This window comes from Arthrobacter sp. FB24 (assembly GCF_000196235.1).
GTDB lineage: Bacteria > Actinomycetota > Actinomycetes > Actinomycetales > Micrococcaceae > Arthrobacter.
On sequence record NC_008541.1, the window covers coordinates 1,493,915 to 1,549,046 of the forward strand.

At 64.9% G+C, this 55,132-nt stretch carries 60 protein-coding genes and 3 tRNA genes (2 of these 63 cut by a window edge); 41 read left to right on the plus strand and 22 right to left on the minus strand.

Annotated elements, in window-relative coordinates; translation table 11 throughout:
• Positions 1-117, plus strand: the end of a protein-coding gene (locus ARTH_RS06745; RefSeq protein ID WP_011691192.1) for an N-acetyltransferase. 894 nt of this gene lie to the left of the window's left edge; 117 of the gene's 1,011 nt are visible here — the last part of the coding sequence; its start codon lies beyond the left edge, outside the window; it ends in the stop codon at positions 115-117.
• Between the two features lie 61 nt (positions 118-178).
• On the opposite strand, the gene ARTH_RS06750 is transcribed toward ARTH_RS06745, so the two are convergent.
• From ARTH_RS06750 to ARTH_RS06760, 3 genes are read right to left on the minus strand one after another with little or no spacing between them, the layout of a single operon-like run.
• Positions 179-1,042, minus strand: a complete 864-nt coding sequence (locus ARTH_RS06750) for a lysophospholipid acyltransferase family protein (protein ID WP_011691193.1) — start codon at positions 1,040-1,042, stop codon at positions 179-181.
• A gap of 1 nt (position 1,043) precedes the next feature.
• Positions 1,044-1,856: a DUF1295 domain-containing protein gene (locus ARTH_RS06755; protein ID WP_011691194.1), complete on the minus strand. Its 813-nt coding sequence runs from the start codon at positions 1,854-1,856 to the stop codon at positions 1,044-1,046.
• Between the two features lie 2 nt (positions 1,857-1,858).
• On the minus strand, positions 1,859-2,587 hold the full coding sequence (locus ARTH_RS06760; protein WP_011691195.1) for an alpha/beta hydrolase: 729 nt from the start codon (positions 2,585-2,587) through the stop codon (positions 1,859-1,861).
• 218 nt (positions 2,588-2,805) lie between these two features.
• On the opposite strand from ARTH_RS06760, the gene ARTH_RS06765 reads away from it, so the two are divergent.
• The 6 genes from ARTH_RS06765 (at position 2,806) to ARTH_RS06790 (ending at position 9,177) form a co-directional block, all read left to right on the plus strand.
• The gene (locus tag ARTH_RS06765) at positions 2,806-4,305 is read left to right on the plus strand and encodes a YibE/F family protein (RefSeq protein WP_011691196.1); all 1,500 of its coding nucleotides are present in this window, start codon (positions 2,806-2,808) and stop codon (positions 4,303-4,305) included.
• A 74-nt stretch (positions 4,306-4,379) separates the two neighbouring features.
• A complete protein-coding gene (gene dusB / locus ARTH_RS06770; RefSeq protein ID WP_011691197.1) occupies positions 4,380-5,558 on the plus strand; it encodes a tRNA dihydrouridine synthase DusB in 1,179 nt (392 codons plus the stop codon).
• On the plus strand, positions 5,551-6,840 hold the full coding sequence (locus ARTH_RS06775; RefSeq protein ID WP_011691198.1) for a deoxyguanosinetriphosphate triphosphohydrolase: 1,290 nt from the start codon (positions 5,551-5,553) through the stop codon (positions 6,838-6,840). The genes dusB and ARTH_RS06775 overlap by 8 nt, the downstream gene beginning before the upstream one ends.
• Before the next feature lie 64 nt (positions 6,841-6,904).
• Positions 6,905-8,791, plus strand: a complete 1,887-nt coding sequence (gene dnaG, locus ARTH_RS06780) for a DNA primase (RefSeq protein WP_011691199.1) — start codon at positions 6,905-6,907, stop codon at positions 8,789-8,791.
• Between the two features lie 114 nt (positions 8,792-8,905).
• Positions 8,906-8,978 (plus strand) — tRNA-Asn (locus tag ARTH_RS06785).
• Between the two features lie 126 nt (positions 8,979-9,104).
• Positions 9,105-9,177 (plus strand) — tRNA-Asn (locus ARTH_RS06790).
• A 57-nt stretch (positions 9,178-9,234) separates the two neighbouring features.
• Here the strand turns inward: ARTH_RS06790 and ARTH_RS06795 are convergent.
• The 3 genes from ARTH_RS06795 to ARTH_RS06805 form a co-directional block, all read right to left on the minus strand.
• Complete coding sequence (locus ARTH_RS06795; protein WP_011691200.1) at positions 9,235-9,645, minus strand: hypothetical protein; 411 nt, start codon at positions 9,643-9,645, stop codon at positions 9,235-9,237.
• A 65-nt stretch (positions 9,646-9,710) separates the two neighbouring features.
• Positions 9,711-9,890, minus strand: a complete 180-nt coding sequence (locus ARTH_RS06800) for a hypothetical protein (RefSeq protein WP_011691201.1) — start codon at positions 9,888-9,890, stop codon at positions 9,711-9,713.
• Between the two features lie 30 nt (positions 9,891-9,920).
• Entirely contained in the window at positions 9,921-11,144 is a 1,224-nt protein-coding gene (locus tag ARTH_RS06805) for a multidrug effflux MFS transporter (RefSeq protein ID WP_011691202.1), read from the minus strand.
• 184 nt (positions 11,145-11,328) lie between these two features.
• Between ARTH_RS06805 and ARTH_RS06810 the strand changes: the two genes are divergently transcribed.
• The 5 genes from ARTH_RS06810 to ARTH_RS06830 all read left to right on the plus strand — a co-directional run bounded on the left by ARTH_RS06810 (position 11,329) and on the right by ARTH_RS06830 (position 15,277).
• Positions 11,329-12,186: a phage holin family protein gene (locus ARTH_RS06810; protein ID WP_043429575.1), complete on the plus strand. Its 858-nt coding sequence runs from the start codon at positions 11,329-11,331 to the stop codon at positions 12,184-12,186.
• Positions 12,187-12,237: 51 nt separating this feature from the next.
• Entirely contained in the window at positions 12,238-12,861 is a 624-nt protein-coding gene (locus tag ARTH_RS06815) for a CDP-alcohol phosphatidyltransferase family protein (protein WP_011691204.1), read from the plus strand.
• Positions 12,861-13,766, plus strand: coding sequence for a DMT family transporter (locus tag ARTH_RS06820; protein ID WP_011691205.1), 906 nt, complete (start codon positions 12,861-12,863; stop codon positions 13,764-13,766). The genes ARTH_RS06815 and ARTH_RS06820 overlap by 1 nt, the downstream gene beginning before the upstream one ends.
• A gap of 108 nt (positions 13,767-13,874) precedes the next feature.
• A complete protein-coding gene (locus tag ARTH_RS06825) occupies positions 13,875-15,071 on the plus strand; it encodes a glycosyltransferase (RefSeq protein ID WP_011691206.1) in 1,197 nt (398 codons plus the stop codon).
• A gap of 132 nt (positions 15,072-15,203) precedes the next feature.
• A tRNA-Ile gene (locus ARTH_RS06830) sits at positions 15,204-15,277 on the plus strand.
• Between the two features lie 92 nt (positions 15,278-15,369).
• Here ARTH_RS06830 and ARTH_RS06835 read toward each other — a convergent pair.
• The 3 genes from ARTH_RS06835 to ARTH_RS23080 all read right to left on the minus strand — a co-directional run bounded on the left by ARTH_RS06835 (position 15,370) and on the right by ARTH_RS23080 (position 17,850).
• Positions 15,370-16,005: a hypothetical protein gene (locus ARTH_RS06835; protein ID WP_011691207.1), complete on the minus strand. Its 636-nt coding sequence runs from the start codon at positions 16,003-16,005 to the stop codon at positions 15,370-15,372.
• On the minus strand, positions 16,002-17,114 hold the full coding sequence (locus ARTH_RS06840) for a tyrosine-type recombinase/integrase (RefSeq protein WP_052309651.1): 1,113 nt from the start codon (positions 17,112-17,114) through the stop codon (positions 16,002-16,004). The genes ARTH_RS06835 and ARTH_RS06840 overlap by 4 nt, the downstream gene beginning before the upstream one ends.
• Before the next feature lie 70 nt (positions 17,115-17,184).
• On the minus strand, positions 17,185-17,850 hold the full coding sequence (locus ARTH_RS23080; protein ID WP_011691209.1) for a helix-turn-helix domain-containing protein: 666 nt from the start codon (positions 17,848-17,850) through the stop codon (positions 17,185-17,187).
• A 600-nt stretch (positions 17,851-18,450) separates the two neighbouring features.
• Between ARTH_RS23080 and ARTH_RS23790 the strand changes: the two genes are divergently transcribed.
• The 8 genes from ARTH_RS23790 (at position 18,451) to ARTH_RS06880 (ending at position 23,124) form a co-directional block, all read left to right on the plus strand.
• A complete protein-coding gene (locus tag ARTH_RS23790) occupies positions 18,451-18,768 on the plus strand; it encodes a hypothetical protein (protein ID WP_156810633.1) in 318 nt (105 codons plus the stop codon).
• 126 nt (positions 18,769-18,894) lie between these two features.
• Positions 18,895-20,157, plus strand: a complete 1,263-nt coding sequence (locus ARTH_RS06855) for a hypothetical protein (protein ID WP_011691211.1) — start codon at positions 18,895-18,897, stop codon at positions 20,155-20,157.
• Complete coding sequence (locus ARTH_RS23795) at positions 20,154-20,303, plus strand: hypothetical protein (RefSeq protein WP_156810634.1); 150 nt, start codon at positions 20,154-20,156, stop codon at positions 20,301-20,303. Before ARTH_RS06855 ends, ARTH_RS23795 begins: the two co-directional genes overlap by 4 nt.
• 146 nt (positions 20,304-20,449) lie before the next feature.
• Entirely contained in the window at positions 20,450-20,890 is a 441-nt protein-coding gene (locus ARTH_RS06860) for a hypothetical protein (RefSeq protein WP_083812675.1), read from the plus strand.
• A gap of 113 nt (positions 20,891-21,003) precedes the next feature.
• The gene (locus tag ARTH_RS06865; protein WP_156810635.1) at positions 21,004-21,330 is read left to right on the plus strand and encodes a helix-turn-helix domain-containing protein; all 327 of its coding nucleotides are present in this window, start codon (positions 21,004-21,006) and stop codon (positions 21,328-21,330) included.
• Between the two features lie 288 nt (positions 21,331-21,618).
• Positions 21,619-22,128 carry a hypothetical protein gene (locus tag ARTH_RS06870; protein WP_011691214.1) on the plus strand — a complete coding sequence of 170 codons (510 nt, stop codon included), beginning with the start codon at positions 21,619-21,621 and terminating at the stop codon, positions 22,126-22,128.
• Positions 22,129-22,150: 22 nt separating this feature from the next.
• Positions 22,151-22,816: a hypothetical protein gene (locus tag ARTH_RS06875; protein WP_011691215.1), complete on the plus strand. Its 666-nt coding sequence runs from the start codon at positions 22,151-22,153 to the stop codon at positions 22,814-22,816.
• Between the two features lie 2 nt (positions 22,817-22,818).
• Positions 22,819-23,124, plus strand: coding sequence for a hypothetical protein (locus ARTH_RS06880; protein WP_011691216.1), 306 nt, complete (start codon positions 22,819-22,821; stop codon positions 23,122-23,124).
• A 43-nt stretch (positions 23,125-23,167) separates the two neighbouring features.
• On the opposite strand, the gene ARTH_RS06885 is transcribed toward ARTH_RS06880, so the two are convergent.
• Positions 23,168-23,374: a hypothetical protein gene (locus ARTH_RS06885; protein WP_011694001.1), complete on the minus strand. Its 207-nt coding sequence runs from the start codon at positions 23,372-23,374 to the stop codon at positions 23,168-23,170.
• Positions 23,375-23,633: 259 nt separating this feature from the next.
• Between ARTH_RS06885 and ARTH_RS06890 the strand changes: the two genes are divergently transcribed.
• Both ARTH_RS06890 and ARTH_RS06895 read left to right on the plus strand, forming a co-directional pair.
• On the plus strand, positions 23,634-23,933 hold the full coding sequence (locus tag ARTH_RS06890; RefSeq protein WP_043429580.1) for a hypothetical protein: 300 nt from the start codon (positions 23,634-23,636) through the stop codon (positions 23,931-23,933).
• A 9-nt stretch (positions 23,934-23,942) separates the two neighbouring features.
• The gene (locus ARTH_RS06895) at positions 23,943-24,308 is read left to right on the plus strand and encodes a type II toxin-antitoxin system RelE family toxin (protein WP_011691218.1); all 366 of its coding nucleotides are present in this window, start codon (positions 23,943-23,945) and stop codon (positions 24,306-24,308) included.
• Between the two features lie 318 nt (positions 24,309-24,626).
• Here ARTH_RS06895 and ARTH_RS06900 read toward each other — a convergent pair whose 3' ends face one another.
• The 4 genes from ARTH_RS06900 to ARTH_RS06915 all read right to left on the minus strand — a co-directional run bounded on the left by ARTH_RS06900 (position 24,627) and on the right by ARTH_RS06915 (position 26,493).
• Complete coding sequence (locus ARTH_RS06900; RefSeq protein WP_156810636.1) at positions 24,627-24,944, minus strand: hypothetical protein; 318 nt, start codon at positions 24,942-24,944, stop codon at positions 24,627-24,629.
• A gap of 154 nt (positions 24,945-25,098) precedes the next feature.
• The gene (locus ARTH_RS06905; protein ID WP_011691220.1) at positions 25,099-25,374 is read right to left on the minus strand and encodes a helix-turn-helix domain-containing protein; all 276 of its coding nucleotides are present in this window, start codon (positions 25,372-25,374) and stop codon (positions 25,099-25,101) included.
• Entirely contained in the window at positions 25,371-25,775 is a 405-nt protein-coding gene (locus ARTH_RS06910; RefSeq protein WP_011691221.1) for a hypothetical protein, read from the minus strand. Before ARTH_RS06910 ends, ARTH_RS06905 begins: the two co-directional genes overlap by 4 nt.
• Positions 25,776-25,968: 193 nt before the next feature.
• On the minus strand, positions 25,969-26,493 hold the full coding sequence (locus tag ARTH_RS06915; protein ID WP_011691222.1) for a hypothetical protein: 525 nt from the start codon (positions 26,491-26,493) through the stop codon (positions 25,969-25,971).
• A gap of 134 nt (positions 26,494-26,627) precedes the next feature.
• Between ARTH_RS06915 and ARTH_RS06920 the strand changes: the two genes are divergently transcribed.
• The 4 genes from ARTH_RS06920 (at position 26,628) to ARTH_RS06935 (ending at position 30,982) form a co-directional block, all read left to right on the plus strand.
• On the plus strand, positions 26,628-27,611 hold the full coding sequence (locus tag ARTH_RS06920) for a hypothetical protein (RefSeq protein WP_043429584.1): 984 nt from the start codon (positions 26,628-26,630) through the stop codon (positions 27,609-27,611).
• Entirely contained in the window at positions 27,611-28,087 is a 477-nt protein-coding gene (locus ARTH_RS06925) for a DUF2617 family protein (protein ID WP_011691224.1), read from the plus strand. Before ARTH_RS06920 ends, ARTH_RS06925 begins: the two co-directional genes overlap by 1 nt.
• 4 nt (positions 28,088-28,091) lie before the next feature.
• Positions 28,092-29,147: a phage minor head protein gene (locus ARTH_RS06930; protein ID WP_011691225.1), complete on the plus strand. Its 1,056-nt coding sequence runs from the start codon at positions 28,092-28,094 to the stop codon at positions 29,145-29,147.
• Between the two features lie 644 nt (positions 29,148-29,791).
• Entirely contained in the window at positions 29,792-30,982 is a 1,191-nt protein-coding gene (locus ARTH_RS06935; protein ID WP_011691226.1) for an acyl-CoA dehydrogenase family protein, read from the plus strand.
• A gap of 36 nt (positions 30,983-31,018) precedes the next feature.
• On the opposite strand, the gene ARTH_RS06940 is transcribed toward ARTH_RS06935, so the two are convergent.
• Positions 31,019-31,537: a murein hydrolase activator EnvC family protein gene (locus ARTH_RS06940; RefSeq protein ID WP_043429587.1), complete on the minus strand. Its 519-nt coding sequence runs from the start codon at positions 31,535-31,537 to the stop codon at positions 31,019-31,021.
• Between the two features lie 450 nt (positions 31,538-31,987).
• Here ARTH_RS06940 and rpsB point away from each other — a divergent pair, with 450 nt between their 5' ends.
• The 6 genes from rpsB (at position 31,988) to ARTH_RS06970 (ending at position 36,982) form a co-directional block, all read left to right on the plus strand.
• Positions 31,988-32,872 carry a 30S ribosomal protein S2 gene (gene rpsB, locus ARTH_RS06945; protein ID WP_011691228.1) on the plus strand — a complete coding sequence of 295 codons (885 nt, stop codon included), beginning with the start codon at positions 31,988-31,990 and terminating at the stop codon, positions 32,870-32,872.
• 135 nt (positions 32,873-33,007) lie between these two features.
• On the plus strand, positions 33,008-33,844 hold the full coding sequence (gene tsf / locus ARTH_RS06950) for a translation elongation factor Ts (protein ID WP_011691229.1): 837 nt from the start codon (positions 33,008-33,010) through the stop codon (positions 33,842-33,844).
• Positions 33,845-33,992: 148 nt separating this feature from the next.
• The gene (pyrH, locus tag ARTH_RS06955) at positions 33,993-34,730 is read left to right on the plus strand and encodes a UMP kinase (RefSeq protein WP_011691230.1); all 738 of its coding nucleotides are present in this window, start codon (positions 33,993-33,995) and stop codon (positions 34,728-34,730) included.
• A 111-nt stretch (positions 34,731-34,841) separates the two neighbouring features.
• Complete coding sequence (gene frr / locus ARTH_RS06960) at positions 34,842-35,399, plus strand: ribosome recycling factor (protein ID WP_011691231.1); 558 nt, start codon at positions 34,842-34,844, stop codon at positions 35,397-35,399.
• A complete protein-coding gene (locus ARTH_RS06965) occupies positions 35,399-36,319 on the plus strand; it encodes a phosphatidate cytidylyltransferase (RefSeq protein WP_011691232.1) in 921 nt (306 codons plus the stop codon). The genes frr and ARTH_RS06965 overlap by 1 nt, the downstream gene beginning before the upstream one ends.
• Positions 36,320-36,397: 78 nt before the next feature.
• Positions 36,398-36,982, plus strand: a complete 585-nt coding sequence (locus ARTH_RS06970) for a DivIVA domain-containing protein (RefSeq protein ID WP_011691233.1) — start codon at positions 36,398-36,400, stop codon at positions 36,980-36,982.
• 80 nt (positions 36,983-37,062) lie between these two features.
• On the opposite strand, the gene ARTH_RS06975 is transcribed toward ARTH_RS06970, so the two are convergent.
• From ARTH_RS06975 to ARTH_RS06990, 4 genes are read right to left on the minus strand one after another with little or no spacing between them, the layout of a single operon-like run.
• On the minus strand, positions 37,063-38,559 hold the full coding sequence (locus ARTH_RS06975; protein ID WP_011691234.1) for a sodium/solute symporter: 1,497 nt from the start codon (positions 38,557-38,559) through the stop codon (positions 37,063-37,065).
• A 7-nt stretch (positions 38,560-38,566) separates the two neighbouring features.
• The gene (locus tag ARTH_RS06980) at positions 38,567-38,917 is read right to left on the minus strand and encodes a DUF485 domain-containing protein (RefSeq protein ID WP_043429589.1); all 351 of its coding nucleotides are present in this window, start codon (positions 38,915-38,917) and stop codon (positions 38,567-38,569) included.
• On the minus strand, positions 38,914-39,633 hold the full coding sequence (locus ARTH_RS06985; protein ID WP_011691236.1) for a LytR/AlgR family response regulator transcription factor: 720 nt from the start codon (positions 39,631-39,633) through the stop codon (positions 38,914-38,916). Before ARTH_RS06985 ends, ARTH_RS06980 begins: the two co-directional genes overlap by 4 nt.
• A 22-nt stretch (positions 39,634-39,655) precedes the next feature.
• The gene (locus ARTH_RS06990; RefSeq protein WP_011691237.1) at positions 39,656-40,873 is read right to left on the minus strand and encodes a sensor histidine kinase; all 1,218 of its coding nucleotides are present in this window, start codon (positions 40,871-40,873) and stop codon (positions 39,656-39,658) included.
• A 197-nt stretch (positions 40,874-41,070) separates the two neighbouring features.
• On the opposite strand from ARTH_RS06990, the gene ARTH_RS06995 reads away from it, so the two are divergent.
• On the plus strand, positions 41,071-41,451 hold the full coding sequence (locus ARTH_RS06995; RefSeq protein WP_011691238.1) for a DUF485 domain-containing protein: 381 nt from the start codon (positions 41,071-41,073) through the stop codon (positions 41,449-41,451).
• Complete coding sequence (locus tag ARTH_RS07000) at positions 41,448-43,064, plus strand: solute symporter family protein (RefSeq protein WP_011691239.1); 1,617 nt, start codon at positions 41,448-41,450, stop codon at positions 43,062-43,064. The genes ARTH_RS06995 and ARTH_RS07000 overlap by 4 nt, the downstream gene beginning before the upstream one ends.
• A gap of 90 nt (positions 43,065-43,154) precedes the next feature.
• Here ARTH_RS07000 and ARTH_RS07005 read toward each other — a convergent pair whose 3' ends face one another.
• Positions 43,155-43,535, minus strand: a complete 381-nt coding sequence (locus ARTH_RS07005; protein WP_232223602.1) for a hypothetical protein — start codon at positions 43,533-43,535, stop codon at positions 43,155-43,157.
• Between the two features lie 562 nt (positions 43,536-44,097).
• Complete coding sequence (locus tag ARTH_RS07010; RefSeq protein WP_011691241.1) at positions 44,098-44,571, minus strand: Lrp/AsnC family transcriptional regulator; 474 nt, start codon at positions 44,569-44,571, stop codon at positions 44,098-44,100.
• Between the two features lie 196 nt (positions 44,572-44,767).
• Here ARTH_RS07010 and pdhA point away from each other — a divergent pair, with 196 nt between their 5' ends.
• Genes pdhA through ARTH_RS07025 form a run of 3 tightly spaced genes read left to right on the plus strand, consistent with a single transcriptional unit; the run spans position 44,768 to position 48,353 of the window.
• On the plus strand, positions 44,768-45,946 hold the full coding sequence (gene pdhA, locus ARTH_RS07015; protein ID WP_011691242.1) for a pyruvate dehydrogenase (acetyl-transferring) E1 component subunit alpha: 1,179 nt from the start codon (positions 44,768-44,770) through the stop codon (positions 45,944-45,946).
• Positions 45,946-46,956 (plus strand): alpha-ketoacid dehydrogenase subunit beta, encoded by a 1,011-nt coding sequence (locus ARTH_RS07020; protein WP_011691243.1) that lies wholly within the window; start codon positions 45,946-45,948, stop codon positions 46,954-46,956. The genes pdhA and ARTH_RS07020 overlap by 1 nt, the downstream gene beginning before the upstream one ends.
• 8 nt (positions 46,957-46,964) lie before the next feature.
• On the plus strand, positions 46,965-48,353 hold the full coding sequence (locus ARTH_RS07025; RefSeq protein ID WP_011691244.1) for a dihydrolipoamide acetyltransferase family protein: 1,389 nt from the start codon (positions 46,965-46,967) through the stop codon (positions 48,351-48,353).
• 268 nt (positions 48,354-48,621) lie between these two features.
• On the opposite strand, the gene ARTH_RS07030 is transcribed toward ARTH_RS07025, so the two are convergent.
• The gene (locus ARTH_RS07030; RefSeq protein WP_374068730.1) at positions 48,622-49,290 is read right to left on the minus strand and encodes an SACE_7040 family transcriptional regulator; all 669 of its coding nucleotides are present in this window, start codon (positions 49,288-49,290) and stop codon (positions 48,622-48,624) included.
• A 155-nt stretch (positions 49,291-49,445) separates the two neighbouring features.
• Between ARTH_RS07030 and ARTH_RS07035 the strand changes: the two genes are divergently transcribed.
• The 4 genes from ARTH_RS07035 to ARTH_RS07050 form a co-directional block, all read left to right on the plus strand.
• Positions 49,446-51,053, plus strand: coding sequence for a carboxyl transferase domain-containing protein (locus ARTH_RS07035; protein WP_043429594.1), 1,608 nt, complete (start codon positions 49,446-49,448; stop codon positions 51,051-51,053).
• 5 nt (positions 51,054-51,058) lie between these two features.
• A complete protein-coding gene (locus tag ARTH_RS07040) occupies positions 51,059-53,317 on the plus strand; it encodes an acetyl/propionyl/methylcrotonyl-CoA carboxylase subunit alpha (protein WP_011691247.1) in 2,259 nt (752 codons plus the stop codon).
• 65 nt (positions 53,318-53,382) lie between these two features.
• On the plus strand, positions 53,383-54,546 hold the full coding sequence (locus ARTH_RS07045) for an acyl-CoA dehydrogenase family protein (protein WP_011691248.1): 1,164 nt from the start codon (positions 53,383-53,385) through the stop codon (positions 54,544-54,546).
• A gap of 35 nt (positions 54,547-54,581) precedes the next feature.
• A protein-coding gene (locus ARTH_RS07050) for a CoA transferase subunit A (protein ID WP_011691249.1) crosses the window boundary here: on the plus strand, positions 54,582-55,132 show its 5' portion. Its footprint extends 274 nt past the window's final position; only the first 551 of its 825 coding nucleotides appear in the window; its start codon is at positions 54,582-54,584; its stop codon lies off the right edge, out of view.

A 55,132-nucleotide genomic window follows, 5' to 3' on the forward strand; every position in this document is an offset into this window, starting at 1 on the left:
GTGCTGGAACTGGACGACTCGATGACTGCCTTGCGCGCCGTCGTCGAACCTTTGCTGGAGGACGGCAAGGCCAGCCTCCGCGGCACAGAGACCCTGGTGGTTTCCGACCCCGCGTAGGCTCCGGCCTGCTGATAGTCCAGACTGACCCGCAGTAGGTGACTACTGCGGGTCGTTCCGTTTAAGCTTTCTGCCGTCCGCGCGCCGCGGCCTTTTGAGCCTTCCGTCCGCCCGCGCGCCGCGGCCCTTCGGCCTGATCCAGCCGCCGGCGTTCCTCTTCCGTGGGGGCACCGCCGCCCAAGTGAGCGGGCATCCACCAGGCCCCGGGCCGGGGGGTGAGCGGAAAATCGGCGATGGCGGCGTCAATCCCGGCCTGCAGGATCTTCATCAGCTCGTCGGTGGCAGGCTGGGCGTCGTGGGCAGGGTCCGGCAGGTCCGCAGGCAGCAGGGGCTGGCCCACGTGGATCCGTACCGGCGCGCGCCAGGCGCGAAGCGGCGAGAACCCGTGGTGCCGGGTCATCAGCCGGTGCGAGCCCCAGACCGAGACGGGGATGATCGGCACGCCGGCTTCCGCCGCCATCCGCACGGCTCCGGTCTTGCAGTCGCGGACGGTGAAGCTCCGGCTGACGCCCGCTTCAGGGAGGATGGCGATGTATTCGCCTTCGCGCAGTTTCGCGACGGCGGTGTCGTAGGCGCCGCCGCCCGAACCGTAGGGAACCACAACATGCCCGGCAGCGCTGATGGCAGGACCCGCGAACCAGTGGTCGGCCGCGCCCTGGGTGACCAGATAGCGCATCTCGGCACGGTTGTTCCACCACAGGAGCAGCTCGGCAAACGCAAAATCCAGGTACCCGAAATGGGTGATGGCCACCACGGCCCCCTCGCCCGGGACCACCTGGCGCGACGAGCCGTTGAGCGGCCCTGGTGGCGGCAGGTGTTCCCGGCCCGTGATGATGACACGGATCCCGAAGAGCCGGCGAAGCGCCAGCCCGGTGCGGACAATGACGCGGTAGAAGCGGTCGTTGGACTTCGGCCGCCAGGCCATCTCAGCGGCCGCCTGCCGGCCGCCGAGGAGGCCAGGGGACAAAGCCCGACGTCGACTCAACGTACTCCTTGTACCCCGGCCGGGCGGACATCGCCTTCTCCGTAAGCGGCTTCCCGGTCTTGCCTGCGAGGGCCCAGACCATAAGGGCGGGGGAGAGGACGGTCAGGATTCCGGGCCAGGAGTCCGCGGCTATCAGGAAAAGTCCGGTCCAGACTGCGGCATCACCGAAATAGTTGGGGTGGCGGGTGTAACGCCACAACCCCGTGTTGAGCACCGTTCCCTTCCTGGACGGATCCTTCTTGAACTGTGTCAGTTGCCAGTCGCCCACCGTTTCGAACACGAAGCCGACCACCCACAGCACGACTCCCAGGATGGCAACCCAGCCCGGCGCGCCGGTGGCGAACATTCCCACCTGAACCGTGAGGGACACGAACAACATCACCATGCCCTGGGGCAGGTAGACACGGCGCAGTGCATACACATTGCGGGAGCCAGGGGCGTCGCTGAGCATCGCCTCGTAGCGGGGGTCCTCGTGGCCGCCGCGGGCGCGCCAGCCGATGTGGGCACCGAGGCGGAGGCCCCACACGCCCGTCAGCAGCAACAGCAGGAGCCGCCGCCCGTCGTCGCCCGTTCCGGCGGAGAGCAGCCACGAGACCGCGGCGACGGCAACGAATCCGGGCCCCCAGGCCACGTCCATGACGGAGTGCCTCCGCTGCGCCACGGCCACGGCGAAGGTGACCGCCAGGACGGACGCCACGGCCAGTGCCGTCCAGGGCAGGCTCGCCAGGAATTCGTTCAGGGGAAAAGCGGCCATCGTCACAGCACTACCGGGATACCGGGGTCGGTTGCGGGCAGCAGGGCGTCAAACCCGGGGCCGCCGTCCAGTTCCACGTCGGCGGTTTCGGCAAACGCCTTGAGGACAAAGCCGGTTGCCAGAGTGTGCCACAGCCGGACCTTCCGGAACATGAAATGGCCGGCCCCCGCCAGCGAAACATAGCGCAGCTCCTTGGCCCCGGCGGAGGCGCGCCGGGCGAATTTCAGCGATGCGGCGGGGCTGGTCCAGCGGTCCGTGGTGCCGTGCACAATGAGCACCCGGCGCCCGGTGACATTCCCGGCCGGGGTCTCGGCGCTCAGCCACGGAGCCAGGGCCACGACCGCATCCACCTGGGGATCGTCGGCTGCGCAAATTGCGGTGAGCCCACCCATCGAGTGCCCCAGCAGGTACACGGGCACACCCGGGTGTTCGTCGTGGATCCGGGCGAGGGCCCACCTGGCATCCTGCAGCGGTGACATGTCCGGGCCGTTCCAGCCCCGGACACTGTTGCGAAGCGTCCAAACCGCCAGTCCGTGGCTGCCGCCGGCCCGGTGCAGGTGTTTTGCGAAGGGCACCATGCGGGCAGGGCTCAGGTGGCGGGCCTCCACGGGCTCGTAGCTGTGCGAGCGGCCGCCGTGCAGCACCAGTGCCACGCCGCGGGTGACGCCCGCGGCCTCGCGCACCGTCAGTACGGGTTTGGTTTTTCCGTCGTCATTCCTGCGATTACCCATGCGGGCCTCCAGACTCCTCGTCCTACAGTTATAAACCCACGGGTTCCCGTGTTTAGTTCCGCTGTTCAGTGCCCTTCCGGCATCCAGCCGCAGCCGGAAGAGCCCGGCGTCCCGCGTTCCGGGCTTTCACACGGTGTTCGGAGCGGCAGTCCGCGAAGATTGGCGGCCGGAGGATGCCGTGGTTCCCAGTAAAGTGCAGGCATGAGGTTTTACTGCTGATGGGTGCCGGACACTCGCACGGCCACACAGACCATTCGGTTCCGACACCCGGGGCCCTCGCCGCGCGCAAACGGGCCAACTGGCTCCTCGCGGCGGTGCTTATTCCGCTGACGCTCCTGACCCTGGCAGCCATGGTCATGATGTGGCCGTCCGGGAACAAGGCGGACCTGAAGCTGGCCAGCCCGTACGCGGCCGCCCCCGGCGTGACCTTCGATACCGGCACGATCCAGCGCGTGGTGGTGGAAAGCTGCACGCAGGGCACTACCGGCCAAAACACCACCGCCCAGCCCGGCCCGGGGCAGGGCACTGCCCAGGATGCCCCGCAGCCGGGGAATGACTGCACCTTCGCATTCACCGAGCCGGACAAGGGCGGAAACCCGGTCAAGGTGGTGATCAACCCGGACGTGGTGAAGTCCCACGGCGTCAAGGTCGGTGACGACATCCGGTACCTGAACCTCTCCAACGCCCAGGGCGCGTCCGGTCAGGGTGCGCCTGCCTATATCTTCGTGGACTTCGTCCGCACCCTGCCCATCATCCTTCTGGCCGTCCTTTACGCCGCCGTGGTGATCGCCGTGGCGCGCTGGCGCGGGCTGCGGGCGCTGATCGGCCTTGTGGGCGCCTACGCGGTGCTGGTGACGTTCATGCTGCCCGGGCTCGTGGAGGGAAAACCGCCCCTGCTGCTGGCGCTGGTGGGATCCACTGTGATCATGATCGGGGTCCTCTACTTTGCCCACGGCTTCTCGGCGCGAACCTCCACGGCATTGCTGGGCACCATGTTCGGCCTGGGCATCACGGCGCTCCTGGCGGCCTGGGCCACCGACGCGGCAAACCTGGCCGGCGTGGGCAGCCATGATGCCGCCACGCTGGCGAACATTTCGGACAATATCTCCATCTCCGGCATCATCCTGTGCGGATTGATCATTTCCGGACTCGGCGTCCTGAACGACGTCACCATCACCCAGTCCTCGGCGGTGTGGGAACTCTACGAACTGGCTCCGGAGACAAGCGCCCGCCAGCTCTTTTCCTCGGCCATGCGGATCGGCCGCGACCACATCGCCTCCACCGTGTACACCATCGCCTTCGCCTACGCAGGGGCGGCGCTGCCCATCCTCATCATCGTGATGCTGTACGACCGCCCGCTCGGAGAGGCGCTGACCAGCGCTGAACTGTCCGAGGAAGTCATCAGGACACTCGTCGGTTCCGTGGGACTGGTGCTGGCCATCCCCGTCACCACCCTGATCGCGGTGCTGGTGGTCAAGGCCACCGGGATCAGGCCCGGTGCCGCCGCGGCACCGGCCGGCACGGCGTCCGGCCGGAACGCTTCCGGGCGGCCTCCCGTGACGGCCGACGACGTCGGGGACACCGGCGCGCTCGCGGCGGCCGCTGCGGTCACACGCGGCGCACGGACGCGTCCCTCGGATTCCCTGACGCCCCGTGAGCCCGCTCCGGAACCCATGCCCGGCAGCCGGCGGGCGAGACGGGCCGCAGAAGGGGAATAGCAGGATTCGCCCCCGCCGGAGAGGCCATCCGGTGGCCGGCTCGCCGATTTGCCCGGCTTTGAGACAATGAACGGGTGACTGTTGTAGCGACTCCTCCCGCCCCCAAGCTGGAACTCCCGCCCCTGAAGCTGGGACCCCTCACGGTGGACACCCCCGTGATCCTGGCCCCCATGGCGGGCATCACCAACTCCGCCTTCCGCAGGCTCTGCCGTGAATACGGCGGCGGCATGTACGTGGCGGAGATGGTCACCTCGCGTGCCCTCGTGGAGCGCACCCCCGAGTCGCTGCGGATCATCTCCCACGACGACGACGAAAAGGTCCGCTCCGTCCAGCTGTACGGCGTGGACCCCGTGACCGTCGGGCAGGCGGTCCGGATGCTTGTCGAGGAGGACCGGGCGGACCACATCGACCTCAACTTTGGCTGCCCCGTTCCCAAGGTGACCCGGCGCGGCGGCGGATCAGCCCTGCCCTGGAAGATCGACCTGTTTACCTCGATCGTCCAGACGGCCGTCAAAGAGGCGTCCAAGGGCAACGTCCCGCTCACCATCAAGATGCGCAAGGGCATTGACGAGGACCACCTCACGTACCTCGACGCGGGCCGCATCGCACGTGATGCCGGCGTCGCCGCCGTCGCCCTCCACGGCCGCACCGCGGCGCAGTTCTATTCCGGCCAGGCTGACTGGTCCGCCATCGCCCGGCTGCGAGAAGCGCTGCCGGACATTCCGGTCCTGGGCAACGGCGACATCTGGTCCGCCGAGGATGCCGTGCGCATGGTCCGAGAGACCGGCGTGGACGGCGTGGTGGTGGGCCGCGGCTGCCAGGGCAGGCCCTGGCTGTTCGGGGATCTCCAGGCGGCTTTCGAAGGCAGCGACACCCGCCACAGGCCGAACCTGCGGCAAGTGGCGGAGGGCGTCTACCGGCACGCGGAACTGATGGTGGAAACCTTCGGCGACGAAGGCAAGGCCCTGCGGGAAATCCGCAAGCACATGGCGTGGTACTTCAAGGGATACGTGGTGGGCGGGGAACTGCGCACCAGGCTTGCCCTGGTCACCAGCCTTCAGGTGCTGCGCGATACGCTGGCCGAGCTGGACCAGGATTCCCCGTACCCGGGTGCGGACGCCGAAGGCCCCCGCGGCCGCGCCGGTTCGCCCAAGAGGCCGGCGTTGCCCAAGGACTGGCTGGAATCCCGGGCGCTGAACGCCGAACAGTCCCAGGACATCTCCGCCGCGGAACTGGACGTGTCAGGTGGCTGAAACCCGGACCACAGCACCCGTGCTGCCGGGCTACGAAGCCCACGACTCCGCCCGCTGGGTGGAGGAACCGCCCAAAACCACCTACCGCTCCGACTTCGAACGGGACCGGGCACGCGTCCTGCACTCGTCCGCGCTGCGCCGGTTGGGCGCCAAGACCCAGGTGGTTGCCCCGGACACTGACGACTTTGTCCGGACCCGGCTGACGCACAGCCTGGAAGTGGCCCAGGTGGGCCGCGAACTGGGCCGGACGCTGGGTTGCGACCCCGACGTCGTGGACACCGCCTGCCTCAGCCACGACCTCGGCCACCCGCCGTTCGGGCACAACGGCGAATCCGCGCTGAACGAGATGGCGCACGGCATCGGCGGATTTGAAGGCAACGCCCAGACCCTCCGGCTGCTGACCCGGCTGGAGCCCAAAGTCCTGGCTGCGGACGGAACCCCGGCCGGACTGAACCTCACGCGTGCCAGCCTTGACGCCGCGGCCAAGTACCCGTGGTCGGCATTGAATGCCCCGGTGATCCACGGCCAGCGGACCAGCAAGTTCGGTGCCTACGAGGACGACCTCCCCATTTTCGACTGGATCCGGGAAGGGGCGCCGGAGCGCAGGTCCTGCCTGGAGGCCCAGGTCATGGACCTTGCGGACGACATCTCCTACTCAGTGCACGACGTCGAGGACGCCATAGTGGCAGGCCACTTCCAGTTGCGCTGGATGGACAATCCGGACCACCGCGCCCGCGTCGTGGGGTACGCCAAGCAGTGGTACCTGCCGCACAACGACCCCGCTGCGATTGATGCCGCCCTGGCCCGGCTGGAGGCCACGGACGTCTGGGTGCGCGAGGCCGACGGCAGCCGCAAGGCGATGGCCGCGCTGAAGGACATGACCAGCCAGCTGATCGGCAGGTTCTGCCAGAGCGCCCTGGAGACAACCCGCGCCGTGTACGGCCCCGAGGACCTCACCCGCTACAACGCCGAGCTGATGGTCCCGGACGAAACCGTGATGGAAATCGCGGTCATGAAGGGCCTGGCCACAACGTTCGTGATGACCACCGAGCACCGCCAGCCCATCTACGAACGCCAGCGCGAGGTCCTGCATGCGCTGGTGACGGCACTGAACGCCACCGGAGACCGCCACCTCGAGCCGATGTTCGCGGCCGACTGGCGGGACGCGGCCGACGACGGCGCGCGCCTTCGCGTGGTCATCGACCAGGTTGCCTCACTCACCGACGGTTCCGCGCTGGCTATGTACGAGCGGTTGGTCGGCAGCCTGCCGTCGCTTTGGTAATCGCGCCGGTGACGGGCACCATAACCGGCGAACCGGCGTCGTACCCGGGGACTAGGATGGCTCTGTGGCCGGGCTGATCAAACGCGAAGATATTGACGAAGTACGCCAGCGCACGGACATCAAGGAAGTCGTGGACGGCTACGTCACGCTCAAGGGCGCCGGGCTGGGCTCCTTCAAGGGCCTGTGCCCGTTCCACGATGAGCGTTCGCCGTCGTTCACCGTCCGTCCCCAGGTGGGCAGGTACCACTGCTTCGGCTGCGGCGAGGACGGCGACGTCATCTCCTTTGTCCAGAAGCTGGACCACTCCTCGTTCCATGAGGCCGTGGAAAAGCTGGCGGCCAGGATCGGCTTCGAACTTCGCTACGAAGACGGCGGCACCGGCCCCAGCCGGGAGGACGTGGGCAAGCGCCAGCGCCTCCTGGACGCCCACAAAGTGGCAGACGAGTTCTTCCGCGCCCAGCTGCTGACTCCCGGCGCCTCGGAGGGCCGCAACTTCCTGCACGGCCGCGGCTTCGACCGGACGGCTGCTGAGCAGTTCGGCGTGGGCTACGCCCCGCAGGGCTGGGACGCGCTGCTCAAGCACCTCCGCGGCCGGGGCTACACGGATGCCGAGCTGAAGCTGACGGGCATGTTCTCCGAAGGCAACCGGGGTATCTATGACCGGTTCCGCGGCCGCCTGATCTGGCCCATCCGTGACATCGCCGGCGACACCATCGGATTCGGCGCCCGGAAGCTCTATGAGGACGACCAGGGCCCCAAGTATCTCAATACCCCGGAAACCACGCTCTACAAGAAATCCCAGGTGCTCTACGGCATCGACCTCGCCAAGCGGAACATCGCCAAGGAACGGCAGCTGGTGGTGGTGGAGGGTTACACCGACGTCATGGCCTGCCACCTGTCGGGGATCACGACGGCAGTGGCCACCTGCGGAACCGCGTTCGGCGCCGACCACATCAAGATCGCCCGGCGGCTGTTGTCCGACGACGGCACCGGGGGAGAAGTCATCTTCACCTTCGACGGCGATGCCGCCGGCCAGAAGGCCGCCCTGCGCGCCTTCGAGGAGGACCAGAGATTCGTCGCGCAGACCTACGTTGCAGTGGAACCCACCGGCGCGGACCCCTGCGACCTCCGGCAGGCCCGGGGCGACTCCGCCGTCCGTGACCTGATCAGCAGCCGCCGTCCGCTGTTTGAATTTGCCATCAGGGCGTCGCTGAAGCGGCACAACCTCGACACCGTCGAGGGCCGCATTGCGGCCCTGCGGGAGTCCGCCCCGGTGGTGGCCCAGATCCGTGACGCAGGTATCCGCCCCGGGTACGCCCGGGAACTGGCAGGGTGGCTCGGCATGCCAGTCGAAGAGGTCAGCCGCGCGGTGGCCGTCGCCGCCAAACGGGCTGCCCAGGGAGACACGCCCGCAGGCAGCGGCGCAGCGCCGGGCATTGCCGAACTGCCGGCGTCGGGCGTTGTGCCGTCCTTCAACAGGCCGGACCCCCGGGACCCCGTGGCGTCCATGGAGCGCCAGGCGCTGGAAGTGGCGCTCCAAGAGCCCGCGATGCTGGCTGGCGGGACCTGGGACCGGTTCAGTGCGGCGGGGTTCCGGACCCCTGCCTACCAGGCCGTCCACGACGCCATGCGCGCCTCCGGGCCGGGGCTGACCGGCGATCCCGTGCGGTGGGTGGAGCAGGTGATGAACGAAGTGCCGGAGCCCCTCCGTCCGCTGGTTTCTGAGCTCGCCGTGGTGCCGCTGCCGGCAAGCAACGCGGAAGGCGTGCTCAGGTACTGCCGGGACATCCTCGCGCGGCTGTTCGAACTGCAGATCACCAGGGTCAAGGCGGACAAGATGGGGCAGCTGCAGAGGCTGGATGCCTCGTCCCATCCTGAAGAGTTCCAGCGGCTGAACCGTGAGCTGATGCTTCTGGAAATGGAGCGCCGTTCACTGCGTTCCGATGCGTGAACTCAGCTGCGCGAACCCGCCCGGAGAAGTGCGGCGCCGCTCGCCGCGGGTTCCCGATTTCACTTCTGATTTCGCTTCCGGCCGGTGTGTTTGCTAGGCTAATACCCGCTTCATTCCTCCTTAGCTCAATTGGCAGAGCATTCGACTGTTAATCGAAGGGTTGCTGGTTCAAGTCCAGCAGGAGGAGCGCACAGTCCCCGTTCCGGGCCACCGGAACGGGGACTTTTTTATACCCGGGCGGGGTATTCCTCCATGCTGTGGCAGCCGATTTCACATTGGGGCAAAACCTTTGCTAATGTCGTACCTGCTTCATTCCTCCTTAGCTCAATTGGCAGAGCATTCGACTGTTAATCGAAGGGTTGCTGGTTCAAGTCCAGCAGGAGGAGCGGACGGGCCCCGAGGCCGGCGAACAGCCGGCCACGGGGTCCTTTTTTATTCAGGCTTCAGACGAAGTCCATCTCCACCTGCAGGAAGCGTTCTGCCTCATCGATGGCAGCACGGAACGCCTCCTCCTCGGTGGGAGATTTCCGCGGCTCCCGGGGATGCCATTCATGCGGCGCTGAATGCACCCTGGTGAAGCCGCTGTTCGGCGGGGCATAGAAGATACCGAACCGCTGCACGGGCCACTCCGGGGACGTCTCCGGGGCAACCAGGAGCGCAGCGTTGAACGCGGGGTTGAACCACTGGGCGATGGGACGGCGCCGGTCCTCAGTGAAAAGTCCGGCCGCGTAGAGTGCTGCCGACTGCGGACTGGTCTGTGCGCACAACCGTTCCCACCACAGGGGCAGGATGCCGGTGTCGCATCGCTGCCAGGTGGCCGGAAGGGGCGGATGATGCTGCTGCCAGTCGGGCACAGAACAACTTTATCGCGCGGGCAATTTCCGGAACAGGGCCACTAAGCCCGTTCGCCCGAGACGTGTCAGGGCCGGTTCCAGGGGCCGGGATTGACCCGGTAGAGCAGTGCGGAGCCGGCGATCGCCCCCAGGATGATGCCCATCGCCGGGTTGCCCATCGTCCTCCCGGCAAAGTAGCCGGCGACGCCGCCGAGCACCGCGCCGAGGAACAGCCCCCTGCGGTTGCGGTTGAGTCGTTTGGCCATGGCTCCAGCGTACCGGGAGGGATGCGCGCGCTAGTGGATGGAGGGGACCGTCCGGGGGCGGACCACCAGCCACAGTGCCGCTGCGGCCAGCAGGATGCTCGTGGCCTGGACTCCGCCCATGACGGTTGCCGAGATGTCGCCGAACCAGCCCACCACCGGGGAGACTATGCCGGCCATCATGAAGGTTGCTGCTCCCAGCAGCGACGCCGCCGTTCCCGCCTGCGCCCCGTGCTTGGAGAGTGCCAGGACCTGGACGCAGGGGAAGGTGAAACCTGTGCCGAGGATGTAGAACCAGAGCGGCACCATCACGCCCCAGAGCCCCAGGCCGAGCTGGTCGAAGATGACAATCAGCACTGCCATCAGGAACATCCAGGCGGTGGAACAGGCCAGGATCCACTGCGGCGGAACCCGCCGGATAACCCGCGAGCTGGTCTGCACGCCTGCCACGATGCCCAGCGAGTTGATTCCGAAAAGCAGGCCGTACTCCTGGGGCGAGAACCCGTACACATCCTGAAACAGGAAGGGGGAGGCGGACAGGTAGGCAAAGAGCCCGGCGAAGTTCATGCCGCCGAGCAGCAGCAGGCCCACGAAGATCCGGTCCGAGAAGAGCAGTTTGTAACGCTGGCCCGCCGTCAGGCCCGATTTACCCCGGAGTTCGCGGGGGAGGGTTTCGCGCACCAGAAGGATGGCGGCGGTGATCACCAGCGTGCCGTAGCCGGCCAGGAAGTAGAAGATGCCCGGCCAGGGCATAACCAGCAGGAGCTGCGAGCCGATGACCGGCGCAAGGATCGGGGCCAGCCCGTTGACCAGCGCCATCCGGGAGAACATCCGCACCATGGCGTAGCCCGTGAAGAGGTCCCGCACCATGGCCATGGCCACCACGCCGCCACCGGCGGCGCCGATGCCCATCACGACCCGGAACAGTCCCAGCGTGGCCAGGTCAGTGGACAGCGCTGCGCCGAGCGAGGCGGTGATGTGCAGGGCGGTGGCAAGGATCAGCGGAAGCCTTCGGCCGAACTTGTCGCTCAGCGGCCCCACCACCAGCTGCCCCAGGGCAAAGCCCACGGTTGTACCGGTCAGCGTGAGCTGCACTTCAGCCTCGGACACCCCGAGGCTTGCCTCAAGGGCGGGGAATGCCGGGAGGTAGAGATCGATTGTAAAAGGGCCCAGTGCGGTCAGGGCGCCGAGGAGGAGGATGTACAGGATTTTCCGGTTGCGGCTCAGGGAGTCGCCCGGATTGGCGGGAATGCTCACAGGGACCAATCCTATGGCGCTCAGATCATACTTTTACAGCGTTGGAGGGCGCGCCACGGGTTATTAGCCGAAGAAGGGGCCGAACCTGAATGATAGTTTTGTCAACGGGGTGTGTGTGAAGCCGCGCAGGCCCCCGGAATCCGACGGAATCCGAATCAAAGATGGAACCAGTAAGGCGGGATCGATGAGCGGACGACACAGCGGCCGGACAACTAGCGGACTGAGTATTGCGGCGCTGCCCAAGACTCTGAGGCTGGTTGCCAAACTCGCGCCACGGCAGCTCAACGACGAAATCGCCCTCGCGAAGATCGAGCTGAAGCGCAAGGGCATCCAGGTCGGGGTGGCTGCAGCGTTCCTGGCCGTCGCACTGGTGTTTGTCGCCTTCCTCGTCACCGGACTCATCGTTGCGGCCATTATGGGGCTTGCCACCATCATGCCCGCCTGGCTGGCTGCCCTGCTCGTATGCGCCGTCTTCCTCGTCATCGCCCTCATCGGCGCGCTTATCGGCATGAGCAAATTCAAGAAAGCCATGCCGCTTGTGCCCGAGGACACGATCCGCGGACTCAAGCACGATCTCGGCATCGTGAAGGAAGGCTCGGAATTCAACCCTGCTGTCCTGGATCCCACCTCCGAGCAGGCGAAGGCCGCCAAGGCCGCCAAGGAAGCGAAGGCGGCTCAGGAAAAGGCGGAGAAGGAGGCCAAGGCCGCTGCTGAAAAGGTTGACGTGCCCGCCCCCACGGAAGCCGAACTGCGGAGCCGGCTGGACAAGCGCCGCCGGCACCTGACGGGCGTCCGCGACGAGCTGGGCGAGGAACTCGACCTCAAGACCCAGGCGCAACTCCTGCTGGGCGCAGCCGAAGCCGGGCTGAAATCAGGCAAGGTGCGGGTCGGCCACCAGGCAGAAACCCTCAGCCGCTCGGCAGCCAACCTGCTCAACCGTGCAGGCGAGAGCCAGGCCGGAGTGCGCTGGAAGCCGCTGGCTGCACTGGCGGCGTCGGCCGCCGTCCTTGTAGTCCTCCTCCGCAAGCTCCTCAAAGGCTAGCGTCGCCGGCACCACCCAGGCAGTCGAAGCGGGAAGGGAAGGAGGTTAGGGATGAAGTTCATCAACGCGGGCGCACGTCCGGGCCAGCGGCACGTGGACAGCGATGCCGTCTTCACCATCCCCAACATCCTGACGGTGGTCCGGTTCATGGGCGTGCCGCTGTTCATCTGGCTTGTCCTGTGGCAGAAAGAGTATGCCCTCGCCACGATCGTACTGGTGATCATGGGCAGCACGGACTGGGTGGACGGGTACATCGCCCGTCGCTTCAACCAGACGTCCAGGCTGGGCCGGATCATGGATCCGGTGGCTGACCGGATGGCCCTCATTGCCGTCGCCATCACCCTGGTGATCGCCGGCGTCGTGGAGTGGTGGTACCTGACGGCGCTGGTGGTTCCCGATGCCATCCTGATGGCCGTTTCGCTGTACTACTTCCACAGCCACCCGGATCTGCCCGTCAGCCGGATCGGAAAGGTCCGCACCGCGCTCCTCCTCGTGGGCACCCCGCTGCTGGTGCTGGCCAAGCTGCCCATCCCGCTGACCGAAATCTACTTCGTAGCGGCGTGGATCTTCCTCGGCCTCGGGCTGATCGGCCACTGGGTGGCCGCCTACAACTATTTCCGGGCCATCATCCGTAAGGGCAGGCTCAAGGCCGCGAACGACGGCGGACGCGGCTGATGGTGTGGCTCGCCGTTTTCCTGGCGGTGCTGGGCGCCTTTTGCCTGGCCATCGGCGCGCAGCGCCAAGGCAGCGCGGTGAAAGCGGATACGGGCGGCCTTGCGCTTAGCACGCACGGCTTCCTTCGCCTCATCCGCAATCCGCGCTGGGTCTTCGGGCTCCTGCTGCTATGCGCCGGCATGGCGATGAACGCCGTCGCCCTCGTGTCGGCGCCGCTGACGGTGGTGCAGCCGATCGGAGCCATTGCCCTGGTCATCACCACAATCGTCAACGCCAAGGACCAGGGCCTGAGCATCAACCGGGCCACGGTGGTGGCCATCTCGGCGTGCGTCACCGGCTCGGCGATGTTCGTCCTGCTGGCGGTCAACGTGACGCAGGAAAACCACCATGTGAGTTTCGACGACGAACTCACCATCGTGCTGCTGCTCGCCCTCGCGGTGGGCGTCTTCGGCACGCTGGCACTGGTGTTCAAGCACCGGATGAGCGCCTTCATCTACATTCTCGGCGCGGGGGTGCTGTTCGGATTCGTGGCCGTCCTGACCCGCATCATCGGCAAGCACCTGCTCGACCCCAACGGGCTCGCGCTGCTCAACGTGCAGTGGTATTCGGTGGTGGCCATCGTGGCGGCCGGCGGGCTGGGTTCGTGGTTTGTCCAGTCGGCGTACTCCGGCGGGCCGCCGGACCTCGTCATAGCGGGACTGACCGTTATCGACCCCATTGTTGGAATCGCCATCGGCATCGCCATCCTCGGCGAACTCCGGTCGGATGTCCACGCCGTGCTGGCGATTGCCATGGGGGCGGCCGCTTCCCTTGCTATCGTGGGGGTAATCGCCCTCTCGCGGCACCATCCCGAAGTGACCAAGCGCAGGAAGGACGCGCGCAAGGCCGCAGGGCGTGTGTCCTAGGGGCGACTGATACCCAGACTTCGCCAGAAGTCCCGGCGCGACAGCGCCGGGGGCCAGCCGGCCGCCACAGCAGCGCTGACCGCACCGTGACCACCAGGAGCTCTCCCCGTGACCTTGCCCGACAGCCAGCAACCACTCACCATCCTGATTGCTGCGGACACCTACCCGCCCCACGTCAACGGAGCCGCGCAATTCGGATACCGTCTGGCCAAGGGCATGACCGCACGCGGACACAATGTCCATGTGCTCGCGTGCCGGCCGGACAAGGGCAAAAGCTTCACCGAGTTCCGCACTGAGGGCACCGTGCACCGGATCCGCTCCCATTCAGTGCCCACGCACGAGTACTTCCGCATCACGTTCCCCTGGGAGATCAAGAAGGAGATCAGCCTCCTGTTTGACCGCGTCAAGCCGGACGTGGTGCACATCCAGAGCCACTACATGATCGGCGAACACGTGCTCTACGAAGCCGAGCGGCGCGGCGTGCGGATCATTGCCACCAACCACTTCATGCCGGAGAACCTGAACCCCTTCCTGCCGTTTCCGCAGTGGTTCAAGGACATCGTGGGACGCATCTCCTGGAAGGACATGGGCAAGGTGATGGGCCGGGCTGACGTCGTCACCACGCCCACGCCGCTCGCAGCCAAGGCCATGCATCAGCATGCCTTCCTTCGCAAGGTCCTGCCGCTCTCCAACGGCATTGATTCGGCCGCCTATGAACTCCGCGAGGGCGAGGTCATGGAGCGGCACCCGTATCCCACCGTGCTGTTCGCCGGCCGTCTGGCGGAGGAGAAGCACGTCAACATCCTCATCGACGCGGTGGCAAAGACCCCGGCTGAGCTGAATGTCCACCTGGAGATCGTCGGTGGAGGCGAGGTCCGTGCGGCCCTCGAAGCGCAGGTGGCACGGCTGGGACTGGAACCGCGGGTGAAGTTCCTGGGCCTGGCCAGCGATGCCGAACTGCGGGAGGCCTACATCAAGGCGGACCTGTTCTGCATGCCGGGAACGGCTGAGCTCCAGTCGTTGGTCACGTTGGAGGCCATGTCCGCTTCCACCCCGGTGCTGCTGGCGGATGCGATGGCGCTGCCGCACCTGGTGCGCGACGGCGAAAACGGCTACCTCTTCACCCCGAATGACAGCGACGACCTCGCCGCCAAGATCACCCGGGTGCTGCAGCTTCCGGCCGAGGAGCTCGCCGCGATGGGCAAGGCCAGCCGCTGCATGGTGGAGCCGCACAGCATCCAGGGGACGCTGCAGACGTTTGAAGACCTCTACCGCGGGGCCACCTACGACGACAAAGTGGTGTAATTCCCACGCCGTGCCAGCCAATGCCGCCGGCGCCGGGGTGCTGGTGCGCGTAACAGGCGAATACTATTGCTAGAGTGTTTTTGCCCCGGATGTGCCGAGGCTCCCTGCGGAGCCGGCCGTCCGCGGGCGCACGGGGCTATAGCTCAGCTGGTTAGAGCGCGGGACTCATAATCCTAAGGTCCTCGGTTCAAGTCCGAGTAGCCCTACGCGAAAAGAGCCCCTGACCTGCGGAAACGCTGGTCAGGGGCTCTTTCATTTTGGAGTTCTCAGGTAGCAATCCACCGGAAACCCACCGCTATCACTTTTGAGCAGCCAGTCCATAGGCGCGCAGCACGGCCAGATGCCTCACCGAGTCGCCGGTTTCGACAACTCTCGTAACCCACTTGATCCGTGATCTGTACGCGAATGCTTGGAACCGGGAAGTCATCAGGACGTCATAGAGAAGTTTGAAGTAGGGAACCACGCGCCGCTCTATTGTTTCCATGCCTACGCCGGCGAGCAGAAGGCCCTGCAAGATTCCGCCGGCGTGCTCTACCAATCGAACAACCGGCGGGGGTAGATGTGGCCCGCCCACCGCATAGGCCTCTTCGAGTTCCACGGAGAGGGCGCGGAGTTTGTCGAGCTTCGATTCGTTGTGGAGCTCGATCGCGGCAGCGACTTGCATCCGGACATCCTCGGGTAGGTCCTCCCGCGTCGCTTCCATAATGCCCAAGCGACTCTGGATCATGATGGCCCGCACCACGCGCAGGAGTTCCAGCTGGTCCTTGGCGCGTTGGGAGAACTTTTCATTGCGGACCTGCAGCCGTGGCTTGAGGAAGAAATCAACCAGGAGTGCCACGACAGCGCCGGCAGCAGCCGTCGCCAGGACGGTGCCAAGGCTCCATGCAGGGGCAGCTGCGGCCGCGTCAGCTGCGACGGAGGCAATGCCCCTCACTCTTGAACCATTCCGAACGCCTCGAGGAGCACCGTGTTGTCCGGGGCCTCGTGTGTCTTCTGCACGTAGTGCTTCCGTGTGACGTTCTCGCTGGAGTGGCCGAGCTGGGCTGATGCGCTGGCCATCCCGGAGGACGCCTCGAGCAGGGTTCCCACGGTTTTCCGAAATGTGTGAGGTGTGACCCACTGGAATCCGAGATCGTCACGGGCGGAGCGCCACTGCTTCCGGAAATTGTTGGGATCCCGGAGTGAACCGACGGCCGAAGGGAACACGACGTCCCACGGATTGGCTTCCATCTGCCCAATTTGCCGCCTCAGGAGCATTTCTACGGCGAAAGCGGGTAGGAAGTACCTTTGGCGAGAATGGGCGCTCTTAGGGTGGTCCTGGATGGTTAGTCCCTGTCCTGGCATGTAGACGATCGTTCCGTTCACCGTGACTGTCGGTTTCGCGGACTTCAAGTCGATGTCTTTCCAGCGGATGGCCAGCGCTTCGCCGATACGCGCACCTGTGGCAAGCATGATGTCGACGACGTCGAGCATGTCCACGGTCGGGTAGCGGCCGGCCTGCTTCTTGCTGGCCTCCCACTGCCGTAGGCCAGCCCGCAGCGCGCCCACCTCGGCCACCGTGAGGGCCCGGACCTCTTTGTGATTGGTGGGGATGGCGGCGACGTCACGCAGCGGGTTCCCGTCGAGTGCTCCGTGGCGTGCTGCCAGGCCCAGCATGCCGGACAGGACCGTCTTGCAGAGCTTCGCCGTGGCGTTCCCGTGCTTGGTCCGCATCGTCTTCAGGAAACGGTCCAGGGTGGAAACGGTCGCTTCCCGGATCCGGAGGCCGCCGACGCCCGGGCAGACGTAGTTGTCCATGATGTCCCGGTACCGCCGGCGGGTGTTCAGCGCCCTGTCAGTGTCCTCGAATTCGGCCCACCAGACCACGGCCAGTTTGGTGATCCGCATGTCGCCGGTGATGTCCTCGCCGGCCGGCATCGCCCGATCTGTCAGGGCCGCGATCAGCAGCCGCTCGGCTTTGCCACCTCTGTCGGCCTTGGACGTGGCCGTGGCTCGGGCCTCCACCTTCCGGGTTATCCCGTCGAAGTCCCGGAACCTTGCCATGGCCCGCCACACGCCTGGCGTTACCTCGTCTCTGCTGATTTTCCCCCATGTGCCGATCTGCAGCGGTGGCCTAGGCATGGTCTAGCCCGGCGCCTGGAGTGACGCTTCGAATGGCTTCCTCTAAGTCTGGAGACAGCTTTGGGATGGGGAGTTGCTTCTCCGTCAGGAAATCGAATGAGGGCCTGGCCTCCTGCGCTATCTTGGTTCGCTGCCGCCGCGTCTGATCGATCACCGGTTCCATCCCTTCCATATCCATGGCAGTCATCTTTTCAATGACTCTCGATATCACCGTCCAGGCGGCTTCCGACTTTGCCAGTCCGATGTTTGCTTGGAGGTGCTCGATAAAGGTCATATACGGGTCGGTGGCGTCCCATGCCAGCCCCATGTCGATTGCCAAGGCAGCGTCGGTGAACCAAAGCCATCCGGCAAAGGGGGATCGGTAGTCCCCTGGCAGTACCTCTACTGGTCCCGGTTCATCTACTGGGAACAGTAACGCGGCCGGCGGAACGCGCAGAGCTGCGGCTATTGCGGAGATCTCCGCAATAGTGATGTTTCGCCTGGACCCACTTTCAAGGTTGGCGAGCGTTGTACGGAGCAGTTTGTAGCCGATTTCGTTGGTGCATGTATCCGCCACGGCCTGAACCGACATTCCGGCGGCCGACCTCACCTTGCGCACCCTGCCCCCAAGCGCCTGCGCTTGCCTCTTCATCCATTCGTCGCCACTAGCGTTTGTCATAGTTCATGACGATATCTCAGTTTTTCGTCAGTTACTAGTTGCTAAGCATTGAAATCTGTGCAACGCTTGGCTCGTCAGGCAAACTGACGAAGATATCAGAAAGCGTCATGTGGCATGACGGAGGAGGAAGTATGACTACGGCGATTGACCAAGCGCAGGCAAATGCAGGGCACGGGATTCTTGCAACAAAAGACATTGCAGAGAGGTACAGCGTTCCGGTCGCCACAGTTAGGAAATGGCGGCACATGGGTTACGGCCCCAGAGGTTTCGTTTGCGGAAAATACGTCCGGTACCGCCTCGCCGATTGCTTGGCGTGGGAAGAATCTCAAGTCCACGCTGACGGGGCGGCGTGACCGGCGCAATGGCCCTCACCCCAGAGCAGCAGAAGAAGCTGGACCGGCTAGTCCGCATCCAAGCGGAAGCCAAAGATCTGGAACTCGTGCTGACTGTTCGCTGCAAAACCTGCGGCGCCCCACTATCCGCGGCGAAGAGCATGACACAAGTCGAAGGCCCGGTCTGCCGGGCAAAAAAATAACGGTCCCGCAGGCACCACCCTGCAGGACCGTCGATCGAAAACCAACCAGCAGAAGGAATCCGAACATGTTCACGACCACTATCTCACCTGGCACGTCAGTACGGCCAGTACCTGCAGATGAGCAGTGCCTGCCGGTAGCTAACCCCTACGCGACGGCAACCAACCCGGAGCTTGAGCGTCATCATTGGCAGAACCTCGCCGGAATGGTCGCCAGCTTCCGTCCCGGATGGCCCATTGACCGGATCCTAGCGAACCTGTGGGACGCCCGGAACAAGCAGAGCTTCCCGGAACTCGCTCACGTGGCGCTCGCTGTGGCAATGAATCCGAAGTACAACGGGCCCGGAGCCATATACCTCGCAGCGGCAGCCGTGATCGAACTTTGAGCACACGGGAGTCGTCTGACCTCGCTGCGGCGACGCCGGCGAAGGCCGGCAAAGTCGCCCTCAAGACCGTGCAGCCGAACTGCACCATCGACAAAGACCAGAACTAACGGAGAGGAAGGGCACCCTTTGGACCAGGACCGCGATTTCACCCGCGAACCGATTGGGCGGTTCGAATGGGAACGCATCCTGCGCCGCATACAGGTCAGCGCCCCGAGCGTGAAGCTCGTCGGATTCACCATGGCAACCTATGCCGATGCCGACGGCGGCCGGGTACGTCCAGGGCAGAGCAGGCTCGCAGCAGTCATCGGCACGAGCATCAGCACGGTCCGCCGAGGCCAGACGGAGCTCGAGGACATCGGCATGCTGGACATGGTCGTCAAGGGTCGGTCATTCGGCCGGGGCCACCTCGGATCCTTCGCCAGCGAGTACCGGCTGAGTGTCCCGTCTGATCTCCTCGAGGCTATTCCGATGCTGGACCAGGACGAACAGAACTACGGCGCACCAGTGACCGGTACTTCTGCGAACAACCGCCCACCCATGACACCTAGTTCCGCAGAACTACCGGTCATATCAGAAGAACTACCGGTCACCAGTGAAGAACTACCGGTCATATGGGCAGAAGAACCGGTCACCCATGAACACCCACCACAACATGAACACCACAACAAAGACCAGAACAAAGAACATCAGTCACTCTCCGTCGCCGAAGCTGACGCGCAGGCGCGTGATCCGAGGCAGGGAGAAATAGAAATTGATCTCCCTACGGAAGAACCACCCCTGTCCAAGGCCGCTCTTGCCAAACAAATAGCTGAGGACTTCCAGGACTGGTACGCCATCTATCCCAAGCATTCAGGTAGGGGAGCGGCTGTGAACTCCTACACCAAGGCACGGAAGAACGGCGCCACTCTTGGGGAACTCCTCGCCGGCGCCAGACGATACGCAGCCGAGCGTCAAGGGCAGGACCCGCAGTTCACCAAGGCTCCAGCCACCTGGCTGAATCAGGAGTGCTGGGCCGACGACCCAGACCATGTGGGGGAGCTCGACGTCGAAGCGATCCTCGGCAAGGACTACTGGACTCCCGGGCCGCCGCCGGCAGGCCTCAGCGTCTCCGAAGAAATCGACTGGAAGAAAGAGCAGCGGGCCGTCCGGAACGGACAACGGCTCGAAGAGGCCAAAACCAAGGCGTCAACCGGCAAGCTCTCGCCGTGGGATCCGGCCTACCACCGCCAAGGCAAGCTCACGCTTTCGCAGAAGATGCAAAACACCATCTCCGGCGGTTATCGCCTGCAGGCACAGATGGACGCAGCGAACGGCAACACCGTCCCCCGGCAATACCAGTGGTGCAACCCACCCCGAGAACTCGAAGCCCCAGAACAGGAATCAGCATGACAACCAACCAAGCAGCCTCATGCTGCCTCCCCAACGAAATCCTCACCAACCAAGCCGGCCTGAGCTGGACCATCGAAACAGAACACCATGTCAACTGCCCCGAGGCGCAACCTCATGAAGGCAACGTAAGCATGGTGACCTCATGAAGGCCACATGCACGGCAAAGGCAAAGGGAACCGGTGAACGGTGTCGACGCTCACCCATTGCTGGCGGGAACGTCTGCAGAGTCCACGGTGGCGCATCAAGCGTAGCTAGGGCGGCAGCTGCCCGTCGCGTCCAGGAGGAGGATGCCATGAAGCAGCTGGCCAACCTGGGCCAGCCGGAGGCCGTTGATCCTTCCGAGGCCTTGCTGCAGCTCATCGGCTGGAAGTACGGAGAGGTGAAGTGGCTTCGCGCCCGCGTCCAGGATCTTCCCCACAACGAGTTGACGTGGGGGATTGCTCAGACGGACGTCGGTATTGGGCCGGAAGGCCCCATCGACAAGGTCACGGAAAAGGCATCACCGTCGGTCTGGTGGACCCTTCTGCGGCAGGCGGAGGATCAGCTCGCTGACTACGCCGCCAGGGCTCTCAGGGCTGGTGTGGAGGAGCGCAGGGTCAAGATGGCAGAACAGGAGGGTCAGATGGTCCACGCCGTTATGTTGGCGATCTTCCACCGCATCGCATTGACCCCCGAGCAGTGGGCAATGGCCCAGGTCGCCGCACCTGAAGAACTCCGGAGGCTGGCAGGGTGAGCGGCTACAGGCCACCGCGGTTTAGCGGACTTGGCGCACACGTTGGCGGCGTCAGTGCTTGGGTCCTCGTTTCCTTTCTGGAGCGAACGCGATTCCTGGACAGCATCCAGAAGATGGATCCCGAGCCCCGGCGGGAAATGCTCCAGACCTATGACGCATTGCGAGCGGCGGGGATCTACTGGAGTGAGAACAACGAAGGGACTATGCGGGTAGACCCCGGGCCGCAGGCCGGTTCAGTGGAGCAGGACGCGGCGGACGGTGCCGAGCGATGGACGTCTGAGCGGGTGGCCAATGCCCTGGGAGTCGTTCCCCGGCGCGTGGGGCAGCTGGTGGCCGCCGGCAGGCTCGAGGGCATCAAGGTGGGCAACATGTGGCTCATCTCGGCCGAGAGCGTCCAGGACTATCAGACAGCAGAAACCATCCGCCGGAAGGCTGCCTGATAAGAGGCCATTCGCAGGCCGCTGATATCAGAATCGCCTAGAACACAATGAACGGGGCGCTCCACGGGGGGCGTCCCGTTCGCGTATCCACCGTTTACCCACCAGTAATCGCCCCCGTTTCCGCTCCCGGAAGCGCGGAAACCGCAAACGATGCCGACGCGGGAAGCTCATCACGGATGGTTCCTTCGGGAACTCCGGCCGGAAACGGCGTCCGGTCCCCGCCGGTGGAAGGCGGGGCCGGGCGTCACCGGACAGACACGCCAAATCACCGCCCAGGGAGGGCCCGCAATGACCACCGACAGAGACATCCTCGCGGCACTCCGAGGAGAGCACGCACGTGACACCGCCGTTGCCGAGGCCTCCGGGCGCTCCCCGTCCGCTGCGGCCCGCGAAACCGGCTCAGCCCAGCGCCGCGGCGACGCCTTCGAGTCTGTGGCCATCTGGGCCGCCAAGGAAGCCGCCGAGACAGCCACCAAAGGACTCGCCCAAGCGATCATGCGGGCGGACGCCACCAAGGGCATCTACGCCGCCGAATCCGAAGCCACACAGATCGCCGCGGAGGCCTACACCGAGGCGGCCAAGGCCAGCCCCTACGAGATCAACCGTCAGGAATCCGTGGCACGCATCGTCACGAAGCTCGCAGGCATCATCGGCCGCAAAGAGGAGCAAACCACCAAACGCCCGAAGCCGGCCGCGGCCACAGGCCCGAAGCGCCCTCAACAGGAAGCAGCCTCCCGGCGGGCGCCGGTCCGGGTCACCGAAATAGGTTCCGGCCGCATCACCGCCGTCCACAAGTAATCACCCCCAGGAGCAGACCAGCATGGCACTTTTCAGCAAGACCATTGAGCAGGCACACGCAGCCGTCACCAAAGCAGGATCCGTCGTCGTGGAATGGGAGGAGAAGGCTTCAGCAGCACGCGCTGAGGCGATCCGCCTCGACACCGAATCCGGCGCCGCTATCCTCGAGGACGAGTCAGCCGCCGAACGCATCACCCTGAACATCCAGGCAAACGAACGACGGGCCCGAGCCTTTGACCAGGCGGCCGAGGAAGCACGCCGCAAGCACGCCACGGCGTACCGGGAAGCGCTCGAGGTGGAAGCCCGCGAAGAGGAGAAGCAAGCAGCCTCGGCCACGAAGGAAGCCACCGCTCACCGGGCAAAGGTAGCCGCGCTCGTGAACCAGCTCAACGAACTCGAGGACGCAGACTACCGTCCTACCGGCGTGTACGTCGGCACCAGTGGAATCAACTTGGCGTTGCCCCGCAGCGAACGCCTCGACAAGGCGGCTAAGGAGCATCACACCCGGGCTGCCCTGATCCGCTACTTCATCAAGTCCGGGACAATCACGCACGACATCCACGTGCTGAACGCCGAGCTGGGAACTTCAATCCAGGACAACGGCCTCACCATCCCGGGCGAGGGGATCGAGATCCCGCAGTCACTCACTGCCGCCCGTGACGCCGGCGTCTACTTCGTGGGGGCATGACCATGGCGAACCTGCAAGAAGCGTTCCAAGCAGCTGCAGCGCGGCTGGCAGAGGACATCCGCAAGATCGACGCCGGCGAACTCGACGCGACACCGGCGCACCGGGCATTCCTGGACGGTGCAGTCAAGGCTTGGACCCAGCCGGCGGTCACCGAAAGCGGTGGGTATTCGGTGGACCGGGCGGTGGAAGCCGGCGCCGAGATCCCGCAGAGCCCAAGCCAGCAAGGTCCCGCGCAGCATGACCCTGAGAATCCCGACTTAGCAGACACAAATTCAATGGATTTTGACGGCGCTAAGTTCCCTAAGTGAGGGGTCCCGCACCATCTGTACGGTGCGGGACCCCGTATTGCGGCTAGACGCTGTCGGCTTCTCCCGCCTGTACGGCGGCACCACGCAAGAACGCATAGGCCTCGGCGAAATTGCGAACGGTTTGGCCACCCGGTGCATTGACATTGATTTTCGGGATGGTCTCTAGCAAGTGGATCTGAGCCGCCAGCAGCGCTTTGTCGTGCTTCTTTGCCTCTTCGTCGTCAAACTCAACGTAGGTGTAATCGGCCATAGATGGCCCCCTTCTCATCGCTGGCCGGCAAGCCGACTGCATCCCGGTCCAGAATCACTGTACTGATTGGGAAGATATTTGATGGGGTTTGGTTTCCCTAACTGAAGTGGCCCGCACCGCATGTGTGGGCCGTGGCCCAGGTGCAGGTGGAAGGATGAAGGGTACATGAAGTTTGCTGTAGAATTCTACGTAGAACTATGCGTATAGTTTGGCCTACGGCAGGTGTGAATCGCCTGTACGGGTGAAAGGGATCACAATCATGCGAACCGATACAAGGAATTTAGTCAGCGTTACCGAGTTCAGCCGATACGCTTCACGCTTCATCAGTTCAGCCGCCTCCGGCACAACTCACGTCATCCTCAAGGACAACAAACCTACGGCGGCCGTGATCGACATGGAGTCCGCCGAGCGTCTTGCTCACATAGATGAGCTGGAAGACGACCTAAAGCTTATGACAGCTTCTCTAGTGCGACTCGTCACCGATGACGGCAGACGCCACAGCTTGGAAGACGTGGCCGCCGAATTCGGCATTGACCTGGACGAGCTTAGAGGGGAATAACGCGGGGAAATGGCGAAAGTTCATCTGACTGACGACGCAAAAGAGGATCTGCGCGACCTGGACGGGTCTGCGAAGAAGATCGTGCTGAAAGCGATCTTGAAACTGGAGGACCAGCCAGAGCTTAGGGGCCAGCCGCTAGGCAGCAAGAAAACTGGCAACCTGACTGGCCTCCGCAAGCTCGTCGTTGGAGACAGGGACTGGCGCATTGTCTACCGCGTCGAGGATGACGGATCCGTTTGCGTCGTTTGGGTCATCGGCAAGAGAGCCGATGACGAGGTGTACGAAATCGCAATGGCCCGGCTGAAGATGCAGACTGATATGCCATTGAAGGAACAGATCACGGAAGTGATCACGATGGCGTTCAAGAGCCCATAACCAATCCCTCCCTTACTGAAATTGCCCCGTTCACTTTGGTGGACGGGGCTTTTCGTTGTTGGTGGGTGGCGGCCCGGGCCAGCCCCCAATAGAACCGGGCGGGCCGCCTGCCGCGGCCGCGAGGGGGCATCCATACGACTGTGGCTATGCAGGAACGTACGCGCCGAAGCTGGGAAACGTCTCGGTCTTTCCGTTTCGGCTTTTCCAGCTTTGGCGCGTACGGTTGGTTCCGGCGTCTCCGCATTCCCCCATTTGCGGGGCAGCCAAGGGCTCCCACGCTTGAGTCGCCCCCGACTCGCGTGGGGGTTTTACTTTGCCTCATATCCTGGGCGGTCTGTTCATGTACTCGGGGATCTGTAGGATCTTCTTCTTTAGCTTCCTCCCCCTGGGCGTGTCCCTGTAGGTGACGACCAGCTGAGACCCCTCAGAATCAAAGTTCGGACCATATGACTCGCGACCCGTTCCGCCGTTGTACGACAAAGGGAAGTTGATAAACAGATCGGCGTGCTCGCCAGCTCGAACAGTCGTCCCGGTCAGGGTCTTCTGGCCGCTGGTCGATACCACGACGGGGAAAACTTCAATGTCCGTTGCCGGCGCGGAGCCAATGTTTATGAGAGCAGCCTCGAACCGCACCATGAGACGCCAATCAGCACGCGGACGTATCCACTCTGCCCTCACGGCAACCCAGGCGCTGACAGCTAAGGCCGCGCACGAGATGAGTAGCGGCCACAAATCTTTGCCTTCCATGTTCCCCCAATTCGACTAGAGGCAACTGTAGCTGCCCGGAGCTTCAGTGGTGTCCGGCCCTTGAGCGGGAAAGGCTGGAGGTCAGGGAGTCAATTCCATCCGGCAGTGCCGGTTCACGGATCTGGGGCCGCGTGGGCTGTGTCAGGTGGTCCACGAGGGCCAGGATCTGGGCTTCCGTCAGGAGTACCTTCCCGCGTGCCCCTTTGACGTACTCGATGCGCCCCTGCTTAGCCAGACGGCGAATCGTGGCGGCCGGCACCTGCTTGAGCCTCGCCGCTGCCTCATCAGCTGTGTAAAGAGCCAGTGGGTCCAGGCTCATTGCGACGGTTTGCGGGCGTATTCCGCCTGAGCGGCCAGGAAGAGACTGGCCAATTCCACCCATGCGTCGGCCGGAAGCTGGTCGCAGTGGATCTCGAGGAACTCCCGAGGCGTCAAGCCGTGAGGTGCGCTCGTGACCCCGTTGCGCTCAAAGTCCTTGAACGGGGACGTGGAGCTCGTCACCCGGTGCAGGATGTCCCGTGGCTGGCTGGTGCTCCCATATTCGATCTTGGGTACAACGGCGGAGTTCTGGCTGTGGGCCCAACGGCGCCAAGCATGCATAAACGGGAACTCAAAGGCCATGTTAGAGGAGTCCAGTTCCTCGACACCCAACTCTGCCAGTCCGGCCAGTAAGCCGTTGGCAAGAAGTAGTTGCTTTTGCTGTTTGGTCAGGCCGGCCATAGTAATCCTCTGGGAGTCGAGTGCGGTCGCGGATTTCTCCAAGACTCAGAATAAAAGGTGGGTAAGCGGTGGATGCTCGAGGAGGGGCTGCCGCTGCGCATCTATTTTGACCGCAGTTGCCGGCGGTACTCCAGCTCGGTGACCTCAGAATGGACTATTATAAGGACACCTCCAGGCGATCTCCCGCGCCTGCCTAGAGATACGGCTTCCAGGCATCCAGCACGCTTGTTACGAAGCGCACGTCCCCGTTGGCCTTGGTTATTGCATCGTCGCACGCCTGACTCTCAGCGTCGCTGCAGACCTTCACTGCATTGTTGTCGGCCAGCGGATCCAGCACCCTCAGTGTCCGGTCGAGGAGTGAAGCGATTTCTGCCGGAGCTTTCGGCAGTGCCCGCAAGTTTTTGGCCGCAGTCTTGGCCGTAATGGTCGCCGTCTGAACCGTCATACTGCAGGTAAGCCGGGTCACTTTGTCGATTGGCTTGGTGCCTATGCTGGCGAAGGCGCAGTCGGTGATCTTGTCCTCGTAGTCCCTCCAGCCCTGTTCGTGCTCCGCAATAATGCTGGCGTATTGGGAAACGGTCGCTGTCGGTGTGGGGGTAGGTGTCGGCGTGGGTGCGGTGCTTGTAGACGCCGTTCCGGTGGCGGCTGCACCCGATCCGCACGCAGACAGCGCCAGAGCGGCTGCAAGGACGGCGGGCAGTACGAGTGACCTGTTCAATTCTTCCCCCAGAGTTCCATCAGCACCTCAGCCGGGCCGATGGCCTGAGTATATGGCTACACCAGATATCCGGGACACTTCCGTCAGCGGAAATGGGGAAGCGCCCACCAGGCGGCGCTCTTCAAACTGAGACCATGACTGATTCCAAAACCTGCCACGTAGATACCTTGCCCCGGATCAAGGCCGCCGGCCAGTCGTGCTCTGAATGCCCATTTCGTAAGAGCAACATCGACCGCCCGCACTTCAACGACCAGTACTCGCAGACCGAGTTCACGCGCTTGTGGCGTTCCATCGCCGTCGAGGGAAAATTCTTTGGGTGCCATCTCACGGACGCCGACTACCACCCGGTACCGCAGGAATCCCTGGACATGGGCTACCAGAAGCCTGCCGACATCGGCGCCAGGCGTGAATGCGCTGGCAGCGTCGCACTGATACGACGGGAAATGCGTCTCGCGGAGAGCTACCCGAACCACGCCACATACATCAAGGCACGTCCGGCAGGGCTCTCAAAACACGCGTTCCTTGTTTTGAGTAAGCGGCTGAAAGGCATGATGGAGCCGCCCGTTCGCTTTGCTGTGAAGCCTGACGAGTCAGACGTCATCGACCCCATGGAACGGATCGACACGACGTCATTCGAGTGGGCGGTGAACACCGAAGGCGCCGCCGCGATCCTCCTGGCCATTGAATCCGTTATTGGCTCACTCTGCGAATGCCCGGTGTGCACCAACCACACCACGGCGCACAAGGCCCGGCCCTTCCTCACCGCAGAGGGGATGGCCGTAGACGCTGACGAGGAACTCCACGGACTCCTGAGCAGCATGTCCGCGGCCGGTATTCAAACCATGGATAGCTGCATCAACATGGCCGACGCACTGGAAAAACTCTGGCCAGAACGCACTGCAACGCTCGTGCGTGCACCCATCGGGAAGATGAACTATTCCTCCATGATCCGCTCCCGAGCCGCCCACATCCGCTACAGCAACGGCCCCGCGGCCGACGCCTTCACCCGGGCGGCCTCAGCCTTTTCCGGCGTGGAAGTCAGCAGCTCCGGGCCCGTCACTCAGATCGTATTTCAGCCCAAGCACATCCCCGCGCTGACCGCCGCGGCCAAGCGATAATGCACCACACGACATCAGCGCCTTTCGTGGACACTTCGCCGGCGGACCTCACCTACACCACGGCCGCCGGCGAACTGCCAGCACTGGCGACAAAGGCAGTCGGATCGGTAGAGCTCCGCGTCCTGGGAGCGTCCCACCAAGTCCGCGTGGGCAACTGGATGGAGACGCTGGCCTGCCAGCCCGGACAGGCGCCACACCTCCCACCAGCTGCCACGGAACCGGGCTACACATTCACGGCACGGGTAGACACCTTGGCAGCCGGGCACCTCGCCACTGAGGTCGCAGCACTGACGGAGGACATCGGCCGTCACCCGCACGGCTTGCTCGTGGCCTTCCAAGGCGACCCCCTGGCGCTAACCGGGATGACTGCCGAAGTCACTGAGGGCAGCGCCTCGTGGACCACTTGGCACGTCTACCCCCAAACCCTCCAGATCGTCACGACACACAGCACCTTGAACCGAAGGGCAGAAAGCTAAGGCAATGGCTATTACACCGGAAACCCTCCGCATCGTTGACCGCCTCCGCGCTCAACTTACCGTCATGACCGACGCCCAGACCGTTGCCCTCACAAGGGCATGGGTGGAAGCGTGGGACGCGCTGGTGCCAGACTTCGAGGTCGCCCTGATCGAACTGATGGCTGGGGCATCTGGTGGCGTCCTGTCCCGCGGCCAGGTCGCTAAGAGCATCAGGTTGCGAGACGCACTACAGGCGTCGCGGGGCATGCTTGACCAGCTGGCTACCGTTGCCGAAGTAACCGTGGCCGGCGACGTCGCTCAGGCTGTCCTCGACGCAGTCGACGGGCACGCGGCCCTGGTCACTTCACAGCTACCGCCCAACGCGGCGTCCGTCGGCGTCTCCTTCACCCGCATGTCCCCTGATGCTTTGGCGGCCATCGTGGAGCGCACCACGGCACAGATCCACTCCGCCACACTCCCGCTCGCCGCGGACACGGAGCGGGTCATGAAGCGGGCACTGATCCGCGGGATCGCCGTCGGGGACAACCCCAGGCGGACAGCCTCCCGGATCATGGCCCAAACGGAGCAGCGGTTCAACGGCGGCCTCACCCGGGCCCTTGTTATCTCCCGCACCGAGACGCTGGACGCGCATAGGGCGGCGACGCAGGCGTCCGAGAAAACGAACACCAAGATCCTCGAAGAATGGGAGTGGCACGCGGCCCTGGACGCCCGCACCTGCCCGTCGTGTCTGGCGCAGCACGGCACACGGCATTCGCTCACGGAATCTGGGCCCAACGACCACCACCAAGGTAGGTGCGCGAGAGTCTCAGTGACCAAGTCATGGGCCGAGCTCGGGTTCACGGGCATCGAGGAACCGGCGTCGCTGACACCGGGCTCTCAGGACTGGTTCAACAACCTCACCGCAGACTCACAGCTGGCCATCATGGGCCCCGGCCGGCTGGAACTCCTGAACGCCGGGAAGATCTCCTGGGCGGACCTTTCCACGGTCAAGCAGACCGACGGCTGGCGGGACTCGCACACCGCCACGACCTTGAAGGACCTACTCCGCAAGGCCGCCTAAGCTACGTCCCGTCGCTCAACGACGGCTCATACTGAACAGCCCCACACCACTTGCACTCCACAGAGATAGACGCCCCGGTGCCGCGCAGGTAGATGCCATGCACCTTCCACGAGTGGCCCGGGCATTCCCCGGCGGCGCCAGCTGTGTCGTTCCGGTCGTCAAGCGTCACACAATCAGTCTAGGGACCTGTCAATAGACCAAGCGTCGGGCGGTGGCTGGCAGCCTTCGTTGGCCCACCGCTTACCCACCGGAAACGAGGAATCAGGACGATCTGCGATGAACGCGAAAATGCACAGGATTGTATGATTCCAGTGGAATCTAGACCATGACGCCGTCCACCGAACACTGACGAAAACCGGGAATTGCTAATCCTAAGGTCCTCGGTTCAAGTCCGAGTAGCCCTACAAGAAGTTACAGACCCGCCTGCGGAGCCGGGCGCGTATGCCGATTGGCCCCAAACAGGGAGCCGTGGCCGATGTTCAGACATCGGCCACGGCTCTTTTGCGTTTGCTGCCCGGGCCGGCAAGGCCATGTGCCCGCTTGCCCGCCCACCCTGGCTGCGGTATGTTACTCATCAGTAACATAACCCGCCGTGGCGACGCCCGCGTCTTTTGGTCGCTGCTGATCACACGTGAAGGAACACCATGTCCAAAGCTGCAATCGACATCAATAACCTGCCGTACGCCGACGGCGACTTCTTCGCGTTCGAGCAGCTGCTCAGCGGCAAGGAGAGGGACCGGCTCGCCGAGGTCCGGGATTTCCTGGATCGTGAGGTCAAGCCCATCGCGGTTGATTGCTGGAACCGCGCCGAGTTTCCTATGGACCTGATCCCGAAGCTGGCCGAGATCGACCTGGTCAGCCCCGTCCGGCGCCAGGGGTACTCCAACCTCTTTGCCGGCATCCTGCATGCCGAAGCCACGCGTGCGGACGCCTCCATCGCCACCTTCCTTGGCGTCCACGACGGCTTGTTCACGGGCTCCATTGAAGCCCTCGCCTCGCAGGAACAGCAGGAGGCGTGGTTGCCGGACATCTACTCGCTGAAAAGGATCGGCGCTTTCGGCCTGACCGAACCGCTGGGCGGTTCCGACGTTGCCGGCGGCACCCGCACCACGGCCCGCCGAAAGGGTGACAGCTGGATCCTCAACGGTGCCAAGCGCTGGATCGGCAATGCCACTTTCTCCGACTGGGTGGTCATCTACGCCCGTGACGAAGCCGACAACCAGGTCAAGGGCTTCCTGGTTGACACGAAAACCGAGGGTTACAGCGCCACCAAGATTGAAAACAAGATCTCGCTGCGTACCGTCCAGAATGCCGACATCACGCTCGACAATGTCGTGGTGCCGGACTTCTTCAAGCTCGCCAATGCCAACAGTTTCCGGGACACCAACAAGGTCCTGAAGGTGACCCGTCTCGCCGTCGCCTGGCAGGCCGTCGGCCAGCAGCTGGCAGCCTTCGACGTTGCCCGGCGGTACGCCGTCGAACGCAGCCAGTTCGGCAGGCCCATCGCGTCCTTCCAGCTCGTCCAGAACCAGCTCGTCCAGATTCTTGGCAACGCCGTAAGCTCGATGGGCATGATGGTCCGCTTGTCCCAGCTTGAAGACGCCGGCGAGGCGAAGGATGAGCAGTCCGCCCTGGCCAAGGCCTTCACTACGGCCAGGATGCGCGAAAGCGTAGCCATCGGCCGTAGCCTCCTCGGCGGCAACGGCATTGTCACGGACTTCGAGATGGCGAAGATCTTCTCTGATGCCGAGGCGATCTACTCCTATGAAGGCACCCACGAGATCAACACCCTGGTGACGGGGCGGGCTATCACCGGGATTTCGGCCATCGTCTAGCCGGCCTGGATCCTTTGCCGTTGCGGCCCTTCACCCTCAACCCCGTCCACCGACGGGAAGCAGGATGGAGGGCCGCAGGTCTGTCACCAAGGACAGCGGATTGATGTACTCCTCGCCGCGGCGCACGCCCCAGTGCACGCACGGCAGTGACCCGCAATGGCTGGTCACCGCCGTGCCGATGACATCCCCTCGTGACACCGCAGCCCCGGTCGTGAGGCTGCTTTCGACCGGCTCGAAGCTGCTGCGCAGGCCATTGCCGTGATCGATGGTGATCACGGGCCGGTCCACCACGAAGCCCGCGAAGCTGACGGTTCCGGACTCCGGAGCGGTGACCGGGGCGCCGTCGGCCGCTGTCCGCAGGTCCACCCCGCGGTGCCCGCTCATCCACGGCTTGTCCGGGGGATCGAAGGCGCGTACTACTGCCGGCCTGGGCGACAGGGGCCAGGACCAGCTGCCGGGCGCAGTGACCGCACCCGGCGTGCCGACTGCGCCGGAGGCCGGCGCGATGACTGAAACGGAGAGCAGGATGGCGGCCGGGATGGCTCGGACTTTCATCACCTCAGCCTGCAATCCTTGGGCCCGCGGCGGAAGGTGCCGGCAGCGCTATGTGGACAAACGGGCAGGCCGAAAATGGTCCGATCCGGTGGGGCCGCTGTAGTACACTTGACGGAGCAGTTTGCTGTGCCCTCAACGATGCCCGGCCGGCGGTTCATGCCACCTCTTGGTCGCCTGGTCCTTCCGGACGTTCTAGTCAGCACGTCTCATTCAGAGGTGTGGGGGAGCAGTGGCTGACTACGCGTATCCAGCCCTCCCGTTCCGAAGCCCCGGCTTCAGGCTGTGGAGGATTGCGCCTCTTGCGGTCAGGACCGGCAACGGAACTGATGAGAAGTGCAATGGATGCCAGGAGCAACGCCCGCCTGGGCGAAGCTAATCAACCGTCAACTATTGGCAGGGTAAGAGGGCCATGGGCTCTCTCATGAATGACCTGCCGGAAGGAGCGTCGGCATGCCCGTCGTAACTATGCGCCAGCTGCTTGACAGCGGCGTCCACTTTGGACACCAGACCCGTCGTTGGAACCCGAAGATGAAGCGCTTCATCTTCACGGAGCGCAACGGCATCTACATCATTGACCTGCAGCAGTCGCTGTCCTACATCGACCGTGCCTACGAGTTCGTTAAGGCCACCGTTGCACACGGCGGCACCGTTCTCTTCGTCGGCACCAAGAAGCAGGCTCAGGAATCCATCGCTGAGCAGGCCACCCGCGTTGGCCAGCCGTACGTCAACCAGCGTTGGCTCGGCGGTATGCTGACCAACTTCCAGACGGTCTCCAAGCGCATCCAGCGCATGAAGGAACTCGAAGAGATCGACTTCGACGACGTCGCCGGCTCTGCCTACACCAAGAAGGAACTGCTGCTCCTTCGCCGTGAACTCACCAAGCTCGAGACCAACCTCGGCGGTATCCGCAACCTGACCAAGGCACCGTCCGTGCTCTGGATTGTGGACACCAAGAAGGAGCACCTCGCAGTCGACGAGGCCAAGAAGCTGAACATCCCGGTTGTTGCCATCCTGGACACCAACTGCGATCCGGACGAAGTCGACTTCCCGATCCCGGGCAACGACGACGCCATCCGCTCCGTCAACCTGCTGACCCGCGTTGTTGCTGACGCTGTTGCCGAGGGCCTGATCGCCCGTAACCAGCGCGCTACCGGCACCACGGAAGCTCCGGAAGAGCCGCTGGCCGAGTGGGAGCGCGAGCTCCTCGAAGGCAGCAAGTCTGAAGAAGCTGCTGCTCCGGCTGCTGCAGAAGAAGCTCCCGCCGCCGCAGAGGAAGCCCCGGCAGCTGCCGAGGCAACCGAGTCTGCAGCCGGCGAAGCTGACGCTGCCAAGTAGGCAGACAAGTAAATCTGGACCATCCCCGGCACTGTCCGCAGTGCCGGGGGTTTCTGACAGGATGGCCGCTCACTCGGTGAGCTGCCGTCCTGTCAGTCCGTACACCACACAAAATTTCTAGACAGAGGGGTTCACATGGCGAACTACACTGCCGCTGATATCAAGGCTCTGCGTGAGCGCACTGGCGCCGGCATGATGGATGTCAAGAAGGCTCTTGACGAAGCCAACGGTGACGCCGAGAAGGCCATCGAAATCATCCGCATCAAGGGCCTGAAGGGCGCTACCAAGCGTGAAGGCCGCTCCACCGCTGAAGGCCTGGTAGCTGCCAAGGTCGCCGGCGGCGTTGGCGTGATGATCGAAGTTAACTGCGAGACCGACTTCGTGGCCAAGGCTGACAAGTTCATCCAGCTGGCCGACAAGGTCCTGGCCGTCGCAGTCGAGTCCGGTGCAGCCGACATCGAAACCCTGCTGGCCACCGAAGTTGACGGCAAGCCGCTGTCCGAGGTTGTCGTCGAAGAGGGCGCAATCCTGGGCGAAAAGGTTGTTGTCCGCCGTATTTCCCGCCTCGAGGGCGGCACGGTTGACGCCTACCTGCACAAGACCTCCAAGGACCTCCCGGCCCAGGTTGGCGTCCTGTTCGCTGTTGACGGCGAAGGCGAAGCAGCTGCCACCGCAGCACACGACGTCGCCGTCCACATCGCCGCCATGGCTCCGAACTACCTGACCCGCGAAGACGTTCCGGCTGACCTGGTTGAGTCCGAGCGCCGTATCGCCGAGGAGACGGCCAAGGCCGAGGGCAAGCCCGAGGCAGCCATGACCAAGATTGTGGAAGGCCGCGTGACGGGCTTCTACAAGGGTGAGGTGCTGGTTGACCAGGCATTCGCCAAGGATGCCAAGAAGTCTGTGGCGCAGGTCCTCGAAGAGGCTGGCGTCAAGGGCACCGCATTCGCGCGTTTCCGCGTCGGTTCCTAGTTAGGCACGCAAAGGGGTGGTCACTTCGGTGGCCGCCCCTTTTGCATGCAACCGCAGCCTTCCGGGCTGCACATCAGGCCCTGGGAAATGACACCTTTGGCCATCCGGCACGATAACCTAGCTCAGAGCTCATTTACGGGAAGGCACCATGGAAACCGTCAACAATTCTGTCCAGTCAGAGAAGAGCCGGCGTCGCGTCCTCCTGAAACTCTCCGGCGAGGTCTTCGGCGGCGGAAAGCTGGGCGTTGACCCGGACACAGTCCGTGGAGTCGCCAAGCAGATTGCCGCAGCAGTTCCCGACGTCGAGGTTGCGATCGTCGTGGGCGGCGGCAACTTCTTCCGCGGCGCGGAACTCTCCCAGAGCGGCATGGACCGTTCCCGTGCCGACTACATGGGCATGCTGGGGACCGTGATGAACTGCCTCGCGCTCCAGGATTTCCTGGAACAGGCGGGAGTGGAGACCCGCGTTCAGAGCGCCATCACCATGGGCCAGGTCGCTGAGGCGTACATCCCGCGCCGGGCCATCCGCCACATGGAAAAGGGCCGCGTCGTGATCTTCGGCGCAGGAGCCGGACTGCCGTACTTCTCCACTGACACCGTGGCTGCCCAACGGGCACTGGAAGTGCACGCCGACGTCGTACTGATGGCCAAGAGCGGCGTGGATGGCGTCTACACCGCAGACCCGAAGAAGGACCCTGAAGCCGAGAAGCTCGACCACCTCAGCTACGACGAGGCACTGCGGCGCGACATCCGCGTCATGGACCAGACTGCCATGACCATGTGTAAGGACAACAACCTCACCATGGTGGTTTTCGGCATGGAAGGCGAAGGCAACGTGACCCGGGCGATCCGTGGAGAGCAGCTGGGCACCGTGGTCACCCCCTAGCAACGGCTAGGATGATTTGAGGAAGGCCGGCCCGCAGGGCGGGCCGCAAAGACGGAACGAACCGTGCATTTCTCCGGCCAGCCGGAATGCACCAATTTCTGAGGAGAGACCGTGATCGAAGAGACCTTGCTCGAAGCCGGGGACAAGATGGACAAGGCAGTCGAGGTAGCCAAGGAAGACTTCGCGTCAATCCGTACCGGCCGTGCCACTCCGGGACTCTACAACCGGGTGCTGGTGGACTATTACGGTTCGCCCACCCCGCTGCAGCAGCTGGCATCGTTCGCCGTTCCCGACGCCCGCACCATCCTGATCACTCCGTTCGACAAGACGGCCCTGCGTGACATCGAGCGGGCCCTCAGCGATTCCGAGGTGGGCGCCAACCCGTCCAACGACGGTAACGTCATCCGGATCACCATTCCGGAGCTGACCAAGGAACGCCGCAAGGAATACGTCAAGATCGTCAAGGCAAAGGGCGAGGACGCCAAGGTGTCCATCCGGAACATCCGCCGCAAGGCAAAGGAAACCCTGGACAAGCTGGTCAAGGACGGCGAAGCGGGCGAGGACGAGGGAGCGCGCGGCGAGAAGGAACTCGACGCCCTCACCAAGGCACACGTTGATGGCATTGACGATCTGCTCAAGCGCAAGGAAGCCGAGCTGCTCGAGGTCTGATGGATCAGGCACAGCAGGCACCCGGACCCAGGGTCCGGGTCCGGGGGAAGCAACGCTCCAACCCAACACCCAAGGCCGGAAGGAACCTTCCTGCCGCCACGGTGGTGGGCCTCGCGATGCTTTTCGCCGTATTGGGGGGTCTCCTGTTCCTGCCGCTCGGGTTTGTCCTGGTCACCACCACGTTCGCGGTGTTCGGCGTCTGGGAGATCTTCCGGGCGCTGGAGGTGAGCGGCACCCGCCTGCCCATAGTCCCGGTGATGATAGGCACGGTCGGCATGCCGCTGGCTGCTTACTTCGGCGGACTGGAAAGCCTGCTGTTCGCACTGCTGGCCAGCAGCGTGGCGGTGCTCTTATGGCGGACCATCGAGAGCGCCGCCGGGTCCGCCCGGAGCATCTTCGCCGGGGTGTTCACGCTGGCCTGGGTGCCGTTCTTCATCAGCTTCGCGATCCTGCCGCTGCACGGCGTGGGGAGCGTGACGCCGGTGGGCTTCTGGCCCGGAGGCGTGATTCCGCACGGCGCCTGGCAGATCGCCACCATGCTCCTGCTGGTCGTGTCCAACGATACTTTCGGCTATCTGGTGGGAGCGTCCTTCGGAAAGCATCCCATGGCGCCCAAGATCAGTCCGAAGAAATCGTGGGAAGGGTTCGCGGGCTCCATCGGCGGGGCCATCGCCGTGGGTGTCCTGGCATGCCTGTTCCTGCTGGATAAGCCGTGGTGGGTGGGTGTCGTTCTCGCCGTGGGCATGGTGGCGGCGTCAACCATCGGCGATCTCTCCGAATCGATGGTCAAACGTGAACTCGGCATCAAGGACATGAGCAGCATCCTGCCTGGTCATGGCGGCGTCATGGACCGCCTGGACTCAATCGTGTTCGCCTCACCGGCGGCGTTTATCCTGTTCACGGCTGTCTCCGGCGCCTAAAGGCGTCCTGCCCGCAAACAACCCGGCACCTTAGACTGGTGCGGAGCAAAACAGCTGAACAGCACTGAAGGAAGCAAAGTGACAGTGGACATTCAACGGCAGATACCTGCGTCTTTTGACCGCGTGCAGCGGAACGAATACGGCTACAACGCCAAGCAGGTGGACCAGTTCCTCCAGCGCGCACGGGTTTCGTTCGAGAATCCGGGGGCCGCCGCACAGGTCATCAGGAGCGCCGATGTCCGGGCGGTCTGCTTCGATCCGGTCAAAGGCGGCTATGCCGCGGCCGGGGTCGACGCCGCCCTGGACCGACTGGAAGACGCCTTCGCGCGGCGCGAGCGCGATGAGCTCATCGAAGCCCGCGGCGAGGACGCCTGGCTCCGCGAAATCGGCAAGCTGTCCGGTCTCCTGCGGGGGAGACTCCACCGCCCAGACGGCGAACGGTTCCGCCGGCCGGCCGGCGGCCGGGTCCGGAGCTACAACTCCGTGGACGTTGACAACCTGTGCCACGACCTCATCGGCTACCTTGAACACGACCAACCGCTCAGCGTCGACAATGTCCGCCGCGCCGTCTTCCGCCAGGCCAAGGGCAAGGATGGCTACGAGGAAACCCAGGTGGACGCCTTCCTGGACCGTGTCGTCGAGCTCATGGCGGCCATCGACTGATGTTCCCGGCCCTTCGGCGGTTCCCTGGCGTCCGGCAGCTCCCCTAGCGCTCGGCGGTTAACTAGCGCTCGGCGGCTCCCCTAGCGCTCGGCGGCTCCCTGTCGTTCGGTGGCCAGCGGACGTTCCGGCGTGTGCAGCCTGGTCATGACCTTCGTGAGCGTCCTCGGCACCCGGTCCTTCGTGGCACGGGACACCACTAACATCACGGCGAAGGCGGCCGGCACCGTCCAGGCCGCCGGCTGTGCCAGCCACTGCGGCATCGCGGCACCCGATGCGGCCGGACCGGACAAGGCACCAGCAACCAGGGCGCCGCCGCACAGGACCCCGCCGGTCACCATCCCTGCGATGGCTCCGGCATCCGTGAGGCCCCGCCACCAGATTCCCAGCAGCAGCGCGGGACAAATCGTTGAAGCCGTAAACGCGAACACGAGGCCCACGCTGCCGGCCAAGGCCAGGGAGTCCGTCATAAACGCGAAGCCCAGCGGAACTGTGGCCGAGATCAGTGCGGCCAGCCGGAAGCCACGCACGCTTCCGCCCAGTACGTCCTGGCTGATGACGCCCGCCAGGGACACCACCAGCCCCGACGTGGTGGACAGGAAGGCGGCAAATGCCCCCGCCACCACCAGCGCCGAGAGCAGCTCGCCAGCAGGGCCGCCGATCAGCCGGCCCGGCAGGAGCAGGACCAGCGCATCCGACCTGCCGCCCTGCGCTAGGCCCGGGGCGAACATCCGCCCGATCAGCCCGTAGGCAGTGGGAAAGAGATAGAAGACAGACAGCAGTCCCAGCACGATCAGCGTGGTGCGGCGGGCCGTCTGCCCGTCCGGGTTGGTGTAAAACCGCACCAGCACGTGTGGCAGCCCCAGCGTTCCAAAGAGCAGCGCCACGAGCAGTGAGATGTTCTGGTACGGTCCTGTCGGTGCCAGGCCGGTGGGGTTGGTATTGGCTTCGGCCACCGAAGGGACCCCGTTGCCGGCCAGTACCAGGGCTATGAAGACAAGGGGCACCGCCATGGCTGTCAGCTTCAGCCAGTACTGGAACGCCTGTACAAAGGTGATGGAGCGCATGCCACCCGCCACTACGGTCACGCACACCACAACGACCACCGCCACGGACCCCACCCAGGACGGCAGCCCTGTGGTGATGCGGATCGTCAGGGCGGCGCCGTGCAGCTGCGGCACAATGTAAAGCCAGCCCACCACCACAACCACCAGGCTGGTGACCCGGCGGACGGGCCGGGAGTCCAGGCGCACCTCCGTGAAATCCGGAATCGTATAGGCGCCCGAGCGGCGCAGCGGCGCGGCAACGAAGAGCAGCAGCATCAGGTACCCCGCCGTGTAGCCGATGGGAAACCAGAGGGCATCGGTCCCGGAGAGCAGGACCAGTCCTGCCACGCCCAGGAAACTGGCGGCCGAAAGGTACTCGCCGCCAATCGCGGAAGCGTTCCACCAGGGGCGGACCGTCCGGGATGCCACGTAGAAGTCGCCTGTGGTCCGTGAAATCCGCAACCCGTAGAACCCGATGACGGCGGTGGCCACGGAAACCGCCACGAAGGCCGCAATGCCGACCACCGGGTTCACGGCCGCCTCACGCGCCCTCCGCCAGGTCCCGGTAGCGGGCCTCGTTACGGGCGGCCGTCCGGATGTACAGCCACGCGCTGAGTCCGATCACGGGGTAGATCCCGGCCCCGAGGAGGAGCCAGCCAAACGGGATTCCCGCGATCTTCGCTTCCGCCAAACCGGGAACCAGTCCCAGCAGGAGCGGAAAAGCCAGCAGGATCAGCAGGAAGCCCGCCGCCACGACAAGTGCCAGACGCAGCTGGGAACGGATCAGGGACCGGACGAATACCTGGCCCACATCGGACTCTTCGGCGGCTTCGCGCGAATCCCTCACCGGCTTTGCGGCTGACCGCGGGGCCGTCACCCTGACCCGGGTCATGCCTGCGGCCGGATCCGGGTGGTTTCGAGTTTCTCCCGGACAGACGGCAGGTGGCGGCGGCTGATGGGCAGCTCAGCCCCGGCCACGGTGACGGTGGGACGGGCCGCAGCGAGCTTCATGTGGCTGACATGGTTGAGGGCGATGAGGTAGGACCGATGCGTGCGGATGAATCCGGCCTCGGCCCACTGCTGCTCGAGATCGGCCAGGGGCACGCGGATGAGGTAGCTGGCATCGGCCGTGTGGAGCCTGGCGTAATCGCCCTGGGCCTGGACGTACGTGACGTCGTCGCGCCGGATCATCCGGGTGGTGCCGCCGAGGTCCACCGTGATCATTTCCGGTGTCGCGGCTCCGTCCTTCATGAGTTCACTGATGCGGCCCACCGACCTGGCAAGTCGCTCGGCGCGCACTGGCTTCAGCAGGTAGTCCACGGCGGCGAGCTCGAAGGCTTCCAGCGCGCACTCTTCGTCCGCGGTCACGAAGACAACCGCCGGGGGGTTGCTGCTTCGTGAGATGGCCCGCGCGATATCAAGGCCGGACAGAGCTGGCATGTGGATGTCCAGGAACACCGCATCCACGGCCTCGGCGTCGAGCACGCGCAGGGCCTCTGCGCCGGACGATGCCCGATGGATGGTACCGATCCGACCGTCCCGGCCGAGCAGGAAAGCGAGTTCCTCGACGGCGGGCAGCTCGTCGTCAGCGACGAGGACGTTAATCATGGTTCTAGAGTACTGCCGCGGTTCAGGCGTCGTGGCCGGGCTGGGACTTGGGAACACGCATGGTGATCAGGGTCCCCTCCCCGGGTGCCGTTTCGATGACCAGGCCGTTGTCTTCGCCGTAGACCTGGCGGAGCCGGGCATCCACGTTCCGCAGCCCCACGTGGTCACTGTCGCTGTGCCCGGCCAGCATGGACCGCAGCTGTTCGGGATCCATCCCCACGCCGTCGTCCTCTATTGTGACCTCCGCGAAGGCGCCGGAATCGTTCGCCGAAATGGTGATGTGGCCAGGACCCTCCTTGGCCTCCAGGCCGTGCCGGACGGCATTTTCAACCAGGGGCTGCAGGCTGAGGAACGGAATTACGGTGCTCAGCACCTCGGGGGCGATCCGCAGGCTCACCTGGACGCGGTCCCCGAAGCGCGCACGCTCCAGCAACAGGTAGCGGTCGATGCAGCGGAGCTCTTCGGCCAGGGTGGTGAAGTCGCCATGGCGACGGAAGGAGTAGCGGGTGAAGTCGGCGAATTCCACCACCAGCTCCCGGGCCCGCACGGGGTCCGTGTTGATAAAGGACGCGATGGCGTTGAGCGAGTTGTAGATGAAGTGCGGGCTGATCTGGGCGCGGAGGGCACGGACCTCGGCCTCCATCAGGAGGGTCCGGGAAGCGTCGAGTTCGGCGAGTTCAACCTGGGCTGCCACCCAGTCTGCCACTTCGCCGGTGGCACGGACCAGCCCGGCGCCAGCCGACGGCGCGAACGCCGCAATAACGCCCACCACGCGGGCACCGGCCTTGATGGGGGCGATGACGACGGCGCGTTCAATGTCGGTCGTGATCGCGCCGGAAGCCGCATCACCGGCGAGCATCTGCATTTCCCCGGCCGGGATCACTGCCGTGTGGCCGCCGTCGAGCACCTTGGCCGCCAGTCCCATCAGGGATGGCTTCAATTCCTCCGCGGCGCCGTCCCAGGCGAGCACTCCGGAAGTGTCGGTGATGGCCAGGGCATCGCAGCCCAGGATGGTGCGGAGCTGCCTGCTGGCTTTGGCCGCGCCCGCGGGGTTGAGCCCGGTGCGCAGGTGCTGGCCGGCCCTCGAGGCCGCGTGCAGGGTCTTGTACGTGGCGCGTTCGGCATCCGTGCCCAGCTCCCGGAAGGACCGTAGGACTTTGAGGCCGACACCGACGACGACGGCGATCGCCATCGCGATCACGGCGATGGCTGCGGCGGTGAACAGGGGGGAGTCCGGCATGGGCCCAGCGTAACGTGCCCGGCGTAGCCGCGCGGCACCGTTTGGCGCAGCATCGGGACCGCTGAGCGACGCCGGGGCGCGGTTCTCTGGATGTAAGCCGCATCACGGGAGACAGTGATTGCAGTCACATTGGCTGGGACTGTCTGCGGGTGGACGGGGCAGCCGGTGTGGACGGCAAGTCTCAATGAGGAGGAATGATGGGTAACGATGCCCCAACTCCGGACGCAGCGGCGTCCGTGGACTTCAAGCAAGTCCAATCGACGAAGCAGTTCCAGGAACTGCGCAAGCGTCACCGCAGCTTTGTCTTTCCAATGGCCGTTGCGTTCCTGCTCTGGTACTTCGCATACGTCCTCCTGGCCGACTACGCCGTCGGCTTTATGTCCACCAAGGTCTGGGGCAACATCAACATCGGGCTGATCCTGGGCCTGCTGCAGTTTGTTTCCACGTTCGCCATCACCGGCTGGTACGTGAGCTACTCCAACCGGCGGCTCGATCCCATCGCGGCGGAAATCCGCCATGAAATCGAAGGCCACGAGTTCGATAAAGCAGGCAACAAAATCAGCGGGGTAACAAAATGACGCTTATGGTTCCCGCGGTGAACGTTGCGGATCTCAAGGACACCACCCTGCTGAACATGGGCATCTTTGGCCTGTTTGTGGCCATCACCATGGTCATCGTGATCAAGGCAAGCCGCAACAACAAGACGGCGGCGGACTACTACGCCGCCGGACGTTCCTTCACCGGTCCGCAGAACGGCACCGCCATTGCCGGAGACTACCTCTCCGCGGCGTCGTTCCTCGGGATCACCGGCGCCATCGCCGTCAACGGCTACGACGGCTTTATGTACTCCATCGGCTTCCTGGTCGCCTGGCTCGTCGCCCTGCTGCTCGTGGCCGAGTTGCTCCGCAACACCGGCAAGTTCACCATGGCCGATGTGCTCTCCTTCCGGCTCAAGCAGCGCCCGGTGCGCATCGCGGCCGCCATCTCCACCCTGGCGGTCTGCTTCTTCTACCTCCTGGCGCAGATGGCCGGGGCGGGCAGCCTGATCTCCCTGCTCCTCGGCATCAGCGACTGGGGCGGACAGGCCCTGGTGATCATCGTCGTCGGCGCCCTCATGATCATGTACGTACTGATCGGCGGCATGAAGGGCACCACCTGGGTGCAGATCATCAAGGCCATGCTGCTGATTGCCGGCGCCGCCGTGATGACCTTCTGGGTCCTCGCCATCTACGGCTTCAACCTCTCCGACCTGCTGGGCGGAGCGGTGGAAACGTCAGGCAACCCGAACATGCTCAACCCGGGCCTGCAGTACGGCAAGACCGAAACCTCCAAGCTGGACTTCATGTCCCTGGGCCTGGCGCTGGTGCTCGGCACCGCCGCCCTGCCCCACGTGCTGATGCGCTTCTACACTGTTCCCACCGCCAAGGAAGCCCGCAAGTCCGTGGTCTGGTCCATCTGGCTGATCGGCCTGTTCTACCTGTTCACCCTGGTCCTGGGCTACGGTGCCGCGGCACTGGTCGGCGCTGACACCATCAAGGGTGCCCCGGGCGGAGTCAACTCGGCCGCACCGCTGCTGGCGTTCCACCTTGGCGGCCCGCTGCTGCTGGGCTTCATCTCTGCGGTGGCCTTCGCCACCATCCTGGCGGTTGTCGCCGGGCTCACCATCACCGCGGCGGCATCGTTTGCGCACGACATCTACGCCAGCGTGATTGCCAAGGGGAAGGCCGACGCCGACACGGAGGTCAAGGTCGCCCGGCGCACCGTGGTGGTCATCGGCCTCCTGGCTATCGCCGGCGGCATCTTCGCCAACGGCCAGAACGTGGCGTTCCTCGTGGCACTCGCCTTCGCTGTGGCGGCCTCGGCGAACCTGCCCACCATCGTGTACTCGCTTTTCTGGCGGAAGTTCACCACCCAGGGTGCCATCTGGAGCATGTACGGCGGACTTGGCTCAGCGATCATCCTGATCGCACTGTCGCCTGTTGTCTCGGGGGCCAAGACGTCCATGATCCCGGGCGCCAACTTCGCGATCTTCCCGCTCAGCAACCCCGGCATCGTCTCGATCCCGCTCGCATTCTTGCTGGGCTGGCTAGGGTCGGTGCTGGACAAGAAGCTGGAAGACACCACCAAGCAGGCCGAAATGGAAGTCCGCTCCCTGACCGGCGTGGGCGCAGAGAAGGCAGTCGACCACTGACAACCTGCTCTGTCGGGGCATAGCTGACACAAACAACAGGAGCTCCCGTGAATTACGGGAGCTCCTGTTGTGTGTCTTGCTGTCCGGGGATCAGGCCTTCGGACGGAGTTTGATGTTGATCATCTTCATGTCCTTATTGCCGTCGAAGCGGTAGGCCAGATCCACTTCCTTGCTGCCGCAGCTGATGACGCCGGCGACGTCGGCAGCGTTGTTGCCGTTCTCGGTGCTCACCTTGAAGTCGTTGTACGTCGGCTTGCAGGTTTCGTCCAGTTCAAGGCTTTGGACGCCGGCGGCGAATTCCTCCTTGGAGAGCTTCTGCTGCAGGGCGGGGTCGAGGAAGTCGTCATAGGCGGTGTCGGTGTCCCCGGAGATGACCAGCTGGGTGAAATCCTCCGCCAGGCCCTTGGCTTTGGCGGTTGCGCCGCCCACCAGGTTGACCAGCAGCACCACGCCCACCACGGCGAGGAGCACGACTCCGCCGACTATGCCCAGAATGATCCACAGTTTCTTTCGGTCTCTGGCAGGTGGCTGCTGGCCCGGAACACCGTAAGGTCCGGGGGCTGCAGGAGCGCCGTACGGCGCGCTTCCGTACTGTGGATGCCCGAGCTGCCGGTTTCCGTCGCCGGGAGCCGCGGATGGTGGCGGCCCGTACGGCGGCTGACCGTGCTGCGTTTGCCCGTACTGCGGTTCCCCGTAATGGGGGACCGGCGGCGGTCCCGGAACTCCCAGCTCGGGTGACCCGTAGTGCGGAGCGGGTGCCTGCTGGCCTGAAGGCTCGTGCGCCGGGAGCGGCGGCTGTCCAGGGACCCCTGGTTGAGAGGCCCCGCGCGGCGGGACCGCAGGAGGCTGCCGCCGGCGCCGCCCGCCGTCGCCCGGTTCGGCCGGCTGGGACGGTTCCTGAGGATTGCTCAAGATCAAGCCTTTCCGGCAGCCGGCCTGGCCAGTGCCTGATTGCACGGGCCGTTCACGGCCGCGATTCGTTCGTCTCTACCCAGCCTATAACCCCGGCGTCCCCTCAACCGGAAGCGAACCCTCAGCCTTCGGCGGGGCCGCGCTCGAGCAGCGGCTGGATCCGGAACGGGATCAGCTCTCCCATGGCCAGCGCCGTATCCGTCCGGTCCACTCCCTCACAGGCCAGAATCTTGCCGTTAATGCGGAAGAGGTCTTCGGCGTCCAGCGCCACTACCCGCAGCAGGAGGTCCGCGGAGCCGGTCAGTCCGTAACCTTCCAGGATTTCCGGGATGCCGGCCAGGTCCACTGCCAGCTGGCCCAGTTTCTGCTGCTGCACGTGGACAGAGATGAAGGCCATCAGCGGATATCCCAGTGCCGCCGGATTGATCCGCCGCTCAAAGGACAGGAAGACGTGCTTTTTCTCCAGCTGGGCCATCCGGGCCTGCACTGTGTTGCGGGAGAGCCCGAGCTTCTGCGCCAGGGCAACCACCGTCCGTTTCGGGTCCTTCGCGAGGGCGGAAAGGAGCCGGGTGTCAGTGCCATCCAAAGCTTGCATAATGCGCAAGGCTAGCACGGGAGCTGGGCCTGAGACAGGGCATAATGCTCAGTTTTTTGGACAGTGGTTGTACCCAATGAGCATTGTGAGTATGGTCACAATTATCCGGGGCAACGGCGCCCGGGCGGCTGGCGTGCACGGGGATCACGAGTTCCTTGAGCGCCGGTGACACGACGTATGAAGGTTGCGTGCAACTGTGTTTACAGACGAGTTGGGTCAGGGCGGCAACGCCGCCGGTGGCCCGGACAACAGTGCAGGACATCACGGCGGGGCGGGCGAAGACCTGGTTCAACTGATCACTCCCGGCGGTGAGCGCGTCAGCCATCCGCAGTACGACGCGTGGGTCCGGGATGTCAGTGATGAGCAGCTGGGTTCCCTGTATGAGGACATGGTGGTCATCCGGCGGATCGACACCGAAGCCACGGCGCTCCAGCGCCAGGGCGAGCTCGGTCTTTGGCCGCCGCTGCTGGGCCAGGAGGCCTCCCAGATAGGGTCGGCGAGGTCGCTCCGGGACGATGACTTCGTGTTTTCCAGCTACCGCGAGAACGGCGTCGCCTACTGCCGCGGCGTGGACCTGGCCGACATCCTCAAGGTGTGGCGGGGGAATGCGTCGGCAGGCTGGGACCCGTACACCATCAACATGGCCACGCCGCAGATCATCATCGGAGCCCAGACGCTCCATGCGACCGGCTACGCCATGGGCATCCAGAATGACGGCGCCGACTCCGTGGCCATCACCTACTTCGGCGACGGCGCCACGAGCGAAGGCGACGTCAATGAGGCGATGGTCTTCGCCGCCAGCTTCCAGTCACCGGTGATCTTCTTCTGCCAGAACAACCACTGGGCCATTTCCGAGCCGGTCCGCCTGCAGTCCCACATCAGGATCGCCGACCGCGCGGCAGGATTCGGGATTCCCGGCATAAGGGTGGACGGAAATGACGTCCTGGCGGTGATGGCGGCCACGCGTGAGGCCCTCGAACGGGCCCGCCACGGCGGCGGGCCCACGTTCATCGAAGCAGTCACCTACCGGATGGGCCCGCATACCACTGCAGACGACCCCACACGGTACCGGGATGCCAACGAACTGGAAGACTGGGCGGCCAAGGATCCGATTGCCCGGGTCAGGGGCCTACTGGAACGCAAGGGCCTGCTGACGGACGAGCTTGAGGGCAGGGTGGCTGCCAAAGCGGACGCCGTGGCCCGGGACATGCGGGCCGGTTGCATCAACATGCCGGACCCGCAGCCGCTGGACATCTTCAAACACGTCTACAGCACCCCCAACTCCTGGCTGGACCGCCAGGAGGACCACTACTCCCGTTACCTGGCGTCCTTCGGCGATCCCGCAGCCGCCAACTCAGAAGAAGGTGCTCGCTGATGACGCAGATGACCTTTGCCCGGGCAATCAACTCCGGCCTCCGCAAATCCCTTGAAAACGACCCCAAGGTCATCCTGATGGGGGAGGACATCGGCACGCTCGGCGGCGTCTTCCGCGTGACCGACGGCCTGCAAAAGGACTTCGGCAAGCACCGCGTGGTGGACACCCCGCTCGCCGAGTCAGGCATCATGGGCACTGCCGTCGGCCTGGCCTACCGCGGCTACCGGCCGGTGGTGGAAATCCAGTTCGACGGGTTCATCTATCCGGCCTTCGACCAGATCGTGTCCCAGGTGGCCAAGCTCCACTACCGCACCCAGGGCGCCGTCAAGATGCCCATCACGGTACGCGTCCCCTTCGGCGGCGGCATCGGTTCCCCGGAGCACCATTCAGAGTCTCCTGAGGCGTACTTCACCCACACGTCCGGACTGCGGGTGGTCAGCGTGTCCAACCCGCAGGATGCCCATACCGTGATCCAGCAGGCGATTGCCTCGGACGATCCGGTACTGTACTTCGAACCCAAACGCCGCTACCACGACAAAGGCGAGGTGGATGAGTCGATCGATCCAGCCACCGCCCTGTCCATGGAAAAGGCCCGGGTGGTCACCGAGGGCAAGGACGTGACTCTCGTCGCCTACGGTCCGCTGGTCAAAACCGCCAAGGACGCCGCCCTGGCTGCCGCGGATGAAGGCGTCTCCGTCGAGGTCATCGACCTGCGCTCGCTGGCCCCGGTGGACTTCGCAACCCTGGAGGCCTCGGTGCGCAAGACAGGACGGCTGGTGATCACGCACGAGGCCGGCCAGTCGGGCGGGCTCGGTGCCGAGGTGGCGGCGAGCATCACCGAACGCTGCTTCTATCACCTGGAAGCGGCCCCCGTCCGGATCACCGGTTTCGACGTCCCGTACCCCTATTCGAAGCTTGAGATGCACCACCTGCCGGGCCTGGACAGAATCCTGGACGGTGTGGACCGTGCCCTGGGCCGTCCCAACTCCCTCAGCGGGCTGGAAGGATGAACGCCGCCATGATCAAGGAATTCAGGCTCCCGGACCTTGGCGAAGGGCTCACGGAATCGGAAATCCTCAGCTGGAAAGTTGCTGTTGGCGACACCGTGGCCCTGAACCAGGTCATTGCGGAAGTGGAAACGGCCAAGGCCGTCGTCGAACTGCCGTCGCCGTTCGCCGGTGTGATCACCGCCCTGCATGAGCAGCCGGGAACCGTGGTGGAGGTCGGCAAGCCGATCGTTTCCTTCGAGGTTGAAGGCGACGACGGCGGTCCTTCCGCAGCAAGTCCGGCCCCGGCAGAGGCCGCCAAGCGGGAGCCCAATCTGGTGGGCTACGGCGCTGTCGTCGAAGGTTCAGGGCGGCCGGCCCGGCGTGCCCGCACGTTCGCTGCCCCGGTCGCCCGGGTGGTTGAGCCTGTCGAAACCCGTGCCCCGGTCGCCCGGGTGGTTGAGCCTGTCGAAACCCGTGCCCCGGCGGCCAGTGCGGCCCCTGCAGCCGCCGCCGAGCGTCCGCGGTCCACACCGCCCGTACGGAAGCTGGCCAAGGACCTTGGCGTTGAGCTCACGGCGGTGACCGGTACCGGCGCCGGCGGCCTGATCACCCGCGACGATGTGCGCAACTTCGTCGGCGGGGGAGACCTTCCCGCTGCTGCCCGGGCCCTGGCCGGAGCGGAGGCCGCGGGCGGCGCAGCAAGCGGCGCGCCGGGTGAACGCGAAACCCGCACGCCCATCAAGGGTGTCCGCAAGCTGACGGCGGCCGCCATGGTGTCCAGTGCGTTCACCGCGCCGCACGCCACGGAATTCCTGACCATCGACGTCACGCCCACCATGGAACTGCTGTCCCGGCTCAAGGCCAGCCGCACTTTTGAGGGTTTCAAGCTGACGCCGCTGACTCTCGTGGCCAAGGCGTTGCTTATCGCCCTCCGCCGCCAGCCGTCGCTGAACTCGCGGTGGGACGAAGCCAACCAGGAGATCGTGCAGTACAACTATGTGAACCTGGGCATTGCCGCGGCAACTCCCCGCGGACTGACCGTGCCGAACATCAAGGACGCCCACAGCATGTCCCTAACGGAGTTGTCCACGGCGCTGACCGCCCTGACCGAGACTGCCCGCGCCGGCAAGACCAGCCCGGCCGAGCTCACCGGCGGCACCATCTCCATCACGAACATCGGAGTGTTCGGCATCGATGCCGGCACCCCGATCCTCAACCCCGGCGAGGCTGCCATCCTCGCCATGGGTGCTGTGCGGAAGATGCCCTGGGAGTACAGGGACGAGGTGGCACTACGCCAGGTCATGACCCTCAGCCTCTCCTTCGACCACCGCCTGGTCGACGGCGAGCAGGGATCACGCTTCCTGGCAGACATCGGTGCGGTCCTCGCTGACCCCGGAATGGTGCTGGCGATGGTCTGACCAGCGGACCTCGACAAGCTGACGCCAACGAAGCTGCCGGCCGCCACTTCCGAAAGGAATTGGCGGCCGGCAGCTTTCTTGGGTTGCGCCCTCCTCGGGCCGCGGCGTTCCTGCGTTGCCGCCCGCGGGCGCGGGGGCGGCCGTCGTGGGGCACTTTGAGGTCAATTTACGACGGCGGCGCCACAGTTTTGGGCGTGTCCGTGTCTAAGTGCCCCGGCTAGGCCGCGAGCCGGGTCGCCGAGGGAACGGGCAGCCGGCAGTTGTGCGTCTACTCGCCGGGTACGGGGCTGGCCGTCACCAGGAGGGCGGCGAGCGCCATGCTCTCCAGCAGCGGCCGGGCCGACTTGGCCGCGACCCTCCGGCCGTGGCTGCGGACCGAATGCGGGGTGGAGTTGATGAGGCCGAAAGCGGCATGTGCGCGCATCCGGAGCTCGGCGGTATCCGTGCCGGCGTGCAGCGCCTGCAGCACCTCCACCCAAAGCTCCACATAGTTCCGTTGCAGGGTCCGGACCGCAGCCTGGTCGTCGTCGGACAGGTTGCTGAAATCGCGGTCCTGGACCCGGATGACGTCGGGATTGCTCAGGGCGAAATCCACGTGGAACTGAACCAGGCGGGCCAGCGCTGCGGCGGGATCGCCGGCGTCGGCCACCACCCGGCGGCCGCCGTCCAGCAGTTCCTGGCTCACGCTGAGCAGCAGCGCACCCAAAACGGCCTGCTTGCCGGCGAAGTGGCGGTAAACGGCGGGTCCGCTGACTCCGGCTGCGGCACCAAGGTCCTCCAGTGAAACGCGGTTGAAGCCGTTGAGGGCAAAAAGGGTGGCGGCCGAGGACAGCAGCGCCTGCCGCCGGCTCTCTTTGGCCTGGCTGCGCTGTGTTGTCTGGACGGGCAGTGTTGTCTGGGCCCGTTGCCCCGCCGGGCTGCCGGCGTCGCGCTCGATGATCGGCACATTTCCTCCTTGGAACTGCAAATCCTAGCAATGCAAACGCGTGTTGGACATCACAGTTAATAGAGACTAACCTAAATCTCAGTTATGCGGTACTAACCGAATCGCTCAGGATGGCCTCGCCGGGCGTCCGGGAACGGAAGCAGTCAATGGAGACAATCGCCAGCCAGGTGGACGCGTCAAGCGACGCCTTCGCCGCGAACCGCGAGGCCCAGCTGGGGTTGGCCCGCGAGCTGAAGGAGCGCCTCGCCGCGGCCGCCCTGGGCGGCCCGGAGAAGTCCCGTGAACGCCACGTGGCGCGGGGCAAGCTTCTGCCCCGCGAACGCATCGACCGGCTGCTCGACGACGGCAGTCCCTTCCTCGAGATCGCACCGCTGGCGGCCAACGGCATGTACAACGACGACTCACCCGGAGCCGGCGTCATCGCCGGGATCGGCCTCGTCCACGGGCGCCAGGTGCTGGTCATCTCCAACGATGCCACCGTCAAGGGCGGCACGTACTACCCCATGACGGTGAAGAAGCACCTCCGGGCGCAGGAAATCGCGATGGAGAACCGGCTGCCCTGCATCTACCTCGTGGATTCGGGCGGGGCCTTCCTGCCGAAGCAGGACGAGGTCTTTCCGGACAAGGAGCACTTCGGCCGGATCTTCTTCAACCAGGCGAAGATGTCCGCTGCAGGGATCCCGCAGATCGCTTCAGTCATGGGCTCGTGCACCGCCGGCGGCGCCTACGTCCCGGCGATGAGCGATGAGACCGTGATCGTCCGCAATCAGGGCACCATCTTCCTGGGCGGCCCGCCGCTGGTGAAGGCAGCCATCGGCGAGATCGTCACGGCGGAGGAGCTCGGCGGCGGCGAGGTGCACTCGAAGATCTCAGGTGTCACCGACCACCTGGCCGAGAACGATGAGCATGCGCTCCAGATTGTCCGGGACATCGTCTCCACCCTGCCCCGGCCGGCCCTCCCCGCCTGGGACGTGGACATCGCCGTCGAACCCGTCGCTGACCCGGACGAGCTCTACGGCGTCGTCCCCACCGACGTCAACGCGCAGTACGACGTCCGCGAAGTCGTCGCACGGCTGGTGGACGGCAGCCGCTTCCACGAATTCAAGAAGAACTACGGCACCACCCTCGTCACCGGCTTCGCGAAGCTGCACGGCCACCCGGTGGGCATCGTGGCCAACAACGGTGTGCTGTTCAGCGAGTCCTCCCTCAAGGGCGCCCACTTCATCGAGCTGTGCGACCAGCGCGGCATCCCGCTGATCTTCCTGCAGAACCTCTCCGGATTCATGGTCGGCAAGGACTATGAGCAGGGCGGCATCGCCAAGAACGGCGCCAAGATGGTCACCGCCGTCGCCACCGCCCGCGTGCCCAAGCTGACAGTGGTGATCGGCGGCTCTTTCGGCGCCGGCAACTACTCCATGTGCGGGCGGGCATACTCGCCACGGTTCCTGTGGATGTGGCCGGCGTCCCGGATCTCGGTGATGGGCGGCAACCAGGCGTCCAGCGTGCTCGCCACAGTGAAGCGCGACCAGTACGAGGCGCGCGGCGAGGAATGGTCCGCCGCGGATGAGGAAGCGTTCAAGGCCCCGATCAAGCAGCAGTACGAGGACCAGGGCAGCCCCTACTACTCCACGGCGCGCCTGTGGGATGACGGCGTGATCGACCCCGCGGACACCCGCACCGTCCTGGGACTGGCGCTTGACGTCGTCTCCCGCACCCCGCTGCCGGAGACCTCCTTCGGCCTTTTCCGGATGTGACAGCCATGACTACTTCTTCAACTCCCCAGCAGCCGGCGCAGGTTCGCACCGCCGCCCCGGACTCCGCGCCGAAGCCGCTCTTCGGCACCGTGCTCGTCGCCAACCGCGGCGAGATCGCCTGCCGCGTGATCCGCACGCTCCGCGCGCTCGGTATCCGTTCGGTGGCCGTCTACAGCGACGCCGACGCCGGTGCCCGCCACGTGCGGGAAGCCGACCTCGCCGTGCGGATCGGCCCGGCGGCCGCCGCCGAGAGCTATCTCAAGATCGAGGCGATCATCCAGGCGTGCCGCGAGACCGGCGCCGATGCCGTGCACCCGGGCTACGGCTTCCTGAGCGAGAACGTCGACTTCGCCCGCGAACTGGAGAAGGCCGGTATTACGTTCATCGGCCCCGGCGTCGAGTCGCTCAATGTCATGGGGGACAAGATCCGGTCCAAGAACCACGTCGCCGGCTACGGAGTCCCCGTGGTCCCGGGCATCGCCGAGCCCGGCATGACCGACGCGCAGCTCATCGAGGCCGCGGCCGGCGTCGGCTTCCCCCTGCTGATCAAGCCCTCCGCCGGGGGCGGCGGCAAGGGCATGCATATTGTCGAGCGCCCCGACGAGCTGGAGGCCACCCTGGCTACCGCCCGCCGCGTCGCGGCCAGCGCCTTCGGCGACGACACGTTGTTCCTGGAGCGGCTCGTCACCACCCCGCGGCACATCGAGGTCCAGGTGCTGGCGGACAACTACGGCAACGTCGTCCATCTGGGGGAGCGCGAGTGTTCGCTGCAGCGCCGCCACCAGAAGGTCATTGAGGAAGCCCCCTCGCCGCTGCTGGAATCCCTCCCCGACGGCGAAGCCGTCCGAGCGAGGATCGGCGAGGCGGCCTGCAACGCCGCCCGCAGCGTCCGCTACAGCGGCGCCGGGACCGTGGAATTCCTGGTCTCGGACAACGCTCCGGACGAATTCTTCTTTATGGAGATGAACACGCGACTGCAGGTGGAGCATCCGGTCACCGAGATGGTCACCGGCGTCGACCTCGTTGAATGGCAGGTGCGGATCGCCGCCGGCGAGGAACTCACCGTCCGCCAGGACGACGTCGTGCTTAACGGGCACTCGGTGGAGGCGCGCGTCTACGCCGAAATTCCCGAACGGAACTTCCTGCCGTCAACCGGACATGTCCTTCTCCTGGACGAAGTGCCCGGCCCCGCGCAACGGCCAAGCGCCCCTGCCCGCAACGAGGTCGGGGCAGGCCGGGGCCGCGTCCGCGTGGACTCGGCGCTCATGGATGGCCTCGAGATCTCGTCAAGCTACGACCCCATGATTTCCAAGGTGATCGCCTGGGGCCAGGACCGCACCGCCGCCCTCGACACCCTGGACGAGGCGCTTGCCGGGTACACGGCGCTGGGCATCGACACCAACGTCGAGTACCTGAGGCTTCTGATCAACGACGCCGACGTCCGCGCCGGGCGCCTCGACACGGGCCTGATCGAACGCAAGATGCCGCAGTTCGTGTTCCGCCGCGTGGGCGACTTCGAACTGGTGGCTGCAGCTCTGTTCGCTGCAGCACGGGAAACGGAGCAGGACAGGCAGCAGGCCCCGGCGGGGGTGTGGCAACGGAAGGATGGGTGGCGGCCCGGCGGGCACGCACCGCGCCGTATCAGCCTTGGAACGTCCGACGGCGGTGTTGCCACGGTGGCACTGCGCGGCGGGGCAGCAACGAGGGAGACTGCCGTGTCGGTGGACGGCGGCCCGTGGCAGACTGCATCCGCGGATTTCTCGAGCCGTCGCAGTGCCCGGGTCGCGCTGGATGGCGAGACGAGGACGTACTCGTTTGCGCCGGTTTATTCAGGGCCTGTCACGCCGGACTGGTACAACCCGCAGCCGGGCGTCCCCACGGAATTGTTCCTCGGCAACGACGGCTGGTCCTGCCGGCTGGACATCCTTACCCGCGAAGCCCGGCTGGCCCGGGTGCTCGCGGCGATCGAGCGCGAGGAAGGCGCCGCTGACCCGGCCGTGCGCTCGCCGATGCCCGGCACCGTGGTATCCGTCAACGTCAGCAACGGCGATGCCGTGCAGTCCGGCCAGATCCTGCTTTCGGTGGAGGCCATGAAGATGGAGCACCAGCTCGTGGCGCCGCTCGCCGGCACCGTGCATATCAGCGTCACGTCCGGTGACCTCGTCAAGGCGGACCAGGTCGTCGCGAGCATCCACCCGCAAGAGCCCTCGAAGGCGGAGGACACGGTGGAAGAATCCGTCATCGCCATGGGCGCGGCAGAGTAGCCCCCGCGTCAATACCAAATACATCAAACACACCCGATACAGAGTTAAGACAAGGAAGTCCCAACATGGCTGATTTTGAGCTCAGCGAGGAATACCAGGACCTCAGCAACACCGTCCGCGAATTCGCCGATGAAGTGGTGGCGCCGGTTTCCGCCAAACACGACGAGGAACACAGCTTCCCCTACGAGATCGTGAAGCAGATGGCGGACATGGGGCTCTTTGGCCTGCCGTTCCCGGAAGAGTTCGGCGGCATGGGCGGTGACTACTTTGCCCTCGCGCTGGCGCTGGAGCAGCTGGGGCGGGTGGACCAGTCCGTGGCCATCACGCTGGAAGCCGGCGTGTCCCTCGGCGCCATGCCTGTGTATCGCTTCGGCACTGACGCCCAGAAGGAGGAATGGCTGCCGTCGCTGGCGTCCGGCCAGGCGCTCGCCGGCTTCGGCCTGACGGAACCCGAGGCGGGCTCCGACGCGGGCGGAACCAAGACCACGGCCCGGCTCGAAGGCGGTGAGTGGATCATCAACGGCAACAAGGAATTCATCACCAACTCCGGGACTGACATCACCCGCCTGGTCACCGTGACGGCCGTAACGGCCAAGCACGAACGCCAGGACGGCACCGTCAAGAAGGAAATCTCCACCATCCTGGTGCCCACCAACACGCCAGGCTTCAAGGCGGAGAAGGCCTACAACAAGGTGGGCTGGAACGCCTCTGACACCCATCCGCTCACGCTCAAGGACGTCCACGTACCGGAGGCAAACCTCCTCGGCGAGCAGGGGCGCGGCTACGCCAACTTCCTCTCCATCCTGGACGAAGGCCGTATTGCCATCGCCGCGCTCGCCACGGGCGCGGCCCAGGGCTGTGTTGACCTGTCCGTGAAGTACGCAAAGGAACGCAGTGCGTTCGGGCAGAACATCGGCAAGTACCAGGCCATCGCGTTCAAGATCGCCCGCATGGAAGCGCGGGCCCACACCGCACGGTTGGCGTACTACGACGCTGCGGCCAGGATGCTTGCCGGGAAGCCGTTCAAGACCCAGGCGGCCATCGCTAAGATGGTCGCAGGTGAGGCAGCCATGGACAACGCGCGGGACGCCACCCAGGTGTTCGGCGGCTATGGCTTCATCAACGAATTCACCGTGGCACGGCACTACCGCGACTCCAAGATCCTTGAAGTGGGGGAGGGCACCACGGAGGTCCAGCTGATGCTGATCGCCCGCGAACTCGGCCTTTAGCTTCCCGCCAGGGAGCGAACCAGGAAGGATCAACGATGATTGACAAGGTTGTTGCCAGTGCCGAGGCCGCTGTTGCCGACATCCCCGACGGCGCCTCGCTCGCCGTCGGAGGCTTCGGGCTGTGCGGCATCCCGGTCGCCCTGATCGATGCCCTTCACCGGCACGGAACCACTGGCCTGGAAACCGTCAGCAACAACTGCGGCGTCGATGACTGGGGGCTGGGAATCCTGCTGAAGGACGGCAGGATCCGCCGCACCATCAGCTCCTACGTCGGGGAAAACAAGGAATTCGCGCGGCAGTACCTCTCCGGCGAACTCGAGGTGGTGCTCACCCCGCAGGGCACGCTCGCGGAGAAACTCCGCGCCGGCGGCGCCGGCATCCCGGCGTTCTACACCCCGGCCGGTGTGGGCACCCAGGTGTCCGACGGCGGCCTGCCGCAGAAGTACGACGCCGACGGCACGATCGCCATCGCTTCGGCGCCCAAGGAAGTCCGCACCTTCAATGGCGCCGACTATGTGCTGGAGGAATCGCTGACCCCGGATTTCGGCCTGGTCCATGCCTGGAAGGGGGACCGGCACGGGAACCT

Bases quoted from the DNA above. Each gene is read 5' to 3' on its own strand.
- ARTH_RS06750 (WP_011691193.1), bottom strand. From the start codon at position 1,042: ATGGCCTGGCGGCCGAAGTCCAACGACCGCTTCTACCGCGTCATTGTC.
- ARTH_RS06755 (WP_011691194.1), bottom strand. From the start codon at position 1,856: ATGGCCGCTTTTCCCCTGAACGAATTCCTGGCGAGCCTGCCCTGGACG.
- ARTH_RS06760 (WP_011691195.1), bottom strand. From the start codon at position 2,587: ATGGGTAATCGCAGGAATGACGACGGAAAAACCAAACCCGTACTGACG.
- ARTH_RS06765 (WP_011691196.1), top strand. From the start codon at position 2,806: ATGGGTGCCGGACACTCGCACGGCCACACAGACCATTCGGTTCCGACA.
- ARTH_RS06800 (WP_011691201.1), bottom strand. From the start codon at position 9,890: ATGGCCAAACGACTCAACCGCAACCGCAGGGGGCTGTTCCTCGGCGCG.
- ARTH_RS06810 (WP_043429575.1), top strand. From the start codon at position 11,329: ATGAGCGGACGACACAGCGGCCGGACAACTAGCGGACTGAGTATTGCG.
- ARTH_RS06815 (WP_011691204.1), top strand. From the start codon at position 12,238: ATGAAGTTCATCAACGCGGGCGCACGTCCGGGCCAGCGGCACGTGGAC.
- ARTH_RS06820 (WP_011691205.1), top strand. From the start codon at position 12,861: ATGGTGTGGCTCGCCGTTTTCCTGGCGGTGCTGGGCGCCTTTTGCCTG.
- ARTH_RS06840 (WP_052309651.1), bottom strand. From the start codon at position 17,114: ATGGCAAGGTTCCGGGACTTCGACGGGATAACCCGGAAGGTGGAGGCC.
- ARTH_RS23080 (WP_011691209.1), bottom strand. From the start codon at position 17,850: ATGACAAACGCTAGTGGCGACGAATGGATGAAGAGGCAAGCGCAGGCG.
- ARTH_RS23790 (WP_156810633.1), top strand. From the start codon at position 18,451: ATGTTCACGACCACTATCTCACCTGGCACGTCAGTACGGCCAGTACCT.
- ARTH_RS23795 (WP_156810634.1), top strand. From the start codon at position 20,154: ATGACAACCAACCAAGCAGCCTCATGCTGCCTCCCCAACGAAATCCTC.
- ARTH_RS06860 (WP_083812675.1), top strand. From the start codon at position 20,450: ATGAAGCAGCTGGCCAACCTGGGCCAGCCGGAGGCCGTTGATCCTTCC.
- ARTH_RS06865 (WP_156810635.1), top strand. From the start codon at position 21,004: ATGGATCCCGAGCCCCGGCGGGAAATGCTCCAGACCTATGACGCATTG.
- ARTH_RS06870 (WP_011691214.1), top strand. From the start codon at position 21,619: ATGACCACCGACAGAGACATCCTCGCGGCACTCCGAGGAGAGCACGCA.
- ARTH_RS06875 (WP_011691215.1), top strand. From the start codon at position 22,151: ATGGCACTTTTCAGCAAGACCATTGAGCAGGCACACGCAGCCGTCACC.
- ARTH_RS06880 (WP_011691216.1), top strand. From the start codon at position 22,819: ATGGCGAACCTGCAAGAAGCGTTCCAAGCAGCTGCAGCGCGGCTGGCA.
- ARTH_RS06885 (WP_011694001.1), bottom strand. From the start codon at position 23,374: ATGGCCGATTACACCTACGTTGAGTTTGACGACGAAGAGGCAAAGAAG.
- ARTH_RS06890 (WP_043429580.1), top strand. From the start codon at position 23,634: ATGCGAACCGATACAAGGAATTTAGTCAGCGTTACCGAGTTCAGCCGA.
- ARTH_RS06895 (WP_011691218.1), top strand. From the start codon at position 23,943: ATGGCGAAAGTTCATCTGACTGACGACGCAAAAGAGGATCTGCGCGAC.
- ARTH_RS06900 (WP_156810636.1), bottom strand. From the start codon at position 24,944: ATGGTGCGGTTCGAGGCTGCTCTCATAAACATTGGCTCCGCGCCGGCA.
- ARTH_RS06905 (WP_011691220.1), bottom strand. From the start codon at position 25,374: ATGAGCCTGGACCCACTGGCTCTTTACACAGCTGATGAGGCAGCGGCG.
- ARTH_RS06910 (WP_011691221.1), bottom strand. From the start codon at position 25,775: ATGGCCGGCCTGACCAAACAGCAAAAGCAACTACTTCTTGCCAACGGC.
- ARTH_RS06920 (WP_043429584.1), top strand. From the start codon at position 26,628: ATGACTGATTCCAAAACCTGCCACGTAGATACCTTGCCCCGGATCAAG.
- ARTH_RS06925 (WP_011691224.1), top strand. From the start codon at position 27,611: ATGCACCACACGACATCAGCGCCTTTCGTGGACACTTCGCCGGCGGAC.
- ARTH_RS06930 (WP_011691225.1), top strand. From the start codon at position 28,092: ATGGCTATTACACCGGAAACCCTCCGCATCGTTGACCGCCTCCGCGCT.
- ARTH_RS06935 (WP_011691226.1), top strand. From the start codon at position 29,792: ATGTCCAAAGCTGCAATCGACATCAATAACCTGCCGTACGCCGACGGC.
- ARTH_RS06940 (WP_043429587.1), bottom strand. From the start codon at position 31,537: ATGAAAGTCCGAGCCATCCCGGCCGCCATCCTGCTCTCCGTTTCAGTC.
- rpsB (WP_011691228.1), top strand. From the start codon at position 31,988: ATGCCCGTCGTAACTATGCGCCAGCTGCTTGACAGCGGCGTCCACTTT.
- tsf (WP_011691229.1), top strand. From the start codon at position 33,008: ATGGCGAACTACACTGCCGCTGATATCAAGGCTCTGCGTGAGCGCACT.
- pyrH (WP_011691230.1), top strand. From the start codon at position 33,993: ATGGAAACCGTCAACAATTCTGTCCAGTCAGAGAAGAGCCGGCGTCGC.
- ARTH_RS06965 (WP_011691232.1), top strand. From the start codon at position 35,399: ATGGATCAGGCACAGCAGGCACCCGGACCCAGGGTCCGGGTCCGGGGG.
- ARTH_RS06980 (WP_043429589.1), bottom strand. From the start codon at position 38,917: ATGACCCGGGTCAGGGTGACGGCCCCGCGGTCAGCCGCAAAGCCGGTG.
- ARTH_RS06985 (WP_011691236.1), bottom strand. From the start codon at position 39,633: ATGATTAACGTCCTCGTCGCTGACGACGAGCTGCCCGCCGTCGAGGAA.
- ARTH_RS06990 (WP_011691237.1), bottom strand. From the start codon at position 40,873: ATGCCGGACTCCCCCCTGTTCACCGCCGCAGCCATCGCCGTGATCGCG.
- ARTH_RS06995 (WP_011691238.1), top strand. From the start codon at position 41,071: ATGGGTAACGATGCCCCAACTCCGGACGCAGCGGCGTCCGTGGACTTC.
- ARTH_RS07000 (WP_011691239.1), top strand. From the start codon at position 41,448: ATGACGCTTATGGTTCCCGCGGTGAACGTTGCGGATCTCAAGGACACC.
- ARTH_RS07010 (WP_011691241.1), bottom strand. From the start codon at position 44,571: ATGCAAGCTTTGGATGGCACTGACACCCGGCTCCTTTCCGCCCTCGCG.
- ARTH_RS07020 (WP_011691243.1), top strand. From the start codon at position 45,946: ATGACGCAGATGACCTTTGCCCGGGCAATCAACTCCGGCCTCCGCAAA.
- ARTH_RS07025 (WP_011691244.1), top strand. From the start codon at position 46,965: ATGATCAAGGAATTCAGGCTCCCGGACCTTGGCGAAGGGCTCACGGAA.
- ARTH_RS07035 (WP_043429594.1), top strand. From the start codon at position 49,446: ATGGAGACAATCGCCAGCCAGGTGGACGCGTCAAGCGACGCCTTCGCC.
- ARTH_RS07040 (WP_011691247.1), top strand. From the start codon at position 51,059: ATGACTACTTCTTCAACTCCCCAGCAGCCGGCGCAGGTTCGCACCGCC.
- ARTH_RS07045 (WP_011691248.1), top strand. From the start codon at position 53,383: ATGGCTGATTTTGAGCTCAGCGAGGAATACCAGGACCTCAGCAACACC.